Origin of the sequence: Gordonia sp. OPL2, assembly GCF_003797825.1 — a bacterium.
GTDB lineage: Bacteria > Actinomycetota > Actinomycetes > Mycobacteriales > Mycobacteriaceae > Gordonia.
The window spans coordinates 1-54,380 of sequence record NZ_RKME01000034.1; the positions used below are offsets into that span (position 1 = coordinate 1).

The 54,380-nt window shown below is 68.4% G+C and carries 51 protein-coding genes and 1 riboswitch; of the genes, 24 read left to right on the plus strand and 27 right to left on the minus strand.

Annotated elements, in window-relative coordinates:
• Positions 1 to 183: 183 nt before the first annotated feature.
• Entirely contained in the window at positions 184 to 591 is a 408-nt protein-coding gene (locus tag EEB19_RS23000) for a DUF3040 domain-containing protein (protein WP_187589647.1), read from the minus strand.
• 166 nt (positions 592 to 757) lie between these two features.
• Positions 758 to 1,231 carry an SAV_6107 family HEPN domain-containing protein gene (locus EEB19_RS23005; RefSeq protein ID WP_187589648.1) on the minus strand — a complete coding sequence of 158 codons (474 nt, stop codon included), beginning with the start codon at positions 1,229 to 1,231 and terminating at the stop codon, positions 758 to 760.
• Positions 1,232 to 1,497: 266 nt separating this feature from the next.
• Here EEB19_RS23005 and EEB19_RS23010 point away from each other — a divergent pair, with 266 nt between their 5' ends.
• The 3 genes from EEB19_RS23010 to EEB19_RS23020 all read left to right on the plus strand — a co-directional run bounded on the left by EEB19_RS23010 (position 1,498) and on the right by EEB19_RS23020 (position 4,656).
• Positions 1,498 to 2,154: an N-acetyltransferase gene (locus EEB19_RS23010; protein ID WP_187589649.1), complete on the plus strand. Its 657-nt coding sequence runs from the start codon at positions 1,498 to 1,500 to the stop codon at positions 2,152 to 2,154.
• A complete protein-coding gene (locus EEB19_RS23015) occupies positions 2,151 to 3,764 on the plus strand; it encodes an NAD(P)/FAD-dependent oxidoreductase (protein WP_187589650.1) in 1,614 nt (537 codons plus the stop codon). Before EEB19_RS23010 ends, EEB19_RS23015 begins: the two co-directional genes overlap by 4 nt.
• Before the next feature lie 61 nt (positions 3,765 to 3,825).
• The gene (locus EEB19_RS23020) at positions 3,826 to 4,656 is read left to right on the plus strand and encodes a DUF3153 domain-containing protein (RefSeq protein WP_187589691.1); all 831 of its coding nucleotides are present in this window, start codon (positions 3,826 to 3,828) and stop codon (positions 4,654 to 4,656) included.
• Between the two features lie 53 nt (positions 4,657 to 4,709).
• Here the strand turns inward: EEB19_RS23020 and EEB19_RS23025 are convergent, their stop codons facing one another.
• On the minus strand, positions 4,710 to 5,672 hold the full coding sequence (locus EEB19_RS23025) for a methylenetetrahydrofolate reductase (RefSeq protein ID WP_187589651.1): 963 nt from the start codon (positions 5,670 to 5,672) through the stop codon (positions 4,710 to 4,712).
• A 94-nt stretch (positions 5,673 to 5,766) separates the two neighbouring features.
• Between EEB19_RS23025 and EEB19_RS23030 the strand changes: the two genes are divergently transcribed.
• Together EEB19_RS23030 and EEB19_RS23035 are read left to right on the plus strand one after the other, a co-directional pair.
• Positions 5,767 to 6,930, plus strand: a complete 1,164-nt coding sequence (locus tag EEB19_RS23030; RefSeq protein WP_187589652.1) for a polyprenyl synthetase family protein — start codon at positions 5,767 to 5,769, stop codon at positions 6,928 to 6,930.
• 5 nt (positions 6,931 to 6,935) lie between these two features.
• Complete coding sequence (locus EEB19_RS23035) at positions 6,936 to 8,528, plus strand: alpha-(1->6)-mannopyranosyltransferase A (protein ID WP_187589692.1); 1,593 nt, start codon at positions 6,936 to 6,938, stop codon at positions 8,526 to 8,528.
• Here EEB19_RS23035 and EEB19_RS23040 read toward each other — a convergent pair.
• Positions 8,497 to 8,862, minus strand: coding sequence for a helix-turn-helix domain-containing protein (locus tag EEB19_RS23040; RefSeq protein WP_187589653.1), 366 nt, complete (start codon positions 8,860 to 8,862; stop codon positions 8,497 to 8,499). The two genes, EEB19_RS23035 and EEB19_RS23040, sit on opposite strands and share 32 nt — an antisense overlap.
• Before the next feature lie 121 nt (positions 8,863 to 8,983).
• Here EEB19_RS23040 and EEB19_RS23045 point away from each other — a divergent pair, with 121 nt between their 5' ends.
• Positions 8,984 to 10,177, plus strand: coding sequence for a protein kinase (locus EEB19_RS23045; RefSeq protein ID WP_187589654.1), 1,194 nt, complete (start codon positions 8,984 to 8,986; stop codon positions 10,175 to 10,177).
• A 24-nt stretch (positions 10,178 to 10,201) separates the two neighbouring features.
• Here EEB19_RS23045 and EEB19_RS23050 read toward each other — a convergent pair whose 3' ends face one another.
• Together EEB19_RS23050 and EEB19_RS23055 are read right to left on the minus strand one after the other, a co-directional pair.
• The gene (locus tag EEB19_RS23050) at positions 10,202 to 11,596 is read right to left on the minus strand and encodes a class II 3-deoxy-7-phosphoheptulonate synthase (RefSeq protein WP_187589693.1); all 1,395 of its coding nucleotides are present in this window, start codon (positions 11,594 to 11,596) and stop codon (positions 10,202 to 10,204) included.
• 62 nt (positions 11,597 to 11,658) lie between these two features.
• Entirely contained in the window at positions 11,659 to 12,141 is a 483-nt protein-coding gene (locus EEB19_RS23055) for a polyadenylate-specific 3'-exoribonuclease AS (protein WP_187589694.1), read from the minus strand.
• A gap of 44 nt (positions 12,142 to 12,185) precedes the next feature.
• Between EEB19_RS23055 and EEB19_RS23060 the strand changes: the two genes are divergently transcribed.
• On the plus strand, positions 12,186 to 13,535 hold the full coding sequence (locus EEB19_RS23060) for a glycosyltransferase 87 family protein (RefSeq protein ID WP_187589655.1): 1,350 nt from the start codon (positions 12,186 to 12,188) through the stop codon (positions 13,533 to 13,535).
• 168 nt (positions 13,536 to 13,703) lie between these two features.
• Here EEB19_RS23060 and EEB19_RS23065 read toward each other — a convergent pair whose 3' ends face one another.
• The 6 genes from EEB19_RS23065 to EEB19_RS23090 all read right to left on the minus strand — a co-directional run bounded on the left by EEB19_RS23065 (position 13,704) and on the right by EEB19_RS23090 (position 18,171).
• Positions 13,704 to 14,414: a 1-acyl-sn-glycerol-3-phosphate acyltransferase gene (locus EEB19_RS23065; RefSeq protein ID WP_187589695.1), complete on the minus strand. Its 711-nt coding sequence runs from the start codon at positions 14,412 to 14,414 to the stop codon at positions 13,704 to 13,706.
• Between the two features lie 101 nt (positions 14,415 to 14,515).
• A complete protein-coding gene (locus EEB19_RS23070) occupies positions 14,516 to 15,496 on the minus strand; it encodes an ROK family protein (RefSeq protein ID WP_187589656.1) in 981 nt (326 codons plus the stop codon).
• Positions 15,496 to 15,927 carry a hypothetical protein gene (locus EEB19_RS23075; RefSeq protein WP_187589657.1) on the minus strand — a complete coding sequence of 144 codons (432 nt, stop codon included), beginning with the start codon at positions 15,925 to 15,927 and terminating at the stop codon, positions 15,496 to 15,498. Before EEB19_RS23075 ends, EEB19_RS23070 begins: the two co-directional genes overlap by 1 nt.
• Before the next feature lie 107 nt (positions 15,928 to 16,034).
• Positions 16,035 to 17,267 (minus strand): ArsA-related P-loop ATPase, encoded by a 1,233-nt coding sequence (locus tag EEB19_RS23080; RefSeq protein ID WP_187589658.1) that lies wholly within the window; start codon positions 17,265 to 17,267, stop codon positions 16,035 to 16,037.
• Positions 17,268 to 17,287: 20 nt separating this feature from the next.
• Complete coding sequence (locus tag EEB19_RS23085; protein ID WP_187589659.1) at positions 17,288 to 17,725, minus strand: SRPBCC family protein; 438 nt, start codon at positions 17,723 to 17,725, stop codon at positions 17,288 to 17,290.
• Positions 17,725 to 18,171 (minus strand): hypothetical protein, encoded by a 447-nt coding sequence (locus tag EEB19_RS23090; protein ID WP_187589660.1) that lies wholly within the window; start codon positions 18,169 to 18,171, stop codon positions 17,725 to 17,727. The genes EEB19_RS23085 and EEB19_RS23090 overlap by 1 nt, the downstream gene beginning before the upstream one ends.
• Positions 18,172 to 18,365: 194 nt before the next feature.
• Between EEB19_RS23090 and EEB19_RS23095 the strand changes: the two genes are divergently transcribed.
• On the plus strand, positions 18,366 to 20,168 hold the full coding sequence (locus EEB19_RS23095; protein ID WP_187589661.1) for a long-chain fatty acid--CoA ligase: 1,803 nt from the start codon (positions 18,366 to 18,368) through the stop codon (positions 20,166 to 20,168).
• Positions 20,169 to 20,230: 62 nt separating this feature from the next.
• Here EEB19_RS23095 and EEB19_RS23100 read toward each other — a convergent pair whose 3' ends face one another.
• The 5 genes from EEB19_RS23100 to EEB19_RS23120 form a co-directional block, all read right to left on the minus strand.
• The gene (locus EEB19_RS23100; protein ID WP_187589662.1) at positions 20,231 to 21,349 is read right to left on the minus strand and encodes a glycosyltransferase family 4 protein; all 1,119 of its coding nucleotides are present in this window, start codon (positions 21,347 to 21,349) and stop codon (positions 20,231 to 20,233) included.
• On the minus strand, positions 21,349 to 22,872 hold the full coding sequence (locus tag EEB19_RS23105; RefSeq protein WP_187589663.1) for a hypothetical protein: 1,524 nt from the start codon (positions 22,870 to 22,872) through the stop codon (positions 21,349 to 21,351). The genes EEB19_RS23100 and EEB19_RS23105 overlap by 1 nt, the downstream gene beginning before the upstream one ends.
• A 27-nt stretch (positions 22,873 to 22,899) precedes the next feature.
• Entirely contained in the window at positions 22,900 to 23,904 is a 1,005-nt protein-coding gene (locus tag EEB19_RS23110; protein ID WP_187589696.1) for a C40 family peptidase, read from the minus strand.
• Between the two features lie 222 nt (positions 23,905 to 24,126).
• Positions 24,127 to 24,831, minus strand: coding sequence for a C40 family peptidase (locus EEB19_RS23115; protein ID WP_187589664.1), 705 nt, complete (start codon positions 24,829 to 24,831; stop codon positions 24,127 to 24,129).
• A gap of 14 nt (positions 24,832 to 24,845) precedes the next feature.
• A riboswitch (cyclic di-AMP (ydaO/yuaA leader) is annotated at positions 24,846 to 25,025 on the minus strand.
• Positions 25,026 to 25,133: 108 nt separating this feature from the next.
• Positions 25,134 to 25,418: a hypothetical protein gene (locus tag EEB19_RS23120; RefSeq protein ID WP_187589665.1), complete on the minus strand. Its 285-nt coding sequence runs from the start codon at positions 25,416 to 25,418 to the stop codon at positions 25,134 to 25,136.
• A 188-nt stretch (positions 25,419 to 25,606) separates the two neighbouring features.
• Here EEB19_RS23120 and EEB19_RS23125 point away from each other — a divergent pair, with 188 nt between their 5' ends.
• The 3 genes from EEB19_RS23125 (at position 25,607) to EEB19_RS23135 (ending at position 28,010) form a co-directional block, all read left to right on the plus strand.
• Positions 25,607 to 27,364 carry a DEDD exonuclease domain-containing protein gene (locus EEB19_RS23125; protein ID WP_187589666.1) on the plus strand — a complete coding sequence of 586 codons (1,758 nt, stop codon included), beginning with the start codon at positions 25,607 to 25,609 and terminating at the stop codon, positions 27,362 to 27,364.
• Positions 27,365 to 27,435: 71 nt separating this feature from the next.
• A complete protein-coding gene (locus tag EEB19_RS23130; RefSeq protein WP_187589667.1) occupies positions 27,436 to 27,726 on the plus strand; it encodes a hypothetical protein in 291 nt (96 codons plus the stop codon).
• 5 nt (positions 27,727 to 27,731) lie between these two features.
• Positions 27,732 to 28,010 (plus strand): Lrp/AsnC family transcriptional regulator, encoded by a 279-nt coding sequence (locus tag EEB19_RS23135; RefSeq protein WP_187589668.1) that lies wholly within the window; start codon positions 27,732 to 27,734, stop codon positions 28,008 to 28,010.
• A gap of 25 nt (positions 28,011 to 28,035) precedes the next feature.
• Here EEB19_RS23135 and trpD read toward each other — a convergent pair whose 3' ends face one another.
• Both trpD and EEB19_RS23145 read right to left on the minus strand, forming a co-directional pair.
• A complete protein-coding gene (trpD, locus tag EEB19_RS23140; RefSeq protein WP_187589669.1) occupies positions 28,036 to 29,109 on the minus strand; it encodes an anthranilate phosphoribosyltransferase in 1,074 nt (357 codons plus the stop codon).
• A 25-nt stretch (positions 29,110 to 29,134) separates the two neighbouring features.
• Positions 29,135 to 29,641 carry a hypothetical protein gene (locus EEB19_RS23145; RefSeq protein ID WP_262365870.1) on the minus strand — a complete coding sequence of 169 codons (507 nt, stop codon included), beginning with the start codon at positions 29,639 to 29,641 and terminating at the stop codon, positions 29,135 to 29,137.
• A gap of 135 nt (positions 29,642 to 29,776) precedes the next feature.
• Between EEB19_RS23145 and EEB19_RS23150 the strand changes: the two genes are divergently transcribed.
• The 5 genes from EEB19_RS23150 to EEB19_RS23170 all read left to right on the plus strand — a co-directional run bounded on the left by EEB19_RS23150 (position 29,777) and on the right by EEB19_RS23170 (position 35,801).
• Positions 29,777 to 30,388, plus strand: coding sequence for a heme-copper oxidase subunit III (locus tag EEB19_RS23150; RefSeq protein WP_187589670.1), 612 nt, complete (start codon positions 29,777 to 29,779; stop codon positions 30,386 to 30,388).
• Positions 30,389 to 30,446: 58 nt separating this feature from the next.
• The gene (locus EEB19_RS23155) at positions 30,447 to 31,379 is read left to right on the plus strand and encodes a cytochrome c (RefSeq protein WP_187589671.1); all 933 of its coding nucleotides are present in this window, start codon (positions 30,447 to 30,449) and stop codon (positions 31,377 to 31,379) included.
• Positions 31,376 to 32,536 carry a ubiquinol-cytochrome c reductase iron-sulfur subunit gene (locus tag EEB19_RS23160; protein ID WP_187589672.1) on the plus strand — a complete coding sequence of 387 codons (1,161 nt, stop codon included), beginning with the start codon at positions 31,376 to 31,378 and terminating at the stop codon, positions 32,534 to 32,536. The genes EEB19_RS23155 and EEB19_RS23160 overlap by 4 nt, the downstream gene beginning before the upstream one ends.
• Entirely contained in the window at positions 32,533 to 34,152 is a 1,620-nt protein-coding gene (locus tag EEB19_RS23165; RefSeq protein ID WP_187589673.1) for a cytochrome bc complex cytochrome b subunit, read from the plus strand. The genes EEB19_RS23160 and EEB19_RS23165 overlap by 4 nt, the downstream gene beginning before the upstream one ends.
• 125 nt (positions 34,153 to 34,277) lie before the next feature.
• Positions 34,278 to 35,801: a bifunctional phosphatase PAP2/diacylglycerol kinase family protein gene (locus EEB19_RS23170; protein WP_187589674.1), complete on the plus strand. Its 1,524-nt coding sequence runs from the start codon at positions 34,278 to 34,280 to the stop codon at positions 35,799 to 35,801.
• A gap of 62 nt (positions 35,802 to 35,863) precedes the next feature.
• On the opposite strand, the gene EEB19_RS23175 is transcribed toward EEB19_RS23170, so the two are convergent.
• Positions 35,864 to 36,280, minus strand: coding sequence for a cytochrome c oxidase subunit 4 (locus tag EEB19_RS23175; RefSeq protein WP_187589675.1), 417 nt, complete (start codon positions 36,278 to 36,280; stop codon positions 35,864 to 35,866).
• Positions 36,277 to 37,404, minus strand: coding sequence for a cytochrome c oxidase subunit II (locus EEB19_RS23180; RefSeq protein ID WP_262365871.1), 1,128 nt, complete (start codon positions 37,402 to 37,404; stop codon positions 36,277 to 36,279). Before EEB19_RS23180 ends, EEB19_RS23175 begins: the two co-directional genes overlap by 4 nt.
• A 298-nt stretch (positions 37,405 to 37,702) precedes the next feature.
• Here EEB19_RS23180 and asnB point away from each other — a divergent pair, with 298 nt between their 5' ends.
• Positions 37,703 to 39,628, plus strand: coding sequence for an asparagine synthase (glutamine-hydrolyzing) (gene asnB, locus EEB19_RS23185; RefSeq protein ID WP_187589677.1), 1,926 nt, complete (start codon positions 37,703 to 37,705; stop codon positions 39,626 to 39,628).
• A 51-nt stretch (positions 39,629 to 39,679) separates the two neighbouring features.
• Here the strand turns inward: asnB and EEB19_RS23190 are convergent, their stop codons facing one another.
• From EEB19_RS23190 to EEB19_RS23205, 4 genes are all read right to left on the minus strand, one after another.
• Entirely contained in the window at positions 39,680 to 40,651 is a 972-nt protein-coding gene (locus EEB19_RS23190; RefSeq protein WP_187589678.1) for a carbohydrate kinase family protein, read from the minus strand.
• 118 nt (positions 40,652 to 40,769) lie between these two features.
• Positions 40,770 to 41,129 (minus strand): iron-sulfur cluster assembly accessory protein, encoded by a 360-nt coding sequence (locus EEB19_RS23195; RefSeq protein ID WP_187589679.1) that lies wholly within the window; start codon positions 41,127 to 41,129, stop codon positions 40,770 to 40,772.
• Positions 41,126 to 42,181 carry an EamA family transporter RarD gene (rarD, locus tag EEB19_RS23200; RefSeq protein ID WP_187589680.1) on the minus strand — a complete coding sequence of 352 codons (1,056 nt, stop codon included), beginning with the start codon at positions 42,179 to 42,181 and terminating at the stop codon, positions 41,126 to 41,128. The genes EEB19_RS23195 and rarD overlap by 4 nt, the downstream gene beginning before the upstream one ends.
• 6 nt (positions 42,182 to 42,187) lie before the next feature.
• Positions 42,188 to 43,273, minus strand: a complete 1,086-nt coding sequence (locus tag EEB19_RS23205; RefSeq protein ID WP_187589681.1) for a glycerate kinase — start codon at positions 43,271 to 43,273, stop codon at positions 42,188 to 42,190.
• An 88-nt stretch (positions 43,274 to 43,361) separates the two neighbouring features.
• On the opposite strand from EEB19_RS23205, the gene EEB19_RS23210 reads away from it, so the two are divergent.
• The 3 genes from EEB19_RS23210 to EEB19_RS23220 are packed head-to-tail and all read left to right on the plus strand — an operon-like array spanning position 43,362 to position 46,726.
• Positions 43,362 to 44,051 (plus strand): DUF3043 domain-containing protein, encoded by a 690-nt coding sequence (locus EEB19_RS23210; protein ID WP_187589682.1) that lies wholly within the window; start codon positions 43,362 to 43,364, stop codon positions 44,049 to 44,051.
• A gap of 5 nt (positions 44,052 to 44,056) precedes the next feature.
• Positions 44,057 to 45,940, plus strand: coding sequence for a nicotinate-nucleotide--dimethylbenzimidazole phosphoribosyltransferase (cobT, locus tag EEB19_RS23215; protein WP_187589683.1), 1,884 nt, complete (start codon positions 44,057 to 44,059; stop codon positions 45,938 to 45,940).
• Between the two features lie 9 nt (positions 45,941 to 45,949).
• Positions 45,950 to 46,726 (plus strand): adenosylcobinamide-GDP ribazoletransferase, encoded by a 777-nt coding sequence (locus EEB19_RS23220; protein ID WP_187589684.1) that lies wholly within the window; start codon positions 45,950 to 45,952, stop codon positions 46,724 to 46,726.
• A gap of 4 nt (positions 46,727 to 46,730) precedes the next feature.
• Here EEB19_RS23220 and EEB19_RS23225 read toward each other — a convergent pair whose 3' ends face one another.
• Together EEB19_RS23225 and gcvT are read right to left on the minus strand one after the other, a co-directional pair.
• Positions 46,731 to 47,837 carry a branched-chain amino acid aminotransferase gene (locus tag EEB19_RS23225; RefSeq protein ID WP_187589685.1) on the minus strand — a complete coding sequence of 369 codons (1,107 nt, stop codon included), beginning with the start codon at positions 47,835 to 47,837 and terminating at the stop codon, positions 46,731 to 46,733.
• Positions 47,838 to 47,902: 65 nt separating this feature from the next.
• On the minus strand, positions 47,903 to 49,012 hold the full coding sequence (gene gcvT / locus EEB19_RS23230) for a glycine cleavage system aminomethyltransferase GcvT (RefSeq protein WP_187589686.1): 1,110 nt from the start codon (positions 49,010 to 49,012) through the stop codon (positions 47,903 to 47,905).
• 70 nt (positions 49,013 to 49,082) lie between these two features.
• Here gcvT and EEB19_RS23235 point away from each other — a divergent pair, with 70 nt between their 5' ends.
• The 4 genes from EEB19_RS23235 (at position 49,083) to lipB (ending at position 54,323) form a co-directional block, all read left to right on the plus strand.
• Entirely contained in the window at positions 49,083 to 50,627 is a 1,545-nt protein-coding gene (locus tag EEB19_RS23235; RefSeq protein WP_187589687.1) for a leucyl aminopeptidase, read from the plus strand.
• A 206-nt stretch (positions 50,628 to 50,833) separates the two neighbouring features.
• The gene (sucB, locus tag EEB19_RS23240) at positions 50,834 to 52,642 is read left to right on the plus strand and encodes a 2-oxoglutarate dehydrogenase, E2 component, dihydrolipoamide succinyltransferase (RefSeq protein ID WP_187589688.1); all 1,809 of its coding nucleotides are present in this window, start codon (positions 50,834 to 50,836) and stop codon (positions 52,640 to 52,642) included.
• 6 nt (positions 52,643 to 52,648) lie between these two features.
• A complete protein-coding gene (locus EEB19_RS23245) occupies positions 52,649 to 53,533 on the plus strand; it encodes a TIGR01777 family oxidoreductase (protein WP_187589689.1) in 885 nt (294 codons plus the stop codon).
• Positions 53,526 to 54,323, plus strand: coding sequence for a lipoyl(octanoyl) transferase LipB (gene lipB / locus EEB19_RS23250; protein WP_187589690.1), 798 nt, complete (start codon positions 53,526 to 53,528; stop codon positions 54,321 to 54,323). Before EEB19_RS23245 ends, lipB begins: the two co-directional genes overlap by 8 nt.
• The last annotated feature ends 57 nt before the right edge of the window (positions 54,324 to 54,380 follow it).

Sequence of the window (54,380 nt, forward strand, 5' to 3'; positions counted from 1 at the left end):
CCGGTGGGCCGTGGCGGGGAGACCGAGTGGGGCGATGTGGGGCCACGCGCAGACCACTGTCGCGACGTGGGCGGATCCGTGGGATGCGACGGGGACGCCTCGGAGCACACGACAGAGGCCGCACACCATCGGTGTGCGGCCTCTGTTGAGAACCTCGACGGCCGGAGAATCTCCGGCCGATTGCTACTCCTGCTCGAAGCGCCTGTTGAAGCGATCCTCCATGCGTTCGGAGAACTTGCGCTTCGGCCCTCCGGCGCGGGAGTCCTTGTTGCCGCGGCCGGCGCCCGGATCAGCGGCGGACACCGTCTTGCCGGCGCCACCGCCCCACAGCGCGAGCAATCCCGCCCCGAACATGATCAGGAAGCCGACCAGACTGACGATGGGGAATCCGCCGACGCGGACATCGATGATGAGTCCACCGACGAGGAGGACCAGACCCACCACGAAGATGGCGATCGCCTGCAGGCGCCGCCGGCCACTGGACCTCCCGAGGCGACGATGCTTGACGCTCGACGCGAACTTCGGGTCTTCGGCATACAGAGCGCTTTCGATCTGTTCGAGCATCCGCTGCTCGTGCTCCGAAAGAGGCACCGACCCTCCTAACTCCCAAACTCCACCGGCCCCGAGCAACATACGACCACTGAGATCACACGCGCTGTCGACGCCGTCCAGCCGTCGTCTACGGCTTCATCTGCCATGATACGAGCAGAATCCCCCGGCGACCACCATTACCCTAGGTTGGGTCGAATGGGTCACGTCACGCCGTCCGATCGGGACGTGCGTTCTCCTGTGTCAGCTTGCCCTGCTCGTAGGCGATCAGGAGTGTTTCGACGTCATCGAGCAGCGCGATGACCTGTCGGCGCATCGCGCCGATCGCACGATCGTCGAGGGTACGGACGAGTCCGGATTCGATGTCCAGCCGCGTCTGCGATCGGGCGGCGAAGAAGTCGGCGTGTCCGGCGAGCTGCGGCACCACGACCGGGAGACGGTTCCAGGCGTTGCGCGAATGCCGCCGGCGGACCGGCCGGATCGACGGTTCGTGGATCTCGATGGCCGCGCCGGCAGCGCGCAGGGCGGTCAGATAGTACTGGCGGAAGCGTTCGGTGCCGTCCTCGACACCGTCGGCGTTCTCGAACAGGATCTCGGCACGATCGAGCAGGTCACGACTGCGGCGGACGACAATCGGATCGATGTCCGACGCGGAACGTGTCGTCGGTGGGTGGCCGGGCATCTCACACCTCCTCGGTGCTGGTCGTACTGTGTTCGTCGGGCCGCTGCTCGCGGCGTCAACTGCTTTGTACAACGCCGGACCGACAGCAAACGCTTCCCTCGTTCGCCGCCGGTCCGGCGTGTGGGTCGGCGGGGTGGCCAGAACAGCTTGCGGAGGCTGATTCATCGAACACCCGTTCGACATATTCAATATAGCTAGCGCAGGCCCCACCTTCAAGACGACCGCCGGCACGGATGCCGAGAGTTCGACGAGAGGACAGACGTTCGTTGACGATCCGCCTCGTTGACCTGACCGGGCAGGATGCCCGGATCTGGCTCGAACCCGCACTCGACATCTACGTCACCGCGATGAATTACCCGCGCGGCACCGAGATCCACCGGGCGGCGTTGTGGCGCGACCACATCTCCCGTCCCGGATGGCGCGCCGTCGGCGCGGTGGCCACGGTGGCACCGACCGATGTCCGCGCCCCCGATGTCGTCCGCCGCAGGCTGTCCCGGCCGGTGGCCGTCGACGACACCGAGATCCTCATCGGCATCGCGTACGGATACCGGGGTGCCCGCGATCAGTGGTGGAATCAGCAGTTGCGTCTCGGTCTGCGTCAGTCCGGTCATCCCGAGCCCGACATCGACGAGGTCACCCGGGATTACTTCGAACTGACCGAACTGCACGTGCACCCGTCGGCGCAGGGCCGCGGGATCGGCGAGTGGCTGCTGCATCGGCTGCTCACCGGCAGGACCGAGAGGTCCGTGCTGCTGTCGACCCCGGAGATCCCCGCCGAGGACAACCGCGCATGGTCGCTGTACCGACGGCTCGGATTCGTCGACGTGCTGCGCCATTTCACGTTCACCGGCGACCCACGGCCGTTCGCCTTCCTCGGCCGGTCCCTGCCACTCGTCGCCGACGACCCACGAGGCCGTTCATGACCGCCGTCGCGCCCCACCGCCAGGTCGACGCCGTCGTCGTCGGCGCCGGGCACAACGGACTCGTCGCGGCCGCCTACCTCGCCCAGGCCGGGCGATCGGTCCGTGTGGTCGAACGCGACACGGTGCCCGGCGGCGCCGTCTCCACGATCGAGCGTTTCCCGGGCTACCGGGTCGATCGGGGTTCGTCGGCGCACCTGATGATCCGGCACTCACCGATCCTCGACGAACTCTCGCTCGCCGAGCACGGCCTGCACTATGTGGATTGCGATCCGTGGGCGTTCAGCCCCGGCACCGACTCCTCGGCGCCCATCGTGTTCCGAACCGATCTCGACGCCACCTGCGCGTCGATCGAACGGGCCGTCGGCGCCGCCGACGCCGACGCCTACCGGCGATTCGTCGGCGTGTGGCGACCGCGCGCCCGCGCGGTCATGGAGTCGTTCTACTCATCCCCCGACCCCGCGCGGTTCGCCACTGCATTCTCCGGGCTCACCGGCACCGCGACCACGGCACGCACCGGACCGATCGGGCGCCGGACCGGAGCCATGGCATCGCTCACGCAAGAACTGATGGCCTCCGGCGACTCGTTGCTCGACCGGTGGTTCACCGCCGAGCCGCTCAAGGCCGCGCTTGCCTGGTTCGGGGCGCAGTCCGGGCCACCGATGAACGCGCCCGGCACCGCGCCGATGATCGGTTTCGCCGCGTTGCAGCACGACATCCCGCCGGGGCGGGCGATCGGTGGCAGCGGCGCGCTCACCGCTGCCCTGCTGCGTCGGCTCGCCGCCGACGGCGGCGAGGTGCTGCTCGGCCACGCGGCCACCGCAATCGTCCCCTGTGGCGATCACTGGCGCGTCGAGACCGACGGCGGGCCCGCGCAGTGTGCGACGACAATCATCGCGGCCTGTCACGTGCTGACGACGATGGACCTGTTGGCCGCGGGTGGCCACGATCCTGACACCCTGCGGCGCTGGCGCTCGCAGATCGTCGTCGGAGACGGCATCGGCATGGCGGTGCGTCTGGGCACCGACGCGCTACCCGAGTACCCGGATCTGCCGTCGGATCTCCCGGCTCACGGCGTCCATTCGGGACTCGGCCTCCTGGTGACCGATCGTGCGCAACTGCGTCGTGCGCACTCGTCGGCCTCGGTCGGCGAACTCCCGCAGCGTCCGGCGTGTGTCGCGATGGGTTACTCGGCCATCGATCCCACCCTGGCACCGCCCGGGAAACACCTGGTGAACGTGTGGGCGCAGTGGCATCCGTATCGGCTGGCCGGAGGCCGGACGTGGTCGGAGGCGGGGCCGGAGGCGGCCGCCGCCGTGGTCGCCGAACTCGATCGTCACGCGCCGGGCTTCGGCGACCGCATCGTGCACACCCACGTACAGACGCCCGCCGATCTCGAGCAGGAGCTCGGGTTGCTCGGAGGCAACATCATGCACGTCGAGATGAGCATCGATCAGATGTTCTTCTGGCGACCACATCCCGATCTCGCAGCACATCGGGTGCCCGGCGCCGACGGCGTCCTGCTCGCCGGTGCATCGACCCATCCCGGCGGTGGGGTGACCGGCGCCAGCGGACGGATCTCGGCCAGGCTCGCACTGCGTCGCCGCCGATGACACCGCCGACTCGGCCCCGCCCGGGTGCGTCGGGGTGGTTCGACGACCCGTGTCTGGCACGATGAGCTGCGTGCGTTCGTCATCCCGCTGGTCCGCGATCGTGATGCTGCTGTCGCTGATCGCCGCCGCTCCCCTGCTCACCGGATGTCTGGAGCGTTCGACGACCGTCGGCGACCGCTACTCCGGCACTGTCGTCGTGGCCACATCGCCGGACAACCCACGAGGTGCTCCGAAACTCGACATACCGGAGTCGATGGCGTCGGCCGTCAGCGTGAGCGACTACAGCACGGTCCCCGAATCGGAGTCGCCTACGCCGCCGACCTCTGCCGGTGACGCCGCTCCGTCGGCGACACCCGGCGCCGACGGCAACGACACGAGCGGGACGGACCAGCAGGAGATCCCGCGGGTCGGCACACGCGCGGTGTTCACGGACCTGACCGCGGGTCAGTTCAGTCAGCTCGGCGACATCGTGGCCGCCTCCTTCGGCGATTCGGCGATGAGCATGGACCTGACCGCCAAGCGCAACGGGGACGTCGTGCGTTTCCGCGGGAGCGCTGACCTGAGCGACCTGACCCCGGCCCGCGATCTCGTGCAGTTGACCGTCACCTTCGCCGGTCCGGTCACCGCGACCAACGGCGAACAGGTCGGCGAGGACACGGTCACGTGGACCCCCGAACCGCGGAAACCGTCGGATTTCAGTGCCGACGCGACTTACGCCGATCCGGCCACGGCAGCGGTCAGCAGCTGGTCGTGGTTCCTGGCAGTGCTCTGCCTGCTGACGGTCGCGGCGATCGCCCTCCTGGCCTACCGCAATCGTGACCGCAGTCCCCGGCCGGGTCGTCCGCGCAGGACGTCGGCGACCTCGCGGACGACCGTGTCGTCGGGCAAGTGATCGGCGGCTGAGTCCTCATCCACCACCCGGGCACGGCGGCCCGGTCAGCCGTGTCAGCGCGCGGCGCTGGTGGCGGGCAGCACCGAGCTGGTGTCAACCCCGAGACGCTCGAGCACTTCGCTGGTCGCCTTGGCGAAGTTCAGGCTGCAGAAGTGCAGGCACGGAACGCCTTCGGCGATCAGGCGGCGGGCCATCTCGGTCGCGAAGTCGATGCCGACCGCCCGCACGGCCTCGCGATTCTCCTCGGCGCCGTCCCCGGCCGCGTCGGCGAAGCGTGCGTAGACGTCCGGCGGGATCACCGAACCCGACAGTTCTGTCATGCGGCGGACGGTGGCCAGTGACGTGATGGGCATGATGCCCGGGATGAGCGGTTTGGCGCCCTGCTCCGGGTCGGCCTGCGAGACCCGGTCGCGCAGGCGCAGGAAGTCGTCGACGTCGAAGAACATCTGGGTGATGGAGTACTCCGCACCGGCACGGAGCTTTTTCACCAGAGCGCGGGTGTCGTGATCGAGATCGGGCGCCCGATGATGGCCTTCGGGGAACGAGGCGACGCCCACGTGGAAGTCGCCGAGGTCGTCGATCAGCCGGACGAGGTCTTCGGCGTACTCGACGCCGTCGGGATGCCGGATCCAGTCGCCCAGGGGATCCCCCGGCGGGTCGCCACGCAGCGCGAGGATGTTGGTGATGCCCTGATCGGCGTAGGCGCCCACCAGCGCCCGCAATTCGGCGATGCTGTGGTTGACCGCGGTGAGATGGGCGACGGGCAGCAGCGTCGTCTGTGCCGCGAGTTCTCCGGTGATCCGGACGGTGCGATCCCGTGTCGATCCGCCGGCGCCGTAGGTCATCGAGACGAACGCCGGTCCCAATCGCTCGAAAGTCCGCACCGCACGCCACAGGCGGGCTTCCGCCTCGGCATCCTTGGGCGGGAAGAACTCCACCGAGAACGGCACCGGACCACGGTGGGGCGCGGAGAGCCGATCGAGGATGGAGGGAGCCGGGTTGGCGGATGAGGTCACCTCGACATTGTACGGATGGCGACCCGCGGACCGCCTCCGCCGTCTCCCGCGACCGGGCGGTGGCCTCCGCCGGTCGGAACACTAGCCTGGCAGGGTGACCTCCGCGCTGCCCGTGCCCGCCGCTCTCGACGACGTCCCCGCGGCCGTCGAATCCGTTCTCGCGGCGTTCTTCGACCGTGCGGTGCCCGTCGCGGCCGACATCGACCCGCAGGTCGGGGCCGCCGCCGAGGTCGTCCGTGACTTCGTCCTGCAGGGCGGCAAGCGCGTCCGCCCGACCTTCGCCTATGCGGGATGGCTCGCCGGACGCACTGCCGCGTCCGGGCCCTCACCCGCCGACGACGCCGACCCCGGCAGGCCCGACTCGCCCGACGACTCCGATGCCCTCCGGGTCGCCACCTCACTCGAGTTGGTGCAGGCCTGCGCTCTGATCCACGACGACATCATCGACCGCTCCGACACCCGGCGCGGGCGGATGACCGTCCACCGTGACTTCGAACGACGTCACCGCGCCGACGGGTGGGCCGGGGATCCGGGGCATCACGGAGTGGCCGCCGCGATCCTCATGGGAGATCTCGCGCTGGCGTGGGCCGACGATCTCGTTCACGGACATGCCCCCGGCGACTCGGCGATCGGTCCGCCACCTCGGCCGCTGCCGGCACCTGTCGGCCGGGTGTGGTCGTCGATGCGCACCGAGGTGCTCGGTGGCCAGTACCTCGACATCGTCAACGAGGCCGGCGGCGACGAGTCCGTCGACGCGGCCTACCGGGTGATGCAGTTCAAGACGGCCGCCTACACGGTGGCGCGCCCGCTGGAACTCGGCGCAACCCTCGCCTCCGCGCCGCCGACGCTGATCTCCGATCTCCGGTCGGTGGGACACGATCTGGGCATCGCGTTCCAGCTACGCGACGACCTGCTCGGCGTCTTCGGTGATCCCGAACGCACCGGCAAGCCGTCCGGCGACGATCTCGTCGCGGGAAAGCGCACGGCACTGCTCGCGATCGGACTGGCGCGCGCCGCCGATCGCGATCCCGGAGTCGCCGCCCGGCTCCGCGACGCCATCGGTCGTCCGCTCACCGATGACGAAGTCGGTTCGGCCCGAGCGATTCTCGTGGACGTCGGTGCCGTCGACGAGATCGAGCAGCGGATCACGACCCTGCTCGAGTCCGCCCTCGCCACGCTCGAGGGCGCCGGCCTGCCCAGCCCGATCCGCGCCGAGCTCACCGGGTTCGCCCACCGGATCGCCCACCGTTCGACGTGACCACCATCCGCGACGACGCACCACCATCCGGGCCGCGAGCACGATCCGACTCGGCCGGGGTCGGCGATCTGATCCTCGGACTGCTCGGTGCCATCGCCGTGTGCGTCGGCAGCTTCGGCGTCGGCGACATCGCCCGCAACAGCACCGTCGCACAGGATCTCGGGCTCGCCGCGATCTCCTACGGACACGGGAAAACGCTCTTCGGCACCATCTTCTGGCTCGGCGTCGCAACGATGGTGATCGCCTGGGTCCGCCTCGGGCGTACGGTCGCGCGCCGTCCGCCGGATCCCGACCTCGACGGTGGCAGGTCGCGGATGCGGCAGTCCGTGGCCCTGCCGTCGGTACGCACGATGCGCCTCGGCATCCTGGCGTGGGCCGCCCCACTCGCGGTCGCCGTCCCGGTCTACAGCCGCGACGTCTACGCCTACCTCGGCCAAGGGGCGGTGTTCCGTGAGGGATTCGATCCGTATGTCGACGGTCCGGCCCACCATCCCGGGCCCCTGCTCGACAGCATGGCGCAGGTGTGGGCGACCACGACCGCACCCTACGGACCGTTCTTCGTCGGGGTGATGCGCGGCATCACCGAGATCACCGGCGACCACGCGATCCTGGGGGTGTATCTCATCCGGCTCGCGCTGTTGCCCGGACTCCTGCTGGCGCTGTGGGCGATTCCCCGACTGGCCCATCATTTCGGGGCGTCACCGCAGGCGGGTCTGTGGTTGGCCCTGGCCAATCCGATGGTGCTCATCCACCTGGTCTCCGGTGCGCATGTCGAATTGCTGATGATGGGGGTCCTGGTGGCCGGGGTCACCCTGGTGGTCACCGGCCGCCACGTGCCCGGTCTGGTCGTGCTCGGTCTGGCGGTGTCGATCAAGGTGACCGCCGGGATCGCGATCCCGTTCGTGGTGTGGATCTGGTTGGCGCACATCCGCGCACGACGCCCGGTCCGTCCGGCCGACGTCGCCGGCGTGTTCGCGTCCGTCGTCGGGATCACGGTCGCGGTGTTCGCCGTCTGTACGGCCGCCGTGGGCCTCGGCCTGGGTTGGCTGTCCGGACTGGGCTTCGCCGATCAGATCATCAACTGGTTCACGCTGCCCACCCTGGCCGGGCACGTGGTGACGCTCGTGGCATCACCGTTCGTCGTCCTGAACCTGCAGCCGGTGCTTGCGGTGACCCGAGCCGTCGGTTCGGTGGTCCTCGCACTCGTCCTCGTGGCACTGTGGTGGACGCATCGACGTGACGAGCGGTCGGCGATGGCCGGCATGGTGTGGGCGATGCTCGCAGTGCTCGTTCTCGAACCGTCCACGCTCCCCTGGTATTACACCTGGGTGCTGTGTCTCGCGGTCGCCTTCACACTGCCCGGGCGGGTGCGCGCAGCGGTCGTCTTCGTCTCCACCTTCATGCTGATCGTGTTCCAGCCCGACGACTCGATCCTGTTCTACAAGCCCGTCGAGGTGCTGCTGGCCGCCGCGTTGTCCGCATTGGCCGCCGTATCACTCGGACGGCCCGACCCGTTGCGGCTCCGACGCGTCGTCGACTGGTTTCGCGACCGTCCCGGATCGGACGTCAGAACGCCTGCGCCTGCGCGCGACGGATGACCTCGCGCGCCGAATGTGTGTGCAGCGCATCGGCCGGATGCATGCCGAGGTCGTCCTGGACGGTGAACATCCAGGTCATCACCTCGTCGCGGCTGTAGCCGCCGTCGAGAAGCACTTCGACCAGACCGTTGAAGTGTTTGACGATACCGAGATCGTCGAAGAACACCGCGGGGATGGCGGGCTGACCACCGCGGGAGACGGCGAGCAGATGATGATCCCGGATCAACGTCCGTACCCGGTTGGGCGACACCCGCAATCGGCGGGCGACGTCGTCGACCGTCAGCGTGTCGAGATCGGACGGAAGACGGTCCTGCGACAACGGTAGTGAACCCACAACGCCGAGCGTACCGGCTCCGACGGCACGCGCACCACGGATGACCCCTACCCGGTGACGCATCACGACCGCCCCGGGTCGATCCCCCGCGACCGACCGGCGGACCGGTACATTCAGCGGCGTGAGACCACCCGCCGACGCTCTCCTGGGCTCGACCCTGGAGAGCCGTTACCGCATCGACGCGCCGATCGCGCGTGGCGGCATGTCCGCGGTGTACGTCGGTGTCGACCTGCGTCTCGGGCGATCGGTGGCGATCAAGGTCATGGACTCCCGCTACAGCGGCGACCCGATGTTCCTGCGCCGTTTCGAGTTCGAGGCGCGGGCGGTCGCCGGACTGAAGCATCCGGGTCTCGTGGCGGTCTACGACCAGGGCATCGACGACGGCACCGCGTTCCTCGTCATGGAACTCGTCGAGGGGGGAAGCCTGCGCGAGCTGCTACGTGAACGCGGTCCGATGCCACCCCACGCCGTCACTGCCGTCGCCGATCCGGTGCTCGGCGGACTGGGCACCGCTCATGCCGCGGGCCTGGTCCATCGAGACGTGAAGCCGGAGAACGTCCTCATCTCCGATGTCGGTGAGGTGAAGGTCGCCGACTTCGGACTCGTCCGGGCGGTCGCCGAGGCCGGGGTGACCTCGGCGAGCGTCATCCTGGGAACGGCCGCCTATCTGTCACCCGAGCAGGTCGAGGCCGGCGATGCCGACGCCCGCAGCGACGTCTACTCGATGGGCGTGATGATGTTCGAATTACTCACCGGCCATACACCTTTCCGTGGTGACACACCTCTGGCCCTGGCCTATCAGCGACTCAGCTACGACGTCCCGGCACCCGGCGACGTGGTCCCCGGCGTCCCCGAGGAGTTCGACGAGATCGTGCTCCGGGCGACCGAGCGCGATCCCGCCGACCGCTTCGTCGACGGGTTCGACATGCAACGAGCCCTGCTCGCCGCGGCGGACGACCTGGAGTTGCCGCCGTTCACGGTCCCCGCCCCGCGGAGATCCGCCGAGCGGGACACGATGGCGCGCATGCGTGCCGGTCATCAACCGCTGATGCCGCCCGGACCGGCCGCCCACGACACCAGGGTCGCCTCCCGGCCCGAGATGACCCCGCCCCCGGGTACGCCGGCGAGCCCGTCGGTCGCGGCACCCGTGCGGCCCGCCACCACCCGATCGCGGGTGCGGACGAGCGAGGACCTCCCGGCCGAACAGGACGACCGCGGTGCGCTGCGCGCGGTCGTGTGGATCACCGTGGTCCTCGCGCTGGCCGCCGCCGTCGCCGCCATCGGCTGGTGGGTGGGTCAGACGTATCTGATCTGACAGCTGCTCCGATCTGGCAGCGGCTCAGCCGCGAAGCATCTCGGCGACGAGGAACGCCAACTCGAGCGACTGCTGGGTGTTGAGTCGCGGATCGCACGCGGTCTCGTAGCGGCCGGCGAGGTCCAGATCGGAGATGTCCTGTGCGCCACCGAGACATTCGGTGACGTCCTCACCGGTCAGTTCGATGTGCACACCGCCCGGATGTGTACCCAGTGCACGGTGCACCTCGAAGAAACCCTGCACCTCGTCGACGATGCGGTCGAAGTGGCGGGTCTTGAAACCCGTCGAGGCCTCATGGGTGTTGCCGTGCATCGGATCGCACTGCCAGATCACCTTGTGCCCGGTCGATTCCACCGCGGACACGATGGCCGGGAGGACGTCGCGGACCTTGTTGTTGCCCATCCGCGCCACCAGCGTGAGGCGGCCGGGCCGGTTGTGCGGATCGAGGCGTTCGACGTATTCGACGGCCTGCTCAGGCGTCGTCGTCGGGCCGATCTTGACGCCGATCGGGTTACTGATCAACTCGGCCAGCGCCACGTGGGCACCGTCGAGTTGACGCGTGCGTTCGCCGATCCAGAGGAAGTGCGCCGAGAGGTCGTAGAGCACCTTCTCGTCGGAGCCGTCGGGGTCGTCGGCGAGCCGCAGCATCGCGCGCTCGTAGTCGATGACGAGGGCCTCGTGGGAGGCGAAGATCGACGCGGCGTCCAGGTTCGTGTCGGTGACACCGCACGCGTCCATGAAGCGGAGTCCGCGATCGATCTCCGACGCCAGCGCCTCGTAGCGGGCACCGGCCGGAGAGGTCCGCACGAACTCGCGGTTCCACAGGTGCACCCGGCGCAGGTCGGCCTCCGAACCGGTCAGCGCGCGAACCAGATTCATCGCCGCCGCGGCGTTGGCGTATGCGCGGACCAGTCGTGACGGATCGTGCACGCGGGCGGCCTCGTCGGCGACGAACCCGTTGACCATGTCTCCGCGATAGGACAGCAGGCCCAGTGCATCGGTGTCCGACGACCGCGGCTTCGCGTACTGGCCGGCGATGCGCGCGACCTTGACGACCGGCATGCTCGCGCCATAGGTCAGCACGACCGCCATCTGCAGCAGCGTGCGGATGTTGCCCTTGATGTGCGGCTCGGTGTTGTCGACGAACGTCTCGGCGCAGTCACCGCCCTGCAACAGGAAGGCGCGACCCTCGGCCACCTCGGCGAGCTGGGAGGCCAGCGACTGGACCTCGACCGGCATGCAGATCGGCGGGACACTCTCCAGCACGGTGCGCATCTTGCGGGCCTCGTCGGCCGGCCAGCTCGGCTGCTGCAACGCCGGGCGAGCAAGCGCATCGTCGAAGCGGGACTGCAGGTCGCCGGGCAGCGGGGGCAGCTCCGGGAGCTCTTCGATCGGAACGTCTACGGTCCAGTTCGTCACCACGGATACAGGGTAGTGGAGAGGACGGATGTCCCGGTCGACGGGCACCTGCAGGACGGCCGTCAGTGACGCGAGGCCTCGATGGCCTGCCACTTGCGCCAGTTGTGTCGGGCGTCGGTGAGGGCGTCGTGCGCGTCCCGCGGCGAGGGCGGCAGCGTCGGGCGGCCGTTGGCCTCCCAGTGCTGCCGCAGTTCCCGGGTGAATCGGGGCATGACCCGGGGCAATGCCGTCATCGGCCCCCACAGCTGACACAGCACGACGTGGTCGTAGGCGCCGACCCACGCCCACAGCTCGACCTCGTCGTCGGTCTCGGTGAGGAACGCCAGCAGGTCCTCGCGGATCTGTCGACGGCTGCGCCACGCCTGCGACGACGGGGACGGTAACTTGGGCAGGACGTTCGCGCGCACCCACTCACCCGCCCGGCCCGGATCGAACTCGGTGGACACCGCGTAGAATTCGCGACCGTCGTCGGCGACGACACCGATCGAGACGAGTTCGATGGTGGTGCCGTCCTCGATAAACTCCGAGTCGTAGAAGAACCGCATAGCCACCAGTATTCACACCACCGTGAGCGAGAACCGCCGAGACCATGACTTATGTGACCGAGGCCGACACCCGGCTGCGGCGATGGGCCCCGTCGGTCCGCGCGCGGACCGCCATCCTCGTGGCGTTCGTCGCATCGTCGGCCCTGCAGATCGTCGGCATCCCGTTCACCTCGAGTTTCGGCACCCGCACCCGCATCGATCTCGACGTCTACCGGCTGGGCGCACAGATCTGGCAGCAGGGACAGAGTCTCTACGCCGACGGCTCGATGCCGTTCACCAGTGACGGCATCTGGTTGCCGTTCACCTATCCCCCGTTCGCCGCCATCGGTTTCGTCCCCCTCGGTGCCCTCGGGCTCGGGCTGGCGGGGCTGCTGATCTCGCTCGTCACCGTCGCGCTGATCGTGGTGATCATCCACGTCGTGCTGTCTGTGCTGGACGTGGGCAACGCAGCGAATCGGTGGTGGACGGCTCTTCTCGTGGCCGCCGTCGTCGTCTGGTTCAACCCGCTGTGGATGACGCTGGGCTTCGGGCAGATCAACATCATCCTGATGGCGATGATCGTCGTCGACATCTTCGTGCTGGGGCGCGGTCGGGCAGCCGCGGCCGCACCGCTGCGGGGTGTCCTCACCGGCATCGCCGCCGCCGTCAAACTGACCCCGATGGTGTTCGTCGCGGTGTTCCTGGTGACCCGACGCTGGCGCGCTGTGGTGGTCGCGCTGGCCGCATTCGTCGGCGCGGGCGCACTCGCATGGGTCTGGCTGCCCGCCGACTCCCTGGACTACTGGACTCATACGCTGTTCCACACCACCCGCATCGGCGATCCGGCCGGGCGGATCAATCAGAACCTCAACGCGATGTGGATCCGGCTGGTGCCGCACTCCGAATCCACCCAACGAATGCTCTGGGCGGCGAGTTGTCTGGTGGTGACCGCGTTGGCGTACGTGGCGGCCCGGTCCTGCCGGCCCGTCGCCGCATTCGACGCACTCGCACGCCGCGACGGTGACCCCGCCGCTCGCGTCGCCGCAGTGCTCATCACGTGTGTCGTGGCGGTCTGGGGACTGCTCGTGTCACCCACCTCGTGGGCTCATCACTGGGTCTGGGCCGTACCGACGATCCTGACGGCCGCCGTCGTCGCCGTGCGCTCGACCGACCGGCGTCTGCGCACCGCCTACGGGACCCTCGTCATCACCGGGATCGTCATCTTCGCGTCCGGCCCGTTCCAGTTCCTGTCGCCGGCGGTCCGCCAGTGGTCGATCGTCGATCACCTCGTGGGCAACGCCTACACCCTGTGGGGGCTCGCGGTGCTCCTCGTCGCGTGGTTGTTGCCGCCGCAGTTCACGATCCGCGACGAGCACGGCGCCCCGGTGCGGTTGGCGAAGGCACACGCACGCTGAGCCCGCGGCGGCCGCTCGAGAATCACGAGAGCGCAGCGGACAGTGGAGGATCCATGCTCCGCCGCTCTGTGGTGGTGACTCTGCTGCGGATCGGCCTGACCCTGATGCGACGATCCAGGGTGCCGCCGGGATACACGTCCCGGACGACGACGTCCGGCGCGATTCCGGTCAGGCTGCCGAGCGATGCTCGGTCGTGGCGTCCTCCGCGGGCTTGTTCTTCAGCGACGCCGCGTAGATGTCGACGTACTGCTGGCCGGACAACTGCATGAGCTCGTACATGATCTCGTCGGTGATGGCGCGCTCGATGAACCGGTTACCCTGCATGCCCTCGTAGCGCGCGAAGTTCAGCGGCGTGCCGATCTTGACGACGATGCGCGACGGCCGCGGGATGATCGATCCGGGCGGGTTGAGTTTGTCGGTGTTGATCATCGCCACCGGGATCACCGGGACACCGGTGTCCAACGCGATCCGCGCCAGGCCCGTCTTGCCCTTGTACAGCCGACCGTCCGGCGATCGGGTGCCCTCCGGGTACATGCCCATCAGCTCGCCCGCCTCCAGCTGTCGCCGCGCGGAGATCAGTGCGCCGGCGGCGGCCTCCGCGCCGGAACGATCGATCGGGATCTGACCGACCGCGGAGAAGAACCACCGCTGGAACGCTCCCTTGAGACCGGTACCGGTGAAGTACTCGCTCTTGGCCAGGAAGTAGATCCGGCGGTTCACCATCAGCGGCAGATAGAAACTGTCCATCACCGCGAGGTGATTGCTCGCCAGGATGGCGGGCCCACGGTCCGGAATGTTCTCCAGACCTTCGATCCTCGGGCGGCCGAGCAGTCGGAGGATCGGTCCCAACAACACATACTTGAACGTGTAGTACCACATCGCAGACTCCGAACTCGCCGCCATCACTTGTCTCCGGTACGACCACGACCGGAGCCGACCGTCGACCCAGACCTTACCCGCAGAAAACGATACCGACCTGTTCAGGTCTCGGTGAGCACATTGGTCACCTGTGCGCTGATTCCTTGGCGCGCAACTTCAGCCGCGCCGACCACGCCGGCGCTCTCACCGAGCTGCGTCCCCCGGATGCGGGCGAGCTGTCGATGGCCTGCACCGGTCACCAGCCTGGCGTAGTGTTCGCGCGCCTCGTCGAGGAAAAGACCCGACGCCGCACCCACGCCTCCGGCCAGCACGATCAGATCGGGGTCGAAGATGTCGGCGATCATCGCCAGGCCCTGACCCAGCGAAGCGGCGAACAGCGCGAAGGCGGCCAGCGCGACCGCATCTCCGTCTGCGGCGGCACCGGCCACACGGCGACCGGTCAGCGAGCCCGGGTCGGCGGCGACATCCGCCGCGAGCTGGCTGCGTCCCCAGTCGCCGTCGGCGAGCAGTTCGAGCACGGTGTCGACCAGAGCCGTACCGCTGCAATATCTCTCCCAGCAGCCGAGCTTGCCGCACGAGCACGCCCGACCGTCCGGCACGATGGTCAGATGCCCGAGTTCGGGCGCCACGCCGAAGCTGCCGCGATAGATCTCACCGTCGAGCAGCAGCCCCGCGCCGATGCCGGTACCGATCGCCAACACCAGCGAATTCTTGCCGCGTGCCGCCGCCCCGAACCGCCACTCCGCGACCGCGGCGGCGTTCGCGTCGTGCTCGGCGAACACCGGGATGCCGATCCGGGCGGTCATGTCCTCGGCGACCGCGGCCTCGCGCCACGGGAGGTGCGGCGCGAAACGGATGACGCGTCGATCCGGCGTGAGGAAACCCGCGATCGCCAGCCCGACCGCCTTGGCCGCCCAGCGCGAGGTCAGTTCGCCGACCAGTCGGTCGAGGCAGTGTTCGAGGGCCGTCGCCGTCGGCGGCGTGGCGGCACGCAACGTGTCGAGCATCACCCCGTGGTCGTCGACGACCGATGCGCGGACGCTCGTACCACCGATATCGATGCCGATCGTCAAGTCGCCCATCAGTTCTCACCCTCGAAGTCAGGCCGCCGGACGCCCGTCGTCCGGCCCGCCGGATCGATCCGGACCGAGATCGGCTGATAATGCGGATCGGTGCCGGGCGCAGTCGGCGGCGACGACCGCAACGCGTTGGCCATCGCCTCGAGCACTGCGATCAACGCCGCGATGAGCCGTGCGAGGAGATCTCCGAGTTCGGTCAGCAACGTCGTGATCTCACCGGACAGATCGCCGAGCGTCGCACCGTCGACCGTCGGGGCGGCAAAGCCCGCACCCGTCGCGGCACCACGTTGCCCGGCGCCGCCGAACAGAGTGGCGAGCTGATCGATCTGGGTGGCGACACCGAGCAGGAAGTCTCGCACCGGGTCGCCTCCGGCGCCCCGAGCGTGGCCTGCGACGTTGTCGTCGCCGTTTCCGGTCGTGTCGTCCGAGGTCATCTGGGCAGCTCTCTCCTGTCCGGCTCGGCAGTAGTGTACGCGACGGCCCGCGGGGCCACGCCCCCGCGCAGAACGACGACGTCAGCGCCCGGTCGGCCGCCCTCTTCTCATCGACCCTTGGGCCACAGCGCGGGGTCCGGGACGAAGCGGATGGCGAGCTCGACACCGTCCCACCCGGCATCGACGACCGTGCACCGGCGCAACACCGACGGCAACCGCACCGGGTGGCGGAACCCACCGACGGTCACCAGCAGGTCGTCGCCGGACCGGCCCAATTGCAGCGCCTCGGGATCGGGAAGTCTTTGACGCCAAGTGAATTCGTAGACGCGCTCGGCTCCGGATCCCGACCCTGCGTCGATCTCGGTCACCTGCGCGTCGCCGGAACCGCGCCGTCGGCCGTTCGGACCGGACAGCGTGACCCCCAATCTGCGCAGGCGAGCCGCCCGGTCGATCGTCTGATCGAGCCGCGCGACATCGACACGGTCGACGCCATCGGCCCCGACCATCTCCCCCAGTCTCTCGGCGATCTCCCCCGTCGCCACGACATCGCTGTCGTGTCCGACGCCATGATTGATCACGACAGAGCGCAACGCAAGACCCATCACGTCGACACCCGCCAGGAACTGCGGCAACAGCCGTTCCCCGCGGTCGTCGGCGCCGACCACGAGATGGAGCGCGACCGCGTGCGGATCGGACACCAACTCGGTGATGTCGGCGCAGTCGCGGTCGATGGCGTCGACCGCTGCCGTCAGTTGCGCCATCATCGGCCGCTCGGCAGCCGCCGCGAGCCGACGATGCCTGGGCCACAGTCGGTTCAACGACTGACTCAACACCGACGACGCCCGCAGGAACTCGAACGGGTCGCCGTGTCCGGAGGCGTCGACGACGATCCGGCGCCAGTGGCCGCTCACCGCCTCGTCCCGAATTCGACGCAGCACGAGGAAATCGTCGATCCCCGGCAGCGTGACCAGTTCACCCGGCGCGATGTCGGCGAGGACGCCGACACCCGGCAGTGCCACCTTCGATCGGCTCGCCGTCTCCGAGAGCACTGCGGTGAACTCGTGCCACGTGTTTTCGAGGAGTGCGAGCCGGTCCAGTGACAACAGATGCAGTCGAGATGACACCGCCACCGGCTCGTCGGAGTTGCGGAACACTCCCAACAGCGACGCGGTGGGCGACAGCCGGTCGACGGTGACCAGCAACGTGTCCCGATCGGGTGCCATGGCCGGCGAGCCCGGCGCCGGGGCGTGTCGAGCCCCTGCCCGGCGGCCGTTGTCGCGACCGAGCGCACCAGAGGCCGCGGTCACCGAGACCCCGGCTCCCCCCGGCCCGATCACCACATGAATGGGCGTGAGATCGATCAGTCTTCGACCCTCTTCTTCAGGTCGTTCAACGCGGCCTCGGTGATGGCTTTCTCCGCACGCCGCTTCAACTGTCCGATCATCGGCACCACGAGATCGACCATCAACTCGTAGGTCACCTTCGTCGAACCCGGCACCTGCTGGGACAGGACATAGCGACCACGCTGATCCCGCTGCAGATCACTGCTGACCAGATGCCACGAGACCGCCCGGCCGTCGGGGTCCCAGTCGTAGGACAGCACGTAGGTGTCCTGCAGCACGCCGGCATCCAGCACGAAGCGCACCTCGCTGGGACGCCCGTCCGCGCCCGACGACGTCACCTCGACCTCGCGAGCGGCCGAGACCCACGCGGGATAGTTCTCGAAGTCGGCGATGACCGCCATGATGTCGGCGGCGTCGGCATTGATGACGATGGACCGCTCGGTGTGGTCGGCCATCAGCCCACCGCCCGATCCGCCGACTCCGAGGAGTCGTCGGCGATCGCCGGGCCACCCACCCAGCGGCCCGACTCGAGACGGTCCTTCACCTCGAAGGACATCACCTTGCCCGCCGCGCGACGCTCCCGATTCGCGTCGGCGAGTGCCACGCCACGCGCACGCGCGTCCTCGGGCAGGGCGACCGTCGGCTCGGCATGCAGGAAATAGTGCAGTACGAACCCGTCCATCACCGGCTCACACCAGATCTCCATCGTCCCCGCCAGCGGGCCGTCGACAGACCACCGCACCCCCTGCGACCCGCGATCCTCGGTCACCGTGAGGCGCAGATCGGGCCACCAGCGTCGCCAACCGGCCCGATCGCCGACCACGTCCGCCGCCAACGACGGTGCGGCGGCGACGAAGGTCTCATCGGCCACCTGAATGCTCGTCACGCTGACTAGCTTCACATACTCCACCGACCCCGGGACAGTGACCTCCGCCGGACTCCGCCCGGATGACCTCCGCCCGACTCCGCCAGGATGACCTTCGCCGGACTCCGCCCGGATGACCTCCGCCGGACCACCTCGCGGACCGGGTCCGGACGGGACAATCGCAGGACTACCATCGCTCCAGGAGATTCTGATCGGCGAAAGGTACCTCGATGAGTGAGTTCAGCGTCCCAGCACGATTCTCGATCGCGGAGAACGCGGACTGCACCGACATCATCTTCGGGATCGCCGACCGCGAACCCGACAAGATCGTGTTCCGCCGGAAGGAGGGGGACGACTGGGTGCCGGTCCGCGCCGGCGACGCCGCAGCCCAGATCACCTCGCTCGCGAAAGGGCTGATCGCCGAGGGCATCGCGCCGGGCGACCGGGTGGCGCTGCTGTCGCGCACCCGGCTGGAGTGGACCCTGCTCGACTTCGCGATCTGGTCCGCCGGGGCCATCACCGTCCCCATCTATGACTCCTCGTCCGGCCCACAGGTCCAGTGGATCCTGGAGGACTCCGGTGCGACCGCGATCATCGTCGAGGACGACGGCCATCGCGCCATCGTCGACGGCATCGACGGGCTCGGCCCGCTGCGGGTGTTCCAGATCGACGCCGCGACAGACGCGCTCGGCGCCGTCGCCGAACTCGAATCGGCGGGCGCGGAGGTCCACGACGACGAGGTGATCAAACGTCGGTCCGCACTGAATGCCGCCGACCCCGCCACCCTCATCTACACATCCGGAACGACAGGGCGCCCCAAGGGCTGCGAACTCACCCACGCCAACATGCTGTCCGAGGTCCACGGCGTCCTCGAAGGCAACCTGCGCACACTCCTCGGCCCCGGCAAGCGCATGCTGATGTTCCTGCCCCTCGCCCACGTCCTCGCCCGCGCCATCACCCTCGTCGCCATCGAGGCCGGCGTCGAGGTCGGACACTACGCAGACACCAAGACCCTGGTTCCCGAGTTCGCGGTGTTCCGTCCCTCACTGATCCTGTCGGTGCCCCGCGTCTTCGAGAAGGTCTACAACACCGCCCGCCAGAAGGCCCACGACGATGACAAGGGCAAGATCTTCGATGCCGCGGCGGAGGTCGCGATCGAATACTCGACCGCGACCGAGAAGGGTTCCGCCGGACTCGTCCTGAAGCTCAAGCACGCCCTGTTCGATCGCCTCGTCTACGGGAAACTGCGTGCCGCACTGGGCGGCGAGTGCGAACTCGCCATCTCCGGCGGGGCACCGCTCGGCTCCCGGCTCGGCCACTTCTTCAGCGGCATCGGCATCCCGGTGTACGAAGGCTACGGGCTGACCGAGACCACCGCCGCCTTCAGTGTGAACACCCCCGGCGCGGTGAAAGTCGGGACCGTCGGAAAGCCATTGGCGGGCAACACGGTCCGCATCGGCGAGGACGGCGAGGTGCTCCTCAAGGGCGGAGTCGTGTTCAACGGCTACTGGCACAACCCCGATGCCACCGCGACCTCCCTGACCGACGGATGGTTCCACACCGGGGACCTCGGCACGGTCGACTCCCAGGGCTTCATCACGATCACCGGGCGCAAGAAGGAACTGATCGTCACCGCCGGCGGGAAGAACGTGTCGCCCGCGGGCCTCGAGGACGTCATCCGCGCCAGCGCCCTCATCTCACAGGCCCTCGTGATCGGTGACGCGAAGCCGTTCATCGCCGCGTTGATCACCATCGACCCGGAGGCCTTCCCCGCGTGGAAGGAGCGCAACGGCAAACCGGCCGACGCGAGCGTCTCCGACCTCGTCGACGACCCCGATCTCCGCGGCGAGGTGCAGGCCGCCGTCGACGACGCCAACACCACCGTGTCGCACGCCGAGGCGATCAAGAAGTTCCGGATCCTGCCCGACGACTTCTCCGAGGAGACCGGCGAGATGACCCCCACACTGAAGGTCAAGCGCAACGTGGTCGTCGAGAAGTTCGCCGGCGACATCGACGCGATCTACTCCAAGTAGCGTCGGCCGGCGGCCACCCGGAACGCCGGACACCGGCCGTGCGCGTCGGACCGCACCGCCGATCAGAGCAGCTGTCGTAGACGCGCGGCCATGGTTCGCCACTGCCACGTCTCGAGGGCATGTGCACGACCACGGGCCCCCATCTCCCGGGCCGTCTCCCGATCGCCGAGAATCGCGGTGACCGCCAGCGCGACCGCGTCGATGTCGCGACCGTCGACGACGGTGCCGGTCTCGCCTTCGACCACCGTCTCCGGTGCACCACCGGACATACCCGCGACGACCGGGACCCCCGTCGCCGAAGCCTCCAGGTAGACGATGCCGAGTCCCTCGACATCCAGACCGCCGCCGCGAGTGCGCGCCGGCATCGCGAACACATCGGCGATGGTGTGATAGGCGGGTAGCTCCGCCGACGGCACCGAACCGGTGAACACCACGTGATCGGTCATCCCGGTCTCGGCTGCCAAGCGCCGCAACGTCTCCGCGTAGGGCCCACCGCCGACGATGACCAGGACGACGTCGCCCACCTCGCGCCGGATCAACGGCAACGCCCGGATCAGCACATCCTGCCCCTTGCGCGGCACCAGCCGCGACAGACAGAGCACAGTCGGCCGGTCCCCCAGTCCGAGCTGCTGCCGAACACGACCGCGCGCAACAGGATCCGGCTCGAAGCGGTCGGTGTCGACGCCCGGTGGGAGATACTCCAGCGCGGCCTGGGCGCCGAATGCCGACGCGAACCGTCCGCGCGTGTACCGGCTGACGAAGGTGATCACGTCGACATGACCGCCGATGAAGGTCAACACCTGACGGGCCACCGGCACCATCGACCACCCGACCTCGTGACCGTGCGTACTGGCGATCACCCGGCTCGCCCCCGCACGACGCATCGCCGGCGCCAGGACCGCCAACGGCGCCGCGGCGCCGAACCACACCGTCGAGATGTCGTGGCGGCGGATGATCTGTGCTGCTCGACGCGCCACGAAAGGCGTCGGAAGCATCAGCGTCGTCGGATGCCGCACCACCGTGTAGGGCACCCGCGCGTCGAACTCCTCGTGCCCCTTCCACCGCGGCGCGTAGACGACCACGTCCTCTGGCGGCAGCAGATCGACCAGGTTCTGCAGATACGACTGAATGCCACCGGGTCGTGGCGGGAAATCGTTGGTCACCAACAGGGTTCGGTTCATCAGCGAACCTGCGCACTCAGCCAGCGCCGCCATGACGCGACGAGTTCGGCCCGGTCGATCCCCAACGCGTCGGAGATCGCCGCGTCCTGTCGTCGGCGGTCGTCGGACGCCGCCACACCCTTGTACAACGCCTTGAGGTCGTCCTCTCCGAAACGATTCGCGACGAATGCCGCCACCGACCACGCCGATTGATAGGCGACCATGGCGCTGTCGGCGTCGACCGCGAAATCGCGATCCTCGGGAAGACCCGAGGGGAGCTCACCGGAGCGCACCCGATCGGCCAGATCCGGGGCGGCATCCTCGAAACGGGTATAGGTGCCCTTGCGTCCGACGTACTCCGGCACCCCCTCGGTGATCCACAGCGGCGCACCCGGGGCGGTCACCACGCGAGCGGCCACATGCGTGAGCTCGTGGCGCAGCACGACCCCGAGCGCCGGCGACGGGAGCTCCGCGGCGCTGGGGGTCAGGATCACCCTCTGCCCGGTCGCCACGTTCTCGTCGGAGTCGATCCGGCTGAACACCGTCGCTGCTGCCGCACCGGTGATATCGGAGGCCGAACTCTGCGCCAGCGCGCGGAAATCGGCGGGGCGTTCGGTGGCGACGACCACCGCCCGGCGCGGCCAGTCGTCACCCCAGAACTCGGTCACCGCCGACACGGCACCCGGAAGCTGCCTGCGAGCGCGGTCCACGACATCCGCCGTACCCGGATAGGACGCCACCACCGACGTGCCACCCGACGTGCGGACATCGTCGGCGGCCAGGCCGGGCAGCTCCCACATCTGGGTCGGCGCGGGAGTCCCTCCGATCGCCGCCGCGTCGCCGACGACCTTCCAGTCGTCGCCATAGCGTGCCATCACGAACTGGCCCGGCACGACCACCTCGGGTTCGTCGACACCGACGACCGACCGTCCATCCGAGGAGTTGCTCGCCCCCGGCCCGCTCGCTCCGCTCCCGGCGCCACTCGCCCCCGGCCCGCTCGCTCCGCTCCCGGCGCCACTCGCCCCCGGCCCGCTCGCTCCGCTCCCGGCGCCGCCGAGCGCGTAGTGCAACTCGATCGGCGCCACCCAGGAGTCAGAACTGCCCTGCGCGTCCAAGCGGGCCTGCAGATCCGGCGGCACCAGCGTCTCCGCCTCCTCGGTGGGCGCGGGTTGATAACGAAAACTCTTGAGGCCCAGGCGTGTTCCACGCGCTCGGTCGGCGGATGCGGCGTCGCTGGAGAAGTTGTCGGCGGAAGTCTCGAGCCGGGCGCGGAAACCGGCCGCCGCCGCGGGATCGAGAATCGACCGCACCTTCGCCGAATCACCGTCGACGACGGCATCTCCGAGAGCGTCGAGCGCCCTCTGCACGCCCTCGGCACGCTGCTGCTCATAGACGTTCGGCGCAGTCGTCACCGACGGACTGCTCGACGACGTGGCCGTCGGCGCCGACTGCGCACATCCGGCGAGCACCACTGCGACGGCCGCGGTCGAACCGACGACGGTCAGTATGCGGCGAGATCCGCCTCTGGCATCCGGACAGGCCATCCGGACACGCCCGCGACGACGCGTCACTCAGTACCGGCGAGCAGAGTTGAACGGGCCGGCCTCGTCGATCGGCACGACCTTGACCGGCACACCGAACGTGGACGCGTGGATGACATAGCCGTCGCCGACATACATGCCGACGTGGTGGGCATCCGGGTAGTAGATGATCAGATCGCCGGGTTTCAGATCGCCGCGGCCGACGGACTGACCCGAACCGTTCTGCGCCTCGCTCGAGCGTGGCAATGTCTTGCCGGCCTGGCGGTAGGCCCAGACCATCAGGCCCGAGCAGTCGAAGGAACTCGGTCCGGTCGCGCCCCACACGTACGGGTCGCCGATCCTGGTCAACGCTGCCTGGACCGCGACGAGCGCCGGTGAGGTGCCCTTCGGCACGAACCGCGGATCGAAGTCGAACTTGGGTCCGCGCAGCGCCGCGAGCTGCTTGCCGGTCATCGACTCGTAGACGGCGCGGATCTGGATCGCCTGCAGCTGCAGGTTCGCCTGCTTGGCCTGCAGTTCGCCGCGGGTCTTCTCCGCAGCAGCGACCGAAGCCGTGGCCTCGGTGGCGGTCTTGTCGGCGGCGGCCTTGGCGGCCAACGTGTTCCGGCGGGCGTCCTTCAGGCCTTTGAGGTCTGTCGCGGCCTGCCGGGAGATCAGCTCCAGCCCCGACATCTGATCGAGCAACGACTGCGGCGAATCGCTCACCAGTACCGCGTAGAGCCGGTTGACACGAGCGCCCTTGTAGCTGGCACGCACGACCGAGTCGACACGCCCCTGGTAGCTCTCGAGTCGCTGCTGGGTCGTCACCAGGGTGCGGTCGGCCTGTGTCGACGCCTTCTTGGCGGACGCGACGATCTTGCGCTGCTTGTCGTACTCGATCTGCGCGTTGTGCATCGCCTCGGTCGACTTCTCGGCGTCGTCGCTGAGCTTCTTGTACTGGACCAAGAGCTGATCCGGCGTCCGCACCGGGGCAGCGCCGGCGTCACCCGCACCCGCCGACGACCCGAACTGACAGAGCCCGACCACCAGTGTCATCACCGCGGCCACGAGCACTGCGGGAACCGACCGCTTCCGCGCGGCCGACAATCCGGTAACCACGGTTGTCACTTCTCCTCTACCGCTTTCCCCCACGATCATCCGGTGAAGGGATGACCCGACTGCGATCATCTTCCCCGTCCGGATGATGTGTGCGGGCGGATCACGCAGATTTCGCGTGATCCGCCCGCACAGAGCTCACTTCGTGATCGGTCACCGCGCTCAGTAGCGACGGATACCGGTCAGATCCCAGTTGTTCACCTTGTCCCGCTTGACCGGGACACCATAGGTGGACGAGTGGACGAACGTACCGTTGCCCGCGTAGATGCCGGCATGGCCGCCGCCGTTGAAGATCAGGACGTCGCCGGGCTTGGCGGTGGCGATCGAGGAGACCGGGGTACCGCCGCCGAGCTGGCCGTAGCTGTCGCGAGGGATGGTCTTACCGGCCTGCTTGTAGGACCAGTAGACGAGTCCGGAGCAGTCGAAGGCATTCGGACCGGCCGAGCCGTAGGAGTACGGCGATCCGATCTTGCTCTCCGCAGCGCTCACGGCCTTCTCGGCCGGAGTCGGCGCAGGCGCGAAGATTCCGCCGCCGCCCTTGGGCTGGAACTGCTTCGGGATCTGATCCGGGTTCAGACCCGGGATGGTGAACTTGCCGACGTTCGGGATGTCGACATCGGCACCCTGCTGTGCAGCCGGGGTGCTCTTGGCGACCGGAGCCGCCTTCTTCTCCTGGAACTGCTGGGGGATCTGCTTGGTGTCGACCCCAGGAAGCTCGAATGTGCCGACATTGGGCACGTGAACCGGCGCTGCGAGCGCCGGGCCGGCGACTGCGGCGAGCGAACCGACGGTGATCGACCCGGCCACCACCGCACGCTTGGCAACCTTGCTGCCGCGGTTGGGCTGTTCCAAACGATGTTTGGCCACGAAGCGACTTCTCCTTGCTCTCCCTCGACCGCCGACCGAGTTAGCTGTCGGGTTCGGGCCGGAAGAATGGCCCTACACAGGTGTCACGACGACGTCTGACCGTCGTCGGGCACGCGCGATTCACCCCAATTCGGATCGCTCCGAAACTGATGGTTCCCCGGTTCGCCCAGCGGGCGATTGAGCGGTGACCTATCCAGACCACTCCTGTTGGAGCGGGACGCTCTGCAAAGGTCTCGGAAAGGTTACGAAATCGAATGCGGGTCTGTCCACCGACGTGAGAGCGGCGACGACGGCCGAGTAGGTCACCCCGCGCGGAGAATACGCAGCGTTTGGCCTGACAAATGGCCCTGAACTGCGGTTTTCGAGTTTCTTGCAGATACTGCAGCGGAACTGGACGCCATTGCAGCGGCGACGAAGACATCGATCGCCGCGTCGATCTCGGCATCTCCACGGACGTTGGGTTCCGTGACCTTTCCTCCACCTTGGACCTGCGGGTTTCCACCGTTCGGCGCATCGAACAACACCTGCATCATGCACCCGTCGCAGGCGACCGGACGGCCCGGGCAGGTCTGGCAGTCGACGTACATGTGTGATCTCCATCTCAGTTGCGTTCGGGCGGTTTGCCGACCCCCTGCCGATGGCCGATCGGCATCGGGGACCACATGGATGGAGAGTAGGAACGGGTACCGACAGATTGACGTCCACAACGGGCGAACCCCCACTTTCCCGCGTGCCACATCAGAACCTGTCGTAACATCGAACTAGTGTTCGGTTCGTGGTTCTCGCGACGCACTCGACCGGTGGACAGCTCACCTTCGCCGATCTCGACAGCGGCGGCGATGACTACACCGATCGGTCGTTGTTCGACACCACCCTCGTCATCGTCGACCTCGAGACCACCGGGGGCAGTGCGACCACCGATCGGATCACCGAGATCGGAGCGGTCAAGATCCGCGGCGGTGAGGTGATCGGAGAGTTCGCCACCCTGGTGGATCCGGGTTGTCGGATCCCACCCCAGATCGTCACGCTCACCGGCATCACCGAGGCGATGGTCAGTGACGCACCGGCCATCGCCGAGGTGCTGACGTCGTTCGTGGAGTTCGCACGCGGCTCGATCCTGGTGGCCCACAACGCCCGGTTCGACATGGGGTTCCTCCGCCAGAACGCGGCGCGCCTCGACATCGACTTCCCGTTCACCGCGAGCTTGTGCACGGTGGCGATGGCACGCCGGATACTGACGCGCGACGAGGCGCCCTCGGTCCGGCTGTCCGCTCTCGCGGACCTGTTCGACGTGGCCGTGCGTCCCACCCACCGCGCCCTCGACGACGCCCGGGCCACCGTCGAGGTCTTCCACCGTCTCCTCGAACGCGTGGGCAACCAGGGCGTCGGCACCTATCGCGAACTGACTGCCTACCTGCCCCGCTCCGACCCGCGACTGCGGGCGAAGCGAGGGCTCGCCCGCGACCTCCCGGCACGCCCCGGGGTGTACCTCTTCCGGGGGCCGTCGGACGAGGTGCTCTACGTCGGGACGGCGGTGAATATCCGCCGCCGCGTGCAGTCCTACTTCACCGGCAGCGATCCCCGACGGCGGATCGGTGAGATGGTCGAGCTCGCCACCCGCGTCGACCACGTCGAGTGCGCCCATGCGCTCGAGGCCGGGGTGCGCGAGCTGAGGCTGCTCTCCGCCCACGCTCCGGCGTACAACCGGCGCTCCACCCAGCCACACCGGGGATGGTGGATCGTCCTCACCGCCGAGCGTTTCCCGCGTCTGAAGGTCTCGCGCACCCCGACCGAGGACGCGGTGGGTCCGATCGGCAACCGCACCACGGCCGCCACCATCGCCGACGTGATCGGCTCGGCCGGCGGATTACGCAGCTGCACGACGCGCCTGGGCTCGGCATCACATCACTGGTGCCGATCCGAGGAGGCGGGTGGTCCGCGGATCGGGGGCTGCTACGCGGCGTCGGACCGACCGTTGACCGTGCCCGACTACCTGCCGCGGGTGGCCGCCGTCCGCGACCTGCTCGCCGGTGACTCCGACATCCTGCTGAGTCGGCTCACCGACCGACTCGTCCGACTCGCCGACGCGCAGATGTTCGAAAGTGCCGCGCGGCACCGGGATCGGCTGTCGTCGACGATCGACGCACTGGCCCGATGCCAGCGACTGTCGTCGTTGTCCCGCATCGGCGAACTGGTGGTGGCGCGTCCCGACGGCGAGCGGGGATGGGAACTCGCGGTGATCCGACACGGTCGTCTCGCCAGCGCGGGCGTCGCGCGGCGCGGGATCTCGCCGATGCCCGTGGTCGCCACGCTCACCGCGTCGGCGGAGACCGTCCTCCCCGGGCCCGGTCCGCTGCTCGGCGCACCGCCCGAGGAGACCGCGCTGCTGTTCCGCTGGGTCACCGAACCCGGCGCCCGAATCGTCGCGACGACCGATCCGTTCGCCCTGCCCGCCGCATGCGCGGAGCGATGGACCGACTGGTCCCAGAACGCGCGAGCGGCCCGTGAGGTCCCGCGTCGTCGGGCCGGATGACGGGTGTCGAGAACCGGCCGACGCACCGCTGTCGATGCACCGCTCCCCATGCACCGCTGTCGTTCGCCGGCATGCCCGGGATCTCGCCCGTCGTGCCCTGGAATCCGCCGACCGTGCCCGGGATCTCGCCGATCGTGCCCGACGAGCCATCGAGCAACCCGCGCAACCCGCTCGACACGACCCGGGTCGCTTGGTGGCAGACCCGGTCGGCCAAAGCTCTCAGCACTCGGTCGGCGAGAACTCAGGACCCGATGGGCGCGAAACCGGGCACGATCGGCGAATATCCGGACCCGGTCGTCGAGCCTGCGGGTGTGGTGGACGCGTCGGTGCCGCCGATGGGTGTCGGGCGAGCACTACTGTGACAACCATGATCACCGCCATCGTCCTGATCCACGCCGATGTCCACCAGATCCCGGAGACCGCGCAGGCGGTCGCCGACATCCCCGGGGTGTCCGAGGTGTACTCGTGTGCCGGCGACGTCGATCTGATCGCCAAGATCAAGGTGCGCGACCACGAGCAGATCGCCGACGTGGTGACGGACAAGATCAACCGGCTCCCGGGTGTGACACACAGCGCCACCCACATCGCGTTCCGGAGCTACTCCAGCTCCGACGTCGAGGGCGGGTTCTCGATCGGCGAGGAGTGACCCGCCACCGACGATGACGGACGGGTCAGCGTGCGGCCGCGAGCTGCGTGCTCAGGGCCGCCCAGCGCTCCAGGACGCGGGCGGCCCCGCCACCGTCGATGACCTCCGCGGCCCGCTCCATGGCGGCGCGCATCGCGTCGGCGAGTCCGGCGTCGGTCATCGGAGCCGTCTGTTCGAAGGCGACGATCGCTCCCGCGGCGTTCAACAGGACGGCGTCCCGGACCGGGCCGGTGGTGCCGGCGAGGAGATCGCGGGCGATGGCGGCGTTCACGGTCGCGTCGCCGCCCTGCAGGGCGGCGAGTTCGACGGTGTCGATGCCGAGGCTCGACGGATCGAGCGAGAGGCGGGTCACGGTCCCGTCGATCACCTGCCACACGGTGGAGGTCGTCGTCGTCGTCAGTTCGTCCAGACCGTCGTCACCTCGGACGACCAGCACCGCGTTGCCGCGTTCGGCGAACGCCTGGGCGAGCACGGGCGCGAGATCGACGAAGGCACAGCCGATGAGGCCACGCTGAGGTCGGGCCGGGTTCGTCAGCGGGCCGAGCACGTTGAATACCGTCGGGATGCCGATCTGACTGCGGGGCGGGCCGGTGAACCTGAACGCCGGGTGGAAGACCGGGGCGAAGCAGAAGCCGATACCGACCTCGTCCACACACCGCTCGACGTCGGGCGCGCCGAGCGAGATGGCGACGCCGAGGGCCTCGAGGACGTCGGCGCCGCCGCTCTTCGACGACGCCGCCCGGTTGCCGTGCTTCACGACCGGGATCCCGGCTGCCGCGATCACGATCGAGGTCATGGTCGAGATGTTGACGGTGTGCGAACGGTCGCCCCCGGTACCGACCACGTCGACGGCCGGACGCGAGACGTCCACCAGGGTCGCGTGATCGATCATCGCTGCGGCCAGCCCCCGCAGCTCCGCCGGCGCCGCGCCCTTCATCTTCACGCCGACACCGAACGCGGCGATCTGTGCACCGGTCGCGGCGTCACCCATGATCTCGTTCATCGCCCAGGACGCCTCCTCGACGGTCAGATCGATGCCGTCGGTGACGCGACCGAGGATCTGCGGCCAGGTGAGAGAGGAGGTGTCTGAGCTGCTCACGGTCAAAACAGTAGTGGGCGGGCCGTCATCGGCGCTCCACCGGTCGCTGCAGCACCTGCCAACGCACCACCACGCCACCGTGACGCGAACCCAGACTCGCCATCCGGGAACGCTCCTGCGAGAGATGGACCGCGTCGAGCAGCTGTCCGCGGGCCAGGATCACGACCTCGAGGTGTGGTTGCGCGGCCGGCACCCACACCGCATCGTCGACGACTCTCTCGTAACCGTCGAGACCTCCTGTCGCAGCAGCGTCGTCGGCACGTTCACGCGGGATCAGGAGCACATGCCGCAACACCACCTCCTCCTCGGGGCGCCACCCGGATGAGGCCAGAACCGCGGAACTGGCCGCAGCCTCGTCGTCGGACTCGGCGACCACCACCAGTCCGGGCTCGCCGACGACGATCGGCTCGTCCGTCCCGCGGCCCCGAAGTCGTTGTCGCAGACGATCCCAGCGTCCCGCGCGCACCGGGCGCCCGTTGAGGTCACGGGGCGCGGAGGCCGGCCTCCCGGGCACGTTTCCGTCGTCGTTCACCCACCCAGGAAACCACGCGGGCGGACACGCCGACGACGACGTCGGCAGGGCCCCCACCTGGGTCGGGAGAAATAGTTCGGTCAATTTCGAGACCCAAGTGGTCAGCGCTTACTACGAACCGTCATACTTCACTTTGTGACTAGCGCTGTAGGTACCTCAGGAACAGCCATCACCTCGCGCGTGCACTCGCTGAACCGGCCCAACATGGTCAGCGTCGGCACCATCGTGTGGCTGTCCAGTGAGCTCATGTTCTTCGCTGGGCTGTTCGCGATGTACTTCGTCGCGCGCGCCAACTCCTCTGTGGGTTGGCCGCCCGAGCCGACCGAGCTGAACCTGACATTGGCCATCCCGGTGACGACGGTCCTCATCCTGTCGTCGGTGACGTGTCAGATGGGTGTGTTCGCCGCGGAGCGTGGGGACGTGTTCGGTCTGCGTCGGTGGTATCTGCTGACCTTCTTCATGGGTGCGTTCTTCGTCGCCGGCCAGGCGTACGAGTACTACCACCTGGTGCACGAGGGCACGACGCTCAGCTCGAGTGCGTACGGCTCGGTGTTCTACATGGCGACCGGCTTCCATGGCCTGCACGTCATCGGCGGTCTCGTGGCCTTCATCTTCCTGTTGATCCGCACCAAGCTCTCCAAGTTCACTCCGGCGCAGGCCACGGCCGCCATCGTGGTGTCCTACTACTGGCACTTCGTCGACATCGTCTGGATCGGTCTCTTCGTCACCATCTACTTCATCAGGTAGCTCGGCCCGCCCGGCAGCAACCTGCACAACAGTCCGTCCGCTTAGTAGAGAGTCACAGATGAGTTCATCTCCACCGCGACCGTCGGATAGCGACGACGTGGACGCCACACAGGACACCGGTGTCCCCACGTCGGGTCGGCCCACCTCGGCGCGCAAGGCGAAGTCGCGACGCAAGATGCGTCGCCGTGCCAGCGGCACACTGCTGCTCCTCGTCGGTCTGCTGACCGCAGGCGTGCTGGCGTCGATCCTGACGCCCAAGCCCCAGGTCGCCGTTGCCGACGAGTCCAACGCGGCCCTGATCAGCGACGGCAAGAGGCTCTACGAGACCTCGTGCATCACGTGCCACGGAGCCAACCTCCAGGGTGTTGCCGACCGCGGTCCTGCCCTGCTCGGCGTGGGCGACGCGGCGGTCTACTTCCAGGTGTCGACGGGCCGCATGCCCGCCGCTCGCGGCGAGGCCCAGGCCGCGCGGAAGCCACCGAAGTTCACCAAGGCCCAGATCGACCAGCTCGGCGCCTACATCCAGTCCGAGGGTGGCGGACCGCAGGTCATCTACGAGCGCAACGCCGATGGTTCGGTGAAGATGGAGGACGGTCTGCCCGTCCTCGCCCAGGAGTCGCTCCGCGGTAAGAACCTCGGTCGCGGCAGCGAGCTGTTCCGCCTCAACTGCGCCTCGTGCCACAACTTCACCGGTCGCGGCGGCGCGCTGTCGTCGGGCAAGTACGCCCCGCAGCTCGACGGCGTCAAGGAGCAGCAGATCTACACGGCGATGCTCACCGGACCGCAGAACATGCCGAAGTTCTCCAACCGCCAGCTGTCGCTGGAGGAGAAGAAGGACATCATCGGCTTCATCAAGTACGTCACCGAGTCCAAGCCGCAGGGCGGCTTCTCGCTCGGCGGCTTCGGCCCGGTCAGTGAGGGCATGGTCATGTGGGCTCTCGGCGTCACGGCGATCGTCGCCGGCGCCATGTGGATGGGATCACGGCAATGAGTGCAAACGACGGTAAAGACGTTCCGTCGAAGGACGACCTCGACCAGATGAGCAAAGAGGATCTGGTCAAGCTCGGTACCAATCTCGACGGTGTGGAGATCATCCACCGCGCCGAGCGGTTCCCCGAGCCGGGCACCGGTGTCGAGAAGCGCGCCGAACGCCAGGTCGCGATCTGGTTCACCATCGCGGGCATCTCCGCGCTGGCGTGCTTCGTGATCTTCATCTGGAACCACTGGGAGTTCGCACTCCCCGACTCCGTCGACTACTGGCGCTACACGATGAACACCCCGCTGCTGGGTGTCACGTTCGGCCTGTCGGTGCTGTCGATCGGCATCGGCATGGTGCTGTTCACCAAGAAGTTCATCCCGGCGGAGATCTCGGTCCAGGACCGTCACGACGGCGGCTCGGCCGACGTCGACAAGAAGACCATCGTCGCCGAGCTGGACGACTCGCTGACCACGTCAACCCTGCCGCGCCGCAAGATGATCCTCGGATCGGCGGCCTTCGGTCTCGGTGCATTCGCGTTCACCGGACTGATCGCCGGCGTCGGCGGGTTCATCAAGAACCCGTGGGCGCAGCGCGAGGACGCCCCGCTGTGGCACACCGGCTGGTCCCCCATCTACAACCCGGCCGACGACCCGAACGAGACCGTCTTCCTGCGTCGTGACACCGGCAACCCCTACCAGGTCGCCCTCGTGCGTCCGGAGGATCTCGACGCCGGCGCGATGGAGACCGTCTTCCCGTGGCGGGTCTCCGACGGTTACGGCGAGACCGAGGAGTCGCGTCACAAGCTCATCGAGGGTCTGCGCTACGTCAGCAACCCGGTGATGCTCATCCGCCTGCGTCCCGAGGATGCCGCCCGTGCCATCAAGCGCAAGGGCCAGGAGAGCTTCAACTACGGCGACTATTTCGCCTACACGAAGGTGTGCAGCCACCTCGGTTGCCCCACGTCGCTCTACGAGCAGCGCACCAACCGCATCCTCTGCCCCTGCCACCAATCGCAGTTCGATGCCCTGGAGTACGCGAAACCGGTCTTCGGTCCGGCTGCGCGGGCACTGGCACAGTTGCCGATCACGGTGAACAATCAGGGATACATGGTCGCAGCAGGCGACTACATCGAACCCGTCGGACCGGCATTCTGGGAGCGTAGATCATGACCATCGCCGACCGTCTCGCGACGCAGGCCGAAGAGGTCGACTCGCGTTACCACCTGTCTCCGGGTATCCGGCGGCAGATCAACAAGGTGTTCCCCACCCACTGGTCGTTCCTGCTGGGTGAGATCGCGCTCTACAGCTTCATCATCCTGCTGGTCTCCGGTGTGTACCTGACCCTGTTCTTCGATCCGTCGATGAGCGAGGTCGTCTACGACGGCGCCTACCAGCCGCTCAACGGTGTGATGATGACCCGCGCCTACGAGACCACCCTGAACATCTCGTTCGAGGTGCGTGGCGGTCTGTTCGTCCGGCAGATCCACCACTGGGCGGCGCTGCTGTTCGCCGCGTCGATCATCGTGCACATGGCGCGCATCTTCTTCACCGGCGCATTCCGTCGTCCGCGCGAGGCCAACTGGATCATCGGCTGCCTGCTGCTGATCCTGGCGATGTTCGAGGGCTTCTTCGGCTACTCACTGCCCGACGACCTGCTCTCGGGCACCGGCGTCCGCGCCGCCATGAGCGGCATCGTGCTGGGCATCCCGCTGATCGGCACCTGGATTCACTGGGCCCTGTTCGGTGGCCAGTTCCCCGGCGACATCATCATCCCGCGCCTGTACGTGATGCACATCCTGCTGTTCCCGGGCATCATCCTGGCGTTGATCGGCGCGCACCTCGCGCTGGTCTGGTACCAGAAGCACACGCAGTTCCCCGGCCCGGGCCGCACCGAGAAGAACGTCGTCGGTGTCCGCATCCTGCCGGTGTTCGCAGTCAAGTCGGGTGCGTTCTTCGCCATCACCACCGGCGTGCTGGCCATCATGGCGGGCATCTTCCAGATCAACCCGGTCTGGGTGCTCGGCCCCTACAACCCGGCACACGTGTCCGCGGGCTCACAGCCCGACATCTACATGATGTGGACGGACGGCCTCGCCCGCCTGATGCCTGCGTGGGAGCTCTATCTGGGCAACTACACGATCCCGGCGATCTTCTGGGTGGTCGTGGTCATCACGATCATGTTCACGGTGATGTTCGCCTACCCGTGGATCGAGAAACGGCTCACCGGCGACGACGCGCACCACAACCTGCTGCAGCGCCCCCGCGATGTGCCGGTGCGGACGGCGATCGGCGCGATGGCCCTGTCGTTCTACATCATCCTGACGTTGTCCTGCATGAACGACATCATCGCGTTGAAGTTCCACATCTCGCTGAACGCGACGACCTGGATGGGCCGTATCGGTCTGATCGTGGTGCCGCCGCTGGCGTACTTCATCGCCTACCGGTGGGCACTGGCCCTGCAACGCAGCGACCGCGCGGTCCTCGAGCACGGCATCGAGACCGGCATCATCAAGCGGCTGCCGCAGGGTGAGTACATCGAGATCCATCAGCCGCTCGGCCCGGTCGACGACCACGGTCACCCGATCCCGCTCCCCTACGAGGGTGCGGCCCTGCCGAAACGCATGAACAAACTCGGTTCCGCCGGCGCACCCGGCACCGGATCCATCCTCCTCGAGGACCCGCCGGAGCAGCAGGAGCGCAACATCGAGCGCGAGCACGAGATCGAGAAGGCCGAAAAGAAGGCCCTCCGCGAGCTGCAGGCCAAGGGTGGAGACCCGATGAGCTGATCCGGCTGGAGATCATCTGTTCCCCAGATCGGCCGCCGTCGCCCACCGCGACGGCGGCCGATCTGTGTCTGGGCGCCGCGGCTCGTCGCAGCACGCGCCCCGCCGGGAACACTAGGATCGGATCAATGAGATCATCCCGACGCTCACTGCCCGACCGATTCGCCTGGGACTCATCGGGTTTACGCCAGATCACAGGCGGTCTCGGCACACTCGACGCGGAGATCTTCTCCACGATCGCGCGCTCCGACTCCCCGGCCCTCGATGCGACCATGCCCCAGCTGTCCCGGGCCGCCGACCATTCGAAACTCTGGTTCGCCATCGCCGGTGCCATGGCACTGAGCGGCCGTCCGGCGCTGCAGCGTGCAGCGGGCCGCGGTGTGGTGACGTTGGCGGTCACCAGCCTCGTCACCAATCAACTCGCCAAACGCGTCCGAAATCGCGCCCGGCCGACGGCGGCGTCGGTACCGCTGGAACGGCGCAGCAGACGGCTGCCGACGTCGAACTCGTTGCCGTCCGGCCACTCCGCCAGCGCAGCTGCGTTCGCCCTGGGAACAGGGATCGAACACGGGCCCACGGGACTGATGCTCGGCGGACTGGCCGGATTGGTCGGGCTGTCGCGGATCGCCACCGGCGTGCACTATCCCGGCGACGTCATCGCCGGATTCGGGATCGGGGCGTCGATCGCGGTGATCGGTGCGCGCCTCGTCCCGCCGATCACCGAGCACACCGTCGCGGTCCCCTCCCCCAGCCTCGTCCCGGCCACACCACGACCCCGAGGTGCGGGAGTGGTCCTGGTGGTCAATCCGGCATCGGGGTCGGGTACCGGACGACGGGTGCTCGACGAGGTTCGCGCCTCGCTGCCCGAAGCCGAGATCGTGGAGGTCGGCGACGGCGACGACATCGCCGAGCTCCTGCAGGATGCGGCCGGACGTGCCGAGGTCCTCGCTGTCGCCGGTGGTGACGGCACCGTCGCGACGGCGGCGCACATCGCGATGGACGCCGACCTTCCGCTGGCCGTGTTCGCAGGTGGAACCTACAACCACTTCGCTCGTGATCTGGGTGTCCCGACGGTCGCCGCCACGGTGACGGCGCTGGCCGAGGGCACGATCCAGCGTGTCGACGTCGCGGTGCTGAACGACCAGACCGTCATCCTCAACACCGCCAGCATCGGCGCGTACCCACACTTCGTCCGCACGCGGACGAAGTTGCAGCACAAGCTGAGTCGGCCGCTGGCGACAGCGGTCGCGATGACCTCGACGTTGCGTCGGACGAAGCCGGTGCGCATCCGCGTGGACGGTCGGATCATCGAGACGTCACTGTTCCTGCTAGGCAACTCCCTCTACCGTCCGTCCGGTTTCGCCCCCTCGCGACGCATCCGCCTCGACGACGGACTTCTCGACGTGCGGGTCCTCGAGGTGGGCCACCGCTTCGCACTCACCCGATTGCTGGGCTCGCTGGCCACCGGCCGACTCGAACGCTCGCCGCTGTACCACGAGATGCAGGTGCCCCAGTTCTCGTTCACGGCGGTCGACGACCCTGTCGTCGTCGCCCACGACGGCGAGATCGGTGAGACGTACCGGGAGGCCACATTCCGGGTCGCCTATCGGGCCCTGCCGGTCTACGCACCGGCCCCGCGGCGCGGACGCTGACAACAACGACAACGGCCGCACCCGTATCGGGTGCGGCCGTGGTAGTCGACGTGGTCCGGAGGTCAGTGCTTCTCAGGACCGACGTGGTATTCGAAGACGAGTCCCGCGGCGGTGCCCATGATCACCAGCGCCGAGAAGATGGCGAACCAGAAGTTGCCGGTGGCGAAACCGATGGCGAACATCGCGGCGCCGGCGGCGATGGCGATGGGCCACCAGGAACCCGGGCTGAAGAAGCCCAGTTCGCCCGCGCCGTCCTCGACCTCGGCATCCTCGTAGTCCTCGGGGCGGATCTCGACGCGTCGTGCGACGAAACGGAAGTACGTACCCGCGATGAGGGTCAGTCCACCGCTGAAGAACATGCCGGTGACACCGGCCCATTCGACGCCGCGACTCGAGAAGGCGGTGCAGATCGTGTAGACGATGCCCGCGAGGAAGAAGAACGCGGTCAGAAGTTCGAAGATCCGTGCCTCGATTTTCATCCGTTGGCTCCCACCGTGCAGTTCGACACGTTCGTGTCGTTCGCGTTGCCCAGGTTCTTCGGGGTGTCACCGTTGGTGGCCCGACGTGTGTCGAACGGCACCGTCGTCACCGACTTGGGTACCTCGCAGATCGCCTCGAGTGCCTGCGCATTCGTCGACTGCGGGTTCTGCTCGCGGTACTTGATGTACGCGTCGAACTTCTGCGGGCTGACGGCGCGGACCTCGAAGTTCATCATCGAGTGATACGTACCGCACATCTCCGCGCACCGACCCACGAACGCGCCTTCACGGTCGATGCTCTGGATCTGGAAACGACTGTCGGAGTGGTTCTGCTTCGGGAACGGCATGACGTCACGTTTGAACAGGAACTCCGGGACCCAGAACGAGTGGATGACGTCGGCGGAGGCGATGTCGAACTCGATCCGCTTACCGGTCGGCAGGACCAGGATCGGGATCTCCGTCGACGAGCCGACGGTCTCGATCTGGTTGAACTTCAGGTAATTGCGGATGTCGTCGTCGCGTCCACCGGCCGGCAGCGGCAGCGGCTCACCGTGGTGGGTGGCCTCGCTGCGGGCCTGGAGCTCGAACGGGCTGCCGTTGCGCTCGAAGCCGTCGTAGCGCGCACCGTCGGTGAACTCGACGTCGCGGTAGCCGAACTTCCAGTTCCACTGGAAGGCGGTGACATCGACGACGACCTTGGGATCCGAGGTCTTCTTCTCGACGTCGTTCTGCACGACGACGGTGAAGTAGAACAGGACCGCGATGATCACGAACGGGATCGCGGTGTAGCCCAGTTCCAGCGGAACGTTGTAGGCCGTCTGGCGGGGGAACTCGTCCTTGCCCGCCTTCGCACGGTGGAACGAGATCGTCCAGAAGATCAGGGCCCACACCAGGATGCCCATCAACAGGGCGGCGATGACCGACCAGGTCCACAGGTCGCCCATCTTCTTGGCCTCGGGGGTCACACCCGCGGGCCAGCCGAACCGCATCGCCGTCCGGGCGTCACAGCCCGACAGGAGCAGCGCACCGATGCCGAGTGCGACGAGTGCCCCGACCTGTTTGATCGTCCGCGACGCGGAACGGGCCTCTCGCGCCCGCGGTCGTCCACCGTGTGCCAATTTCACGCCTTCCCGCTCGCTCGGCCTCGACGTCCTGTCGATCCGAGTGCATGCCACATGACTCGCACAGGGCTTTCGTCGCCCGCGCCGGCCAGATCTCACCCCGCGCATGGCAATTCTTGCACCTAGTACTACGCAGCGTAGACCAACCCGGCAAAGCTTTCGTGATTGGGGTTTACCTGCGTGCGTCGCCTGTGGAGCGGTCGGCGGCGGGGCACGGCCCGCACACGTTGTCGTCGTCGTTCGTCAGGCATACTCGACCCGTCGGAAGCACGTGCGATCGTCGATAAGTGAGGCCTGTCTGGTGTGTGGTTTGCTCGGTCTGCTGACCTCGGACGGATCGGCGGCCACCGCCGTCGAGCTGGTGTCCACCGCATCCCACTGCATGCGTCACCGCGGGCCAGACGAACCCGGTACGTGGCACGACGACGACCTGGTCCTGGGGTTCAACCGTCTCTCGATCATCGACATCGAACATTCTCATCAGCCGTTGCGGTGGGGCCCGCCGGAGCAGCCGGACCGGTATGCGCTGGTGTTCAACGGCGAGATCTACAACTACCTCGAGATCCGCGAGGAACTGCGCCGCGACTCCGATACGCAGTTCGCCACCGAGGGTGACGGCGAGGCGATCGTCGCTGCCTTCCACCACTGGGGTCCGGACGCCGTGCGTCGGTTGCGCGGGATGTTCGCCTTCGCCATCTGGGACACCGAGACCCGGTCGCTGTTCGTCGCGCGCGATCCGTTCGGCATCAAGCCGCTGTTCATCGCCACCGGCCCCGGCGGTACCGCGTTCGGCAGCGAGAAGAAGAGCCTGCTCGAGCTGATCGGGCGTCTCGGTCTCGGCGACGAGCTCGATCCCCGGGCCATCGAGCACTACACCGTGCTGCAGTACGTGCCCGAGCCCGAGACGTTGCACGCTGCGATCCGCCGACTGGAGTCGGGCTGCCACGCGACGATCCGACCGGGACAGGCACCGCAGATCCAGCGGTACTTCACGCCCCGCTTCGGCGTCCGCCCGGTCACCGACGCCACCCGCCAGAAGCGCTACGACGAGATCGCCGAGGTCCTGTCGGATTCCGTCGCCAAGCACATGCGCGCCGACGTCACCGTGGGCTCGTTCCTCTCCGGTGGTATCGACTCCACCGCGATCGCGGCGCTCGCGATCCGGCACAATCCCGATCTGATCACCTTCACCACGGGTTTCGAGCGCGACGGATATTCCGAGATCGACGTCGCCGTCGAATCGGCCGAGGCCATCGGTGCCCGGCACATCGTCAAGGTGGTCTCCCCCACCGAGTTCATCGACGCGATCCCCCAGATCGTCTGGTATCTCGACGATCCGGTGGCCGATCCCGCGCTGGTCCCGCTGTACTTCGTGGCGGCCGAAGCCCGCAAGCACGTCAAGGTGGTGCTCTCGGGCGAGGGCGCCGACGAGCTCTTCGGCGGATACACGATCTACAAGGAACCGTTGTCGCTCAGCGCTTTCGACCGCCTGCCGACCGCCCTGCGCCGGCTGGCGGGACGACTGTCGGACCGCATCCCGGAGGGCACACGCGGCAAGAGTCTGTTGCATCGGGGTTCGCTGACGCTCGAGGAGCGCTACTACGGCAACGCGCGCAGCTTCGACGACGCGCGCCTGCGCGCCGTGCTCCGCGACTACCGTCCCGACTGGACCCACACCGACGTCACCGCCCCGATCTATGCGATGTCGGAGGGTCTCGACCCGGTCGCCCGCATGCAGCATGTGGACCTGTTCACGTGGCTGCGCGGCGACATCCTCGTCAAGGCCGACAAGATGACGATGGCCAACTCGCTCGAGTTGCGGGTCCCGTTCCTCGATCCCGAGGTGTTCCGGATCGCGGAGACGCTGCCGTTCGACGAGAAGATCTCCCACGGAACGACCAAGTACGCGCTGCGCAAGGCGCTCGAGCAGATCGTGCCCGCGCACGTTCTGCATCGCAAGAAGCTCGGCTTCCCGGTCCCCATCCGGCACTGGCTGGCGGGTACCGAGATGTACGACTGGGCACACGAGACGATCCGGCACTCGCAGACCGATCACATCCTGAACAAGGATGCGATCATCGCCATGCTGGACGAACACCGCGACGGCGTCGTCGACAACAGTCGCCGGCTGTGGACCCTGCTGATGTTCATGGTGTGGCACGGGATCTTCGTCGAACGCTCGATCGTCCCCGACATCACCGATCACCACTACCCGGTACGGGTGTAGTGAGAGGTCGGGTGGGGATCGCGATCCCCACCCGACCTCCCGGGTATCACGTCAGAACGCGGTCGCGATCTCCGTGGCCGCGGAATCGCCGTAGGCGTCGGCGATCCGCTTGAGCGCGAGATCGCGATCCCAGGTCCAGTCCTGCGTGGAGACGGTCTCGAGGACGAGCACCGCCACCATCGAACCGACCTGTGCCGCCCGTTCGAAGCCCAGCCCCTTGCCCAGTGCGGTGAGGAATCCGGCCCGGAAGCCGTCGCCGACGCCGGTCGGATCGACCTTCTCGGTCTCCGGGACGACGGCGACGTGGGTGCGGGTGCCGTCCTTCTCGACGATCTCGACACCGTCCTTGCCCAGCGTGGTGACGCGGACGCCGACCATCTCGGCGACCTGCGTCTCCGACAACCCGGTCTTCTGCCGGAGCAGGCCCCATTCGTACTCATTGGTGAACAGGTAGGCGGCACCGTCGATCAGCGCACGCGCCTGCTCGCCGTCGAGCCGGGCGAGCTGCTGGGAGGGATCGGCCGCGAAGGGGATCCCGAGCTTCCGGCATTCCTCGGTGTGCCGGACCATCGCGTCCGGGTCGTCGGCGCCGACGAGCACCAGCTCGGGGTCGCCGATCTGGGTCACGACGTCGGACAGCGCGATCTCGCGCGCCTCGCTCATCGCACCCGCATAGAAGGTGGCGAGCTGTGCCATCGTCTGGTCGGTGGTGCACATGAACCGGGCGGTGTGTTGCGTCTCGGAGATCCGCACGGCCCGGCAGTCGACACCGTTCGACTCGAGCCACTGACGGTAGTCATTGAAGTCGGCACCGACGGCACCGACGAGGACCGGGCTACCACCGAGCACGCCCATCGCGTAGCAGATGTTGCCGCCGACGCCGCCGCGCCGGACCACCAGGTCCTCGACGAGGAAGCTCAGGGAGATGTGTTCGAGGTGATCACCGAGCAACTGCTCGGAGAACTTCCCCGGGAAGGTCATCAGATGGTCGGTTGCGATGGAGCCACAGACAACGATTGCCACGTGTGGGACGCCCTTCGTTCTGGCGGACTGGACAGCAGTCCACGCTACCGGTGGCCTTCAGACCAGAACGACCGCACCCCCGGGGCCGGGGGTGCGGTCGTGAGAGGTTCTGGCTGCGTCAGTTGAACGAGTCGCCGCAGGCGCAGCTTCCCGTGGCATTCGGATTGTCGATGGTGAAGCCCTGCTTCTCGATGGTGTCGACGAAGTCGATGGTGGCTCCGCCGACGTACGGTGCGCTCATCCGGTCGACGGCGAGGGTGACGCCACCGAAGTCGTCGGTGAGGTCTCCGTCGAGGCTGCGATCGTCGAAGAACAGCTGGTAGCGCAGGCCTGCGCAGCCGCCGGGCTGGACGGCGATGCGCAGGGCGAGGTCGTCGCGGCCCTCTTGGTCGAGCAGCGCCTTGGCCTTGCCGGCGGCCGCCTCGGTCAGAAGGACACCGGTCGTGGTGGCGGCTCCGGATTCGTTCTGAACGGTCATCGATGCTCCTGTGTGTCTCGGGTCGGGCTCTGGTCGGAACGGACGGAACGCGGATCCGGCTCGTCCATGAGGCCACGTGCTCGCTTCAACGGTACCTCCTCCGGGTCTATTCCTGCGGAGTCTATTCCTGCCGACTCCCGGCGCCGTGCCCGCCGGGCCGCGACGACCGAGTCCAGCGTGAACACCGTCAACGCCGACCACACGATCGCGAATCCGGCCCAGCGTTCCGGTGGCATCGGTTCGTCGAGCACCCACACACCGATCACCAGCTGCATGGACGGGGTGATGAACTGTGCGATCCCGAGCACGATCAACCGGACGCGGCGGGCACCCGCCGCGAACAGCATCAGGGGCGCCGCGGTGACGACACCGGCGAGTGCCAGCAGGGCCGCGTGGCCGGGGCCCGCGTTGCCCATCGTCAGGCCGGTGGTCACCGCGACGACGACGAGTTGGACGATCGCCGCCGGGGCGAGCCAGAGCGATTCGAGGGTCAGTCCGCTCATCACGTCCACCGACGGCCCGATGTGTTTCTTCACCAGTCCGTAGAAGCCGAAGGAGAACGCCACGCAGAGTGCCAGCCAGGGGAAGGCGCCGTAGCCGACGACGATGACGATGGTCGCCAGGACGGCCAGCCCGATCGCCACCCACTGCAGGGGTCGCAGGTGTTCGCGCAGGACGAGAACACCGAGCAGCACGGTGACGATCGGGTTGATGAAGTAGCCGAGGCTCATCTCGATCACATGCCCGGTCAGCGTCGCCAGGACGAACACCTGCCAGTTCAGGTAGATCAGCACTCCGGCAACGGCCGTCCAGGCCACCAGGCGGCGGTTGCCGAGGATCGTGCGCAGCCGCAGCCAACCCCCCACGAGCGGGATCAGGATCACGTAGAACACCAGCGACAGCAGGATTCGCCAGGCCACCACCTCCCACGGCCCGGTCGGTTCGAGCAGCACGAAGTACAGCGGCAGGAATCCCCACAGGAGATAGGCGCCGACGGCGTAGGCGCCGCCGGTCAGAGCGCGTGCCCGTGGTGGCTCGTCGCGGTCCGTCACCGACGGTCACACGGCATGTGTCGCGACCTCGTGCCCGTCCCAGTCGGCGGCGACCTGCTCGGCCAGACGCGACAGCTGATTGTCGGCATCGGCCATCGCGAGTTCCACGGACCCGGCGACGTCGACGATGGCGTGCGCGCCCGCGATACCGGCGGCGACGATGTCCTCGGTCGGTAGCGTCACCTGCCCGGCGAACACCAGGGTCGGGATGCCCGCGGCGCCGGCGGCGTCGTTCAGTGCCGACACCACCTTGCCGCGCAACGTCTGGGTGTCGAATCTGCCCTCACCGGTGATCACGAGGTCGGCGGCCGCGACGTCGGCGGCCCGGTCGGTGGCCTCGGCGACGACGGTCGCGCCGGACACCCGGCTCGCACCCAGAGCGAGGAGCGCCGCGCCCAGACCTCCGGCGGCGCCCGCCCCGGCGTCGGCGGTGACGTCGCGCCCCGCCATCGCTGTCAGCACGCGGGCCCACTGCCCCATCCGCTCCTCGAGGCGCTGCACCGTGTCCGCATCGGCGCCCTTCTGCGGACCGAAGACCGCCGCGGCACCGAGCTCTCCGAGCAGCGGGTTCTCGACGTCGGAGGCGGCGACGAGCGTCACCCCGGCCAGCCTGCGCACCGCCGCATCCGGTCCGCCGAGCGCCTCGACGAGTCCGTGGCCCCCGTCGGTCGTCGCCGAACCTCCCAGGCCGACGACGACGGTCCGGGCGCCGGCGTCGACCGCAGCACCGATGAGTTGGCCGACACCGGCGGTGTCGGCGGCGAGGGCCGTGCGGGGGGTCGGTCGGCCGCCGAGCTGATGCAGCCCGCAGGCCTGCGCGCACTCGATGTAGGCGGTGGGCGGCGTCGAACGGTCGTCGTACAACCAGGTGGCCGTCACCGCCGCACCGAGCGGACCGGAGACGGTCGCGGAGCGACGTTCACCGAAGCGGGAGGCGAGGACATCGACGAATCCGGGTCCGCCGTCGGACTGCGGCGCCGAGCGCACGTCGTCGTCGGGACGGGCCGCCGACCAACCGCGCGCGATGGCCGCGGATGCGTCCACCGCCGACAGCGTGTCGCCGAAGGAATCGGGGGCGATCAGAACACGCATGTCGGGCTCTGCCGGGGATCGGTCATGGGCACGAAGTATAGGGAGGTCGGAGAACCTCGGCAGCGCGGAATCGCCTACCCTCGAAGGTGTGAAGTTGCCATGGAAGTCCAACGATGCGTCTCTCGCCGAGGACGCCGACACCACTGTGTCGGACCCGGCCGACGACGACGCGTCCACCACCACCGTCGACTCCAAGGGCACCGCCTACACCCCCGGCAAGGGTCGCGCGACTCCGTCCCGTCGCGACGCACAGGGCCGGCGGCGCGGTCCCGTCGCGCCGCCCCCGACGACCCGGTCGGAAGCGCGTGCCCGGAAGAAGGCACTGAAGTCGTCCCTGTCGCGCGAGGAGAAGCGCAAGATCTCCGACGACCGCCGCACGCAGCGCACCGAGCAGCGCGAGCGGATGATGGCCGGCGAGGAGCGCTACCTGATGCCGCGCGACAAGGGACCGGTCCGCCGGTTCGCGCGGGACATCGTCGACTCGCGACGCAACTTCGCCGGGCTGTTCATGCCGTTCGCGATCGTGCTGATCGTGGTCATGTTCGTGCCGTCGATCGCGGTCTACGCGAACTTCGTCCTGCTGGTCTTCGTGCTGTTCATGGCGATCGACGCGGTCATCCTCGGCCGTCTCGTGAATCGCCGTGTGCGCGAGCGCTATCCGGACACCGACGCCACCCAGACCGGCTTCCGGCTCGGTTGGTACTCCTTCACCCGCGCCATGCAGCTCCGCATGATGCGGGCGCCGAAGCCGCAGGTGTCGCCGGGCGACGAGGTCTGACACCGGTGGCGTCACGGGGGACACACGCCGACGAACACGCGAGGACGGGGACGCGCACGCTGGTTCTCGGCGGGGTGCGGTCGGGCAAGTCCGATCACGGTGAACGCCTGCTCCGCGGGCACCCACGCGTCCGCTACGTCGCGACCGGACCGACGACGTCGACCGATGCCGACTGGGTGGCCCGTGTCGCCGCCCACCGCGAGCGACGGGACGACCGCTACTCGACGGTCGAGACGATCGACGTGGCCGACACGTTGCGCGACGATCCCACGACGGCCACCCTCGTCGACGACCTCGGCAACTGGCTCGCCGCGCAACTCGATGCCGTCGGCGGCTGGGGCGACCAGCCGGTGGACCTCGGCGATCTGCGTTCCGAGATGTGTTCTGCCGTGTCCGCTTTCGACGGTGACCTGGTCCTCATCAGTCCCGAGGTCGGACTCTCCGTGGTGCCGCCGACACCGGCGGGGCGCCGCTTCCAAGACGAACTGGGCGCGCTGAACGAGGCCGTCGCCGCGGTCTGCGATCGCGTGGTGCTGCTCGTCGCCGGCCGGGTGCTCGAGCTCCCTGCCGACACCGACAGCACTGTCCCGCGGTCCGCGACGTCCCCGACACCCGCCACCGCGCCGTCGGAGATCACCCCGGCGTCGACGGCAACCCAGATCCCGCCGACGGCACCCACGCCCGCACCGACGGCAACCACCCAGGCCCCTACTCCCCCGCTCGCCGCGACCGCGGTCGGATCACCTGCGGTCGGATCGCCCACGATCGACCCGACCGACGCCGAGGTCTTCGGACCGATCGAGCCGCCGGACACGGCGATCGCGATGGAGGCCCGCGAGCGACAGCTGACCCTGACCAAGCCACCCGGGTCCCTCGGCCGGCTCGAGGAGCTCGGGGTGTGGCTGTCGTCGTGCCAGGGTGTGTGCCCCCCGCGGGAGGTGACCGCTCCCACGGTCGTGGTGTTCGCCGGTGACCATGGTGTCGCGCATTCCGGCGTCTCCGCCTTCCCGCCGGAGGTGACCGCACAGATGGTCGCCAACATCGCCGCGGGCGGGGCCGCCGTCAACGTCCTCGCCCGGCGTGCCGGCGCCACGGTGCACGTCGTCGACATGTCCGTCGATGCGGACACGCCTCCCGAGGTCTCCCGGTACAAGGTCCGCCGTGGCAGTGGTGATCTGCGCACCACGGACGCCCTGACGATCGGACAGGCGCGCGAAGCCCTCGCCGCCGGACGCGCGATCGCCGACGATCTCGTCGACTCCGGTGCCGATCTGCTCATCGGCGGCGAGATGGGTATCGGCAACACCACCCCGGCCACGGTCCTGATCGGGACGGTGACCCGGCGTGAACCCGTCGAGATCGTCGGACGCGGAACAGGAATCGACGACGCCGGCTGGATCCGCAAGACCGCCGCGATCCGCGACGGCATGCGGCGCGCGCGACGCCATGTCCACGATCCGCTCTCCCTGCTCGCCACCGTCGCCGGCGCGGACCTCACCGCATTGGCGGGATTCCTCGCCCAGGCCGCCGTTCGGCGGACACCGGTCATCCTCGACGGGATGGTCGTGACCGCCGCGGCCATGGTCGCGAACGAACTGGCCCCGGGCGCGGCGCGGTGGTGGGTCGCCGGGCATCGTTCGGTCGAGCCGGCGCACACCATCGCACTCGACCACCTCGACCTCGCGCCCGTCCTCGATCTCGAGATGCGCCTCGGCGAGGGCAGCGGCGCCTTGGCGGCACTGCCGCTCGTGGCGTCGTCGGTCGACATCATGAGGTCCATGGCGACCTTCGACGAGGCCGGCGTCAGCGACGGCGCGGCCGCCGCCGACGACACAACCGATGCGATCGCGCGCGGTCAGGGCGACGCCGTCGTCACCGGCGCACACTGACCCACGACGATGCTGTCGCCGGCCCGAGCCGTCTACGTCGCGGTGAGCTGGATGACGGTTGCCCCCGTGCCGCAGCCGCGGATGCCGATGGACCGGTCCGTGGGCGCGGCGGTGATGACCGCGATCCCGGTGGTCGGCATCCTGCTCGGCGCCGGCGCCGCGGGCCTGGCTGCGGCGATGTCGACGACCGATCTGCCCGACGCGATGATCGGCGCGCTGGTCGTCGTCGCGCTCGCGCTGGCCACCCGCGGCATGCATCTCGACGGCCTGGCCGACACCGCCGACGGCCTCGGATGTTACGGCCCGCCGGAGCGCGTCGCCGAGGTGATGCGCAGCGGCCCGGCAGGACCGTTCGCAGTCGCCACGGTGACCGCGGTGATGATCGTCCAGCTCATCGGATTCGGCTCCTTGATCGGCCAACACCGGTGGTACGAGCTTGCTCTCGCGATCGCCCTGGGGCGGATCGTCGCGGTGATCGGGTGTCGTCGCCGGCTGTCCGCCGCACATCCGACCGGCTTCGGCGCGCTCGTGGCGGGCACCCAGCACGTGTCGGTCATCGTGTGGACGGTCGTGGCGTCGGCCGCCGGCTTCCTGTGCGGGCTGTCCCCCGAGAGCCTCGACGTCGGCGCCGCCGTCCAGGGTGTCGTCGTCACCGCCGTCGTGGTCGTCGCGGGGTGGTGGTTCACCGCCCACTGCGCACGCCGGATGGGTGGGATCAACGGCGACGTACTCGGCGCAGGGATCGAACTCGGTGTGACCGTGGCGGTCGTCGGCCTGCTCGTCTGAGCGGTCAGGCCCGGTACAGCTCGGTCATCCAACCGTGGGTGTCGGCGAAGGTACCTCGCTGGATGCCGGTGAGGGTGTCGCGCAGGGCTTGGGTGACCTCGCCCGCGGCGCCGTCACCGATCAGGTAGTCCTCGTTGTCGCCCTTGACGCGACCGACCGGCGTGATGACCGCCGCGGTACCGCAGGCGAAGACCTCGGTGATGTCGCCCGACGCAACGCCCTTGCGCAGCTCCTCGGTGGTGATACGACGTTCCTCGACGGCGAACCCGGCGTCGGTTGCCAACTGCAGCAACGACTCCCGCGTGATCCCTGGTAGCAGCGACCCGGACAGCTCCGGAGTCACTAGACGGGCGTCGGCGCCGGAACCGAAGACGAAGAACAGGTTCATCCCGCCCATCTCCTCGATGTACTGGCGCTCGACGGCATCGAGCCAGACCACCTGATCGCACCCGTGCGACGTCGCCTGTGCCTGCGCCAGGAACGCGGCCGCATAGTTGCCGCCACACTTGGCGAAACCGGTGCCACCCGGGGCGGCGCGGACGTATTCGGTGGACAACCAGACGCTCACCGGCTTGATCCCGCCGGAGAAGTAGGCACCGGCCGGCGAGGCGATGACGGAGTAGATGTACTGATTCGACGGCGCGTTCACACCGAGTCCCGCCTGCGAGGCGAACATGAACGGCCGCAGGTAGAGGGCTTCCTCACCACCGGCGGCGGGAACCCATTCGTTGTCGGCGTCGAGCAGGACACGCAGGGAGGCGATGAAGTCGTCGACGCCGAGCGGGGGCATCGCGAGACGTTCGGCCGAGCGCTGCATCCGCAGTCCGTTGGCCTCCGGCCGGAACGCGGCGATCGAACCGTCCGGCTGGCGGTAGGCCTTCAGACCCTCGAAGACCTCCTGGCCGTAATGCAGGACCATCGCCGACGGATCGAGGGCGATCGGCGCGTAGGGCCGCACCTGCGCGTTGTGCCATCCACGGTCCACGTCGTAGTCGACCATCACCATGTTGTCGGTGAAGTACTTGCCGAAACCGGGTGCGGCGAGGATCTCCGCACGACGATTCTCCGACACCGGGTGGGGATGCTCGGTACGCGTGAACTGCAAGGTCATTGGGCAATCGTACCGCCGGGGCGCAAACCCTTTGCCGCGGCGTCGGAGCTCCCCCGCGTCCGAGGTCAGACGTGTGGCGCGACGAACGGCGGGGTGACCACCTCGCACGCCAGATCACGCCCACGGACGTCGACGACGACCTCGTCGCCGACACCCACACCGCTGTCGGTGGCGATGAGGGCAAGCGCGATCCCCTGCTTGAGCGAGGGTGAGAACGTGCCGGAGGTGCACGTGCCGATGGTGTCGCCGCCTGCTCCGGTGAGGACCGCACAGCCGGCGCGGGGCACCCCGCGCCCGGTCGCCTTGAGTCCGTGGAGCCGACGCGCGGGCCCCTCCGACTTCTCCGTCAACAGCCGTTCCCTGCCGAAGAACTCGGGCTTCTTCCATCCCACGGCCCAGCCGACGCGGGCCTGCACCGGAGAGATGTCGGGGCCCAGTTCATGCCCGTGCAGGGCGTAGCCCATCTCGGTGCGCAGGGTGTCGCGAGCGCCGAGACCGGCGGGCTGACCGCCGAGGTCGGTGACCGCGGCGAGCACCGTGTCGAACACCGCACCGGAGTCGGCCCACCGCGGGATGAGCTCGTACCCGCGTTCTCCGGTGTATCCGGTGCGGCACACCCGCACCGGGACCGATCCCGATGCGGTCGTGAGGTCGGCGTCGGCGAAGGCCATGTACTCCATGTCCGTCGGTAGCCCGACCGCCGACAGCACGTCCGGCGCCTTGGGCCCCTGCACGGCGAAGACACCGTGCTCGCGATGCCGGTCGGTCACCGAAACACCCGCCGGTGCGGCGGAGGCCAACAGGTCGACGACGGCAGCGGTGTTCGCCGCGTTCGGGACGAGGAAGACCTCGTCCGCACTCACCAGGTAGGCGATCAGGTCGTCCACCACACCACCGGATTCGTTGCAGCACAACGTGTACTGCGCCTTGCCGGGGGCGATCTTCCCGAGATCGTTGGACAGCGTGCCGTTCACGAAGTCCGCGGCTCCCGACCCGGACACCAGCGCCTTGCCGAGGTGACTGACGTCGAAGATGCCCACGTTCTCCCGGACCGCCGTGTGCTCGGCGACCGTACCCGCGTACGAGACCGGCATGGTCCATCCGCCGAACTCGGCGAAGGTGGCGCCCAGTGCGGTGTGGCGATCGGCTATCGGTCCGGCGAGGAGATCACTCATACCCACACCTTAGGAGAAGCGCACTGCGGAGGCCGGTGGTCGGTCGGTGCCCATGGTTACAGTTGGTTTCGTGACCAAGAACGAGACCTTCGACCGCGTACGCGGACCTGAACTGGAGTTGGCGACCACCCTCGGCAAGGGCGACGACGCCCTCGTGATCGGCCTCATCGCACCGGAGTCCGACGACGATGCGGGGACCTCGTCGGACTCCGAACCCACGCTGGTGATCGGCGACGGTGTCCTCGACGACGCACAGGCGGAGGCGATCTCCACCGCGGTCCGTCGCCTGGGCGCCACCGGATCGCACGGCGAGATCACCCGCCTCCCGGCTCCCGACGGCCTCGCCGTCGACGTCGTCGTCGCCGTCGGTCTCGGTGACGCCGCCACTGTCGACGACGCCGATCAGCTCCGCCAGGCCGCGGGCATCGCGGCGCGCGAACTCGACGGCATCGAGCAGGCCGCGACGACACTGTCGGCCCTGGATCTCGCCGCCGCCGCCGAGGGCCTATTCCTCGGCGCCTACCGCTTCGACCTCTACCGCACCGACAAGACCCGGCCGAAGAAGGCGCCGCCGGCCCGCATCACCCTGCTGGTCGACGACAAGGGCAAGACGGCGAAGGCCGATCTGGCCCACGCCGTCGCCGTCGCCGACTCGGTCGCCATCGCGCGCGACTTCGTGAACACCCCGCCGAGCCACCTGTTCCCGGAGGAGTTCGCCGAACGCGCACGACAGTTGGGCAGCGCCGCCGGACTGAAGGTGGAGGTGCTCGACGACGAGGCGCTGGAGAAGGCCGGCTACGGCGGCATCATCGGCGTCGGGAAGGGTTCGTCACGGCTGCCCCGCCTGGTGCGGCTTATCCACACCGGCAAGAAGAACGCGAAGAAGGTGGCGCTCGTCGGCAAGGGCATCACCTTCGACACCGGCGGCATCTCGATCAAGCCCGCGGCCAACATGGACCACATGACCTCCGACATGGGCGGCGCGGCAGCGGTCATCGCCGCGACCATCCTCGCGGCCCGACTCGATCTCGACGTGTCCGTGATCGCGACCGTTCCCATGGCCGAGAACATGCCGTCGTCGACCGCGCAGCGGCCCGGCGATGTGCTGACCCAGTACGGCGGCACCACCGTCGAGGTCCTGAACACCGACGCCGAGGGCCGCCTGATCCTCGCCGACGCGATCGTGCGTGCCGCCGAGGACGAGCCCGACTACCTGATCGACACCGCCACCCTCACCGGTGCGCAGATGGTCGCGCTCGGCGCCCGCACCCCCGGCGTGATGGGTACCGAGGAGTTCCGCGACAGGGTCGCGGCGCTCTCTCGCGAGGTGGGCGAGAACGGGTGGGCGATGCCCCTGCCCGCCGAGCTGCGCGGTGATCTGAAGAGCCGTGTGGCCGACCTGGCGAATGTGACCAATCACCGCAACGGCGGGATGCTGTCGGCCGGACTGTTCCTCAAGGAGTTCGTCCCGTCGTCGGTCGGCTGGGCCCACATCGACATCGCCGGACCGGCGTTCAACACCGGCGGCCCGTGGGGCTACACCCCGAAGGGCGGGACGGGAGTGCCGGTCCGGACCATCGCACGCGTCCTCTCCGACATCGCCGAGAACGGCTAGGAGCCGGTGCGCGGGGACCCTCACACCGTGCGGTTCGACACCACGTGTGAATGTCCGGGCACACCACGTCTGTGTGACGCGTGACGGGTAGGGTGATCCGGGGACGGACGGCTCACCCGCCACAGCCCGTCTCACGTGCACCGGCGGCGCACACACCGCGGTGAACAGACCTAGTGACCACACGTCGAGTTCAGGAGTCAACAACGATGGCCTTCTCCGTCCAGATGCCCGCCCTGGGTGAAAGCGTCACCGAAGGAACCGTTACCCGGTGGCTGAAGGAGGAGGGCGACACCGTCGAGGCCGACGAGCCCTTGCTGGAGGTGTCGACGGACAAGGTCGACACCGAGATCCCTGCCCCCACTGCGGGTGTGCTGACCAAGATCATCGCCCAGGAGGACGACGTGGTCGAGGTCGGCGGCGAGCTCGCACTCATCGGCGAGGAGGGCGAGCAGTCCGGCGGTGATGATTCCGCAGGCGACGATTCCTCCGATTCCGCGGGCGGCGACGCCCCGTCCGATGCCGGCGAGCCCGAGCAGGCCGACGAGGCCCCGTCCACCGAGGCGCAGGCACCTGCCGAGAAGCCGTCCGCAGAGTCGACGAAGGGTGGTGGCTCCGCCGAGGGCACCGATGTCGTCATGCCGGAACTCGGCGAGTCGGTCACCGAGGGAACGGTCACGAACTGGCTGAAGTCCGTCGGCGACTCCGTCGAGGCCGACGAGCCGCTGCTCGAGGTGTCCACCGACAAGGTCGACACGGAGATCCCCTCACCCGTTGCGGGCACGCTGCTCGAGATCGTCGCCCAGGAGGACGACGTGATCGAGGTCGGCGGCAAGCTCGCCGTCATCGGCGATGCGTCGGCCGCCCCGGCCGAGAAGTCCGCGCCCGAACCCGAAGCCGAGCCGGAGCCGGAGCCCGCCGACGAGCCGGAACCGGAGCCCGCCAAGACATCTGAGTCTGCGCCGGAGGAGAAGCCGGCCGCCGAGAAGCCCGCGCCCGCCGAGAAGCCGGAACCCGCCGCCGCATCCACCACGTCGGAGCCGACCACGATCTCCTCGACGCCGTACGTCACCCCGCTGGTGCGGAAGTTGGCCGCGGAGAACGACATCGACCTGAACGCGATCAAGGGCACCGGCGTCGGCGGCCGCATCCGCAAGCAGGATGTGCTCGCGGCCGCAGAGGCGGCGAAGGCCCCTGCCCCGTCGTCGGCACCGGCCGCGCCTGCCGCCGCGGCACCGTCCGCACCGGCGGCGTCGTCCTCGCCCGAGGTCCGGCCCGAGCTCGCCGAACTGCGCGGCACCACGCAGAAGATCAACCGCATCCGCCAGATCACCGCGAAGAAGACGCGCGAGTCGTTGCAGACGAGCGCTCAGCTCACGCAGGTCTTCGAGGTCGACATGACCCGCATCGTGTCGCTGCGCAAGCAGGCCAAGGAGTCGTTCAAGGCGTCCGAGGGCGTCAACCTGACCTTCCTGCCGTTCATCGCGAAGGCCGTTGTCGAGGCGCTCAAGGCGCACCCGAACGTGAACGCGTCGATCGACGAGGACAAGAAGGAGATCACCTACTACGACAAGGTGCACCTCGGCATCGCCGTCGACACCGAGCAGGGCCTGCTGTCGCCGGTGATCCACAACGCCGACGACCTGTCCATCGCCGGGCTCGCCCGCGCGATCGCCGACATCGCGGCCCGCGCGCGCAAGGGCGCCGGCGGCCTCAAGCCCGACGAGTTGGCCGGTGGCACGTTCACCATCACCAACATCGGCAGCCAGGGCGCGCTGTTCGACACCCCGATCCTGGTGCCGCCGCAGGCCGCCATGCTCGGTACCGGTGCGATCGTGAAGCGCCCGGTGGTCATCACCGGCGAGGACGGATCCGAGTCGATCGCGGTGCGGTCGATGTCGTACCTGCCGCTCACCTACGATCACCGGCTGATCGACGGCGCCGACGCGGGACGTTTCCTGACGACCATCAAGAAGCGACTCGAGCAGGGCGCCTTCGCCGCCGACCTCGGGCTCTAGACACCGATGCGGGTAGCCGTCGCCGGCTCGCAGGGGTTGATCGGCTCCGCGGTCGTCTCCGCGCTGCGCGAGTCCGGACACACCGTGGTCCGGCTCGTGCGGCGCGAGGCTCTGTCGGACGACGAATTCAGTTGGGACCCGGAGACATTCGGGGTTCCGGCAGAAAGCCTCGAGGGCGTGGACGCGGTGATCTCCCTCGGCGGGGTCGGCGTCGGCAACCAGCGGTGGACGGGACGGTTCAAGCAGGAGTTGCGGGACTCACGGATCACGCCGACCGAGGTCCTCGCCGAGGCCGTCGCACGGGCCGGGGTGCCGACGTTCCTCAGCGCGTCGGCGACGGGTTTCTACGGGAACACCGGCGAGCACGCGGCCACCGAGACCGACCCCTCCGGTGAGGGGTTCCTCGCCGACCTGGTCATCGACTGGGAACGCGCCGCGACCTCGAATGCCGGCGACGACACCCGTGTCGTGCTGCTCCGCACCGCGCCGGTGCTGTCCCGCAAAGGTGGGCTCCTCAGCCGCCTCAAGCCGGTGTTCTGGCTGGGGCTCGGCGGTGCGATCGGCAGCGGCGAGCAGTATTTCTCGTGGATCAGCCTGCCCGACGAGGTACGGGCGATCGCGTTCCTCCTGGAGTCATCGATCAGCGGTCCGGTCAACCTGGCCGCCCCCGGAGCCGTGCCGTTCGGTGAGTTCGCCGACGCCCTCGGGCACTCCATGCACCGACCCACCGTGCTCAAGGTGCCCGGGTTCGCCGCCAAGGCGGTCGGCGGCGAAATGGCCGAGGAAATGATTCTGTTCAGTCAACGCGTTGCACCAGGAGTGTTGACCCGATCCGGATTCGAATTCCGCCATCCCCGCATCGACGACGCCCTGGAGTACGTCCGTGGCTGAGCGTTCCGTCCGCCGCTCGTCCGAGCCGATCGAGGTCCGCAGGCTCGGGGTCGTCGACTACCCGTCGACCTACGAGCTCCAGCATCGGCTGGCGTCCGAGCGTGCCGACGGCGTCCTCGACCACGATGTGCTGCTGCTTCTCGAACACCCGTCGACCTACACGGCCGGCAAACGCACGGAGGACTCCGATCGCCCGACCGACGGCTCCCCTGTGATCGACGTCGACCGCGGGGGCCGCATCACCTGGCACGGACCCGGACAACTCGTCGGATATCCGATCGTCGGGCTCGCGGAACCACTCGACGTCGTCGAGTACGTCCGTCGGCTCGAGGAAGCGCTCATCACCGTCTGCGCCGACCTCGGCGTGACGACCGGACGCATCGACGGACGCTCGGGTGTGTGGGTCGTCGACGAGCCGGCAAGCGCCACCCCCCGACCCCTGAGGAGCGAGCCTGCGAGCGCCACCCCCCGACCCCTGAGGAGCGAGCCTGCGAGCGTCACGAAGGGGTCCGGCGAACGCAAACTCGGACAGATCGGCATCCGTGTCGCACGCGGGGTCGCGCTGCACGGATTCGCCCTCAACATCGATCCCGACATGAGTGCCTTCGAGGCGATCGTCCCGTGCGGCATCGCCGACGCGGGCGTCACGTCACTGGCGCGTGAACTCGGTACCGCCCTCTCCGTGGAGAGCTTGCTCACACCGATCGCCACGGCAGTCCAGGCCTCCCTCGACCACGACCATCGCGCACCGGATGCCTTGAGCACCACGGGCGTAGCATCGGAGCGGTGACTGTGTCCTCATCCACCGACCACACGAGCACCGCCACCACCCCCGGCGGTCCCACCG

Coding starts and splice junctions, on each gene's coding strand:
- EEB19_RS23005 (WP_187589648.1), bottom strand. CDS start 1,231: ATGCCCGGCCACCCACCGACGACACGTTCCGCGTCGGACATCGATCCG.
- EEB19_RS23015 (WP_187589650.1), top strand. CDS start 2,151: ATGACCGCCGTCGCGCCCCACCGCCAGGTCGACGCCGTCGTCGTCGGC.
- EEB19_RS23020 (WP_187589691.1), top strand. CDS start 3,826: ATGAGCTGCGTGCGTTCGTCATCCCGCTGGTCCGCGATCGTGATGCTG.
- EEB19_RS23055 (WP_187589694.1), bottom strand. CDS start 12,141: ATGCGGTTCTTCTACGACTCGGAGTTTATCGAGGACGGCACCACCATC.
- EEB19_RS23060 (WP_187589655.1), top strand. CDS start 12,186: ATGACTTATGTGACCGAGGCCGACACCCGGCTGCGGCGATGGGCCCCG.
- EEB19_RS23065 (WP_187589695.1), bottom strand. CDS start 14,414: ATGTGGTACTACACGTTCAAGTATGTGTTGTTGGGACCGATCCTCCGA.
- EEB19_RS23070 (WP_187589656.1), bottom strand. CDS start 15,496: ATGGGCGACTTGACGATCGGCATCGATATCGGTGGTACGAGCGTCCGC.
- EEB19_RS23075 (WP_187589657.1), bottom strand. CDS start 15,927: ATGACCTCGGACGACACGACCGGAAACGGCGACGACAACGTCGCAGGC.
- EEB19_RS23085 (WP_187589659.1), bottom strand. CDS start 17,725: ATGGCCGACCACACCGAGCGGTCCATCGTCATCAATGCCGACGCCGCC.
- EEB19_RS23095 (WP_187589661.1), top strand. CDS start 18,366: ATGAGTGAGTTCAGCGTCCCAGCACGATTCTCGATCGCGGAGAACGCG.
- EEB19_RS23100 (WP_187589662.1), bottom strand. CDS start 21,349: ATGAACCGAACCCTGTTGGTGACCAACGATTTCCCGCCACGACCCGGT.
- EEB19_RS23105 (WP_187589663.1), bottom strand. CDS start 22,872: ATGGCCTGTCCGGATGCCAGAGGCGGATCTCGCCGCATACTGACCGTC.
- EEB19_RS23110 (WP_187589696.1), bottom strand. CDS start 23,904: ATGACACTGGTGGTCGGGCTCTGTCAGTTCGGGTCGTCGGCGGGTGCG.
- EEB19_RS23120 (WP_187589665.1), bottom strand. CDS start 25,418: ATGTACGTCGACTGCCAGACCTGCCCGGGCCGTCCGGTCGCCTGCGAC.
- EEB19_RS23130 (WP_187589667.1), top strand. CDS start 27,436: ATGCCCGGGATCTCGCCCGTCGTGCCCTGGAATCCGCCGACCGTGCCC.
- EEB19_RS23135 (WP_187589668.1), top strand. CDS start 27,732: ATGATCACCGCCATCGTCCTGATCCACGCCGATGTCCACCAGATCCCG.
- EEB19_RS23155 (WP_187589671.1), top strand. CDS start 30,447: ATGAGTTCATCTCCACCGCGACCGTCGGATAGCGACGACGTGGACGCC.
- EEB19_RS23160 (WP_187589672.1), top strand. CDS start 31,376: ATGAGTGCAAACGACGGTAAAGACGTTCCGTCGAAGGACGACCTCGAC.
- EEB19_RS23165 (WP_187589673.1), top strand. CDS start 32,533: ATGACCATCGCCGACCGTCTCGCGACGCAGGCCGAAGAGGTCGACTCG.
- EEB19_RS23170 (WP_187589674.1), top strand. CDS start 34,278: ATGAGATCATCCCGACGCTCACTGCCCGACCGATTCGCCTGGGACTCA.
- EEB19_RS23175 (WP_187589675.1), bottom strand. CDS start 36,280: ATGAAAATCGAGGCACGGATCTTCGAACTTCTGACCGCGTTCTTCTTC.
- EEB19_RS23195 (WP_187589679.1), bottom strand. CDS start 41,129: ATGACCGTTCAGAACGAATCCGGAGCCGCCACCACGACCGGTGTCCTT.
- EEB19_RS23205 (WP_187589681.1), bottom strand. CDS start 43,273: ATGCGTGTTCTGATCGCCCCCGATTCCTTCGGCGACACGCTGTCGGCG.
- EEB19_RS23220 (WP_187589684.1), top strand. CDS start 45,950: ATGCTGTCGCCGGCCCGAGCCGTCTACGTCGCGGTGAGCTGGATGACG.
- EEB19_RS23225 (WP_187589685.1), bottom strand. CDS start 47,837: ATGACCTTGCAGTTCACGCGTACCGAGCATCCCCACCCGGTGTCGGAG.
- gcvT (WP_187589686.1), bottom strand. CDS start 49,012: ATGAGTGATCTCCTCGCCGGACCGATAGCCGATCGCCACACCGCACTG.
- sucB (WP_187589688.1), top strand. CDS start 50,834: ATGGCCTTCTCCGTCCAGATGCCCGCCCTGGGTGAAAGCGTCACCGAA.
- EEB19_RS23245 (WP_187589689.1), top strand. CDS start 52,649: ATGCGGGTAGCCGTCGCCGGCTCGCAGGGGTTGATCGGCTCCGCGGTC.